Raw genomic sequence first — 57,671 nt, 5'->3', positions numbered from 1 at the left:
AGGATAACCGGCATCTAAGGGCAAATAGGCTTTACCTGCCTTCAGGATAGCCAACACACTTACAATGGTATCAACACTGCGTAATGCACTTACACCTATGAGGGTTGATTGCGGGGATTTTTTTAAAATTAGAGCTGCAAGATTGTTGGCCTGTTGGTTTAGATGGGTGTACGTGAGTTGCCTGCTACCATAAGTAACAGCCACAACACCGGGCGTTATTTGCGCTTGTTGCTCAAATAACCGGTGAACATATGTGGTACTATTGATACCTTCTTCAACTACACTTCCGGTATTAATATTCATTAAGTTCGATGAGGTTAGCTATGGTTCTACTGGCCTGCTTATTATGTAACAGGGGTATTTAAAATAATTTTGCAGGTTATTTTAACCAGTTGAAGATAGCAATTAATTTATATTCCTATTGGCTTTAAACGCAATTTCATTGCGATAATAGCGATGTTGTTACATGTTAATTATACGTAAATATTATTGGCCAGGTTATGTTAAATGTTTAAACTAATACTTTATTTATGTGATTTGCCTGCGTTGGGCTTTTTCCCAAACCGCGCTTTGTGTGGTGGTGAAATACCTGGTAATTCCGGCTACAACAGCATAATTCATTACACAAAAATAGTAGGGGATAAACAGCGCTTTAATGCGTAATTGTCGTTTTTCCATAATATAACCTAACAAAGCCAATAGGTAAAAAAATACCTGAGCAGCTAATAAAGCCTGCCAACCCGAGACATTCGGCTCAAAAGCGATGGCTATATTTAATATAAATGAAAGGATGAGCAAAAAAGGCGTAACAGTCCATCTTAAAACACGGTGGCTGATGTATTGGAAGGATAAAATTGGGTAGGGGAATGGGTTGAACAAACTTTTTAATCTTAATATAGATTGAATCCCCCCGGCAGCTATCCTGATTTTGCGTTTCAACTCTTCAGTTACATTCTCTGATGCTGTTTCGGTAGCATATGCTTCTGGTTCATAAATAATGCGATACCCTTTTTCGGCTATCAGCATCGAGATCATAAAATCATCCAGCACGGTATCAGCATGTACCGGTAAATAAAGTGAACGCCTTACACTAAACAACTCGCCCGCGGCACCAACAACCGAGTAAAGTTCTGAATCCCATTTTTTTAAAGCCGATTCATACTTCCAGTAAAAACCTTCACCAGCGGCGCTTGCATCTGCATTTTCATCAAAATGCACCCGTTTTTCGCCTGCTACGGCACCAACACTTGGATCAGCATAATGGCGACAGATTTTTATCAGCGCATCTTTATTTAAAAAAGTATTGGCATCGGTAAAAACTACGGCATCGGTGGTTACAAAATCCATAGCACGGTGTACGGCCGCGATTTTGCCGGCACGTTCGGGTTTGTGCAACAGCTCTATCTGTGGATACTCGGCAATAATGTTCGGTGTATTATCTGATGAACCATCTGTAATAAAGAGGAGCTTTAATTTCCCTGCCGGATAATTGAGTTTCAACGTGTTCTCTATCTTTTCTTTCATAAAGTAGGCTTCGTTATAAGCAGCTACCACAAGTGTGCAGGTTGGCAGGGCATCCAGGTCTTCGGCAATGGCTTTTTTTGGTCCGCGTACTGCTCTTTTTATTTTGATAATAAAGTAAAGCAGCATGCCATATCCCGCAAAGGTGTAAAAAACAATTACCAGGCTTAATATTAAAATGATTTTCATTTATATAGTTTTGATAGGGTAACCTAAATCAGTACTGCTTTTAGTGTGGGTAAAATTCCACCATACTGCTTTAAACAGCATGGGTATAAAGCTGTAATTTTTCTCTTTGATGTGCCTAATGGTGTCGCGGGGCACAACTAACAATAAAAAGTAAAAATAGAAGAATAACTCCTTAAAAAACGGCGCGTTTCGCCGGGTAAACAGGATGCGGTTACGGGTCATGAAATACACTTTCAGTCCGCTCTTTTTGCCTACCGATACCGATTCTTTATGGTAGATCAAAGCCTCGGTATTTATCCAGGCTTGGTAACCTGCGCGGAGTATCTGCTCGCACCAATCCACTTCTTCGTAGTATAAAAAGAAGTTCTCGGCCATTAGCCCGGCTTTATCAATAGCTTCTCGTTTGATCATCATACAGGCACCATGGCAATAAGCAGTAGGGCCGGTAATGTGGTCAAATTGCCCTTCATCTTTTTGTTTTAAACCAATACAGCTGTTTGCGCAGGTGTAATAGTTCATGGGGGTGTAACCGGCATATTGAATCAACTCCTTATTGCTGTGATATTTGATCATCGGGGAGATCATACCTACATCTGAATGGGTAGCCAGTATATCAGCAAGTTTTTGTACCAGGCCTTCGGTAAACTCGGTATCGTTATTAACCAAAAAAAGGTAATCGCCGGTTGCTTCTTTAATGCCCAGGTTGTTACCACCTGCAAAGCCCAGGTTAATTTCCGACCGGATAAACTTAATATCCGGGTATTTTATAAGCCACGCAGGTACCGGGTTTTCCTTGCTGGCATTATCAACCACAATAATCTCCAGGTTAGCATAGGTGTTGGTCAACGCTATTGATGACAGCAATTCCTCGGTTATACCTGGCTGGTTAAAATTTACGGTAACAACAGAAACCTTTTTCATGCGCGCTGATCATACAATGGTGCTTGCTTTTACGTGTAAACACCATTAATTGTTAAGTATTTAAACCTACTGGGTTATTTTTTGAAACCGTTTTTTTATGGTTAAAAAAGGTTTTTCGTAACCATAATAGGATAATGAGCCTACACCTATCGACCCTAAAATAATGGCACTATAGATTAAAATGTTTTCAATAATTAAACTGCCCTGCGCCAGATATTTCTGTACCAGGAACAATACCAAAAACAGCACAAACTTATGTAACAGATAAATGCTGTAAGAAATTTTGCCAATAAAGTTAAGGTATCTGTGGTTTAAAGAATAGATGCTGTTTTCAGCCTCGCAAAGATTCACGATAAGTAAGGAGGCCAACGCGGCTATTAACACATCGCCATGAGGGATATCAAAACACAGATAGAATATCAAAAAGATCAGGAAAGCATTTAGCAAAATATACTGTGACGCCTTTTTAAATATAGTATCAAATAACCGCTGAAATCTGAATTTGAATTGTGGGTGTTTGGTATTGTGATAAAGTAAACCAACTACAGCGCCTATCATCATATTATCAAACCGGGAGTAATAAAGCAACATATGTACAACCTGGTACATGGGGTGTCGGCTCATAGCCTGCTCAATTACAAATTGGAAAATGTAAATACAGGCAATAAAAGTGAGCAGCGCATTTAAAATATTCCGGTTGTTTTTAATCCTGAAAAAGTGTGGATGGAAAATATAAAACTGTTCTTCTGTACCTATCGACCAAATGGGGTCAAATATGGCCGGCAACAGCTGTAAAACAAAGGCGAGGTTAGGCAAAAATAACACGGATAACCAAAACGCCTTACTGCCACCACCAAAAACCGAAAAGCCAAAGAAAACCACCAAAAAATATAAGGGCCAAATGCGCAATAACCTGCGCATGTAAAAGCCTTTGAAATTGATTGTAATAAAATTTCGTTTCTCTTCAAGTAAAAGGTAGGTGATGAGGAAACCACTTAACGAAAAAAAGATGGTGACGCCTGCTTTGCCGAAGTTGAGCAGATCGGTATCGGGGATACGCCTGATATTAAAAATAACCTTGTGAAGCTCAATGTGCGATACCACAACCATAAGGGCTGCCAATGCCCTCACGCCATTTAAATTGGGGAAGAAAACCTTTGTCTTTTTACTTACAGAAACCTCATTTATTGGTGTATCCAACATTTATACATCTTTATCAACACATAACAATTATTCTTAAAAGCTATTAACTTATACGTAAGCATTAACTTTTAGATACTTTGTCTAAACATTCCTGTAACACAACGGCAAATACCTTGTCATTAGGTGGTGCAAATATGGTGTTATGCTCACCCGGGATTTCATGAACGTGAACGCCTTTCTTTGCAAATGGTGTCCATCCCAAAAATTCAAAGTCGGCCATGTAAAAAGTGCGTTTTTTTGCCCTGAACAATTCAATAGCAATGTTTAATGGCGTAATTATATAATTGCGTAAGGCTTTTTCGCTGGCCTCATCAATTTCGTTATCATAGGCAAAGAACCCTTCTTTCTTTTCGTCTTTACCAGGAGCCAATTTCCAGAACATTTTAATTATCCTTCGTTTCAGGATCAGGCTTTTATATTCAATGGTGCGTTTAGGATCTTCTGCCAATAGCACAAAGGTGTGGCCTATTTGTTTAAGCAATAGCACGCCTTTATTAAGGGCGCGTTTTACCGCCGGATCATGCGCTGTAGACAGATCGGCGTAAGTATCAAACATAGCCAGCATTTTTACTTCCTTACCGGCAGCAATTAGTTGTTTAGCCATTTCGTAGGCAATGATCCCACCTAAAGAATAACCCGCCAAAGCATAAGGGCCATCGGGGTTTTTTGCAACAATTTCGGCAATATAATTAGCGGCAATTTCTTCCATTACATCTAATGGCTCGTCAATACCGTTAAGGCCTTTTGCCTGCAAGCCGTAAACAGGTTGCTCAGCATCCATATTCATAGCCAGGGCGTTAAACAACAACACGTTTAAGCCCGCGCCATGTACAATGTATAAAGGCATTTTGCTGCCGCTTGGCTTAATGGGCACTAATGATTCCCAGGTGATGGATGCCGGGTCGATATCGAGCCTTGCTGCTAATTTCTCAATGGTAGCATGTTCAAATAAAGTAGCCAGAGGCAGGCGCTTGCCGGTTTCTTTTTCAATACGGGCCATGATTTGTACAGCCACCAGTGAACGGCCACCCAACTCAAAAAAGTTATCGCCTATGCTGATACTTTTTATGCCCATCAGTTCCTGCCAAATCTCGGCAACCAATGTTTCGTTTGCGGTGCGTGGTGCTATAAAATCGCCGATACGCTGGATGTTGCCATAATCGGGTTTGGGTAATGCTTTCCGATCTATTTTGCCGTTCGGGGTAATTGGGATTACTTCCATCAACACAAAATCATCGGGTACCATATATTCGGGCAGCACATCAAGCAGGCCTTTTTGCCAGGTCTCGTATTGCGTCTTCAGGTCGGCATCGGCTATGGCTTCGTTCACTATCACATAGGCTACCAGGCGTGGGTTGCCGGGTACATCTTCGCGAGCTATAACAACGGCCTGTTTTACATTATTTTGCTTTAACAGGTTTTGTTCGATCTCTTCCAATTCAATACGGTAACCACGTACCTTAACCTGGTGGTCAATACGACCAAGGCAAACAATTTCGCCATCCTCACGTATCTTGCCTAAATCGCCGGTGCGGTACATTTTGCTGCCTTTTAAGTCAGAGAAGATATCGTCGACAAAACGTTCGTTGGTTAACTCAAGGCGGTTCAGGTAACCTTTGGCTACACCATCGCCACCAATATAAATTTCACCAATGGTGCCATCGGTAAAATTGTTAAGTTTTTCATCCAGTATGTAAACCTGGGTATTATCTATAGGTTTACCAATGGTAATGTCGCTATCGTTCAGAATCAGTTTCACAGTCGACCATACCGTAGTTTCTGTAGGACCATACATGTTCCACAATTCCGAACTGCGGGCAATTAGTTTATTAATGAGGTCTTTTGGTAAAGCCTCGCCGCCGCAAAGTATTTTTAAAGGCAGTTTTTGCTCCCAGCCGGCTTCAAGCATTACACGCCAGGTGTAAGGAGTGGCCTGCATTACGGTAATTTGCTGCGCCAGGCAAAGGTCAAGCAATGCACGACCATCTTTTGCAGTTATGGCATCAGTTACAATGAGTTTAGCTCCCGTTAACAGTGGTAAAAACAATTCAAGACCGGCAATATCAAATGATATGGTAGTTACGGCCAACAAATTATCGGCGGGGGTAAGGCCTGGTTCTTTTGCCATACTCAGCAAAAAGTTAACCAGGTTGTGGTGTTTTATCTGTACGCCTTTTGGTTTACCGGTTGATCCTGATGTAAACAGCACGTAAGCCAGATCTGTACCTGTCACTATGGTATCTGGTTCATCGGCCGAATAGCTGTCAAATTTATTTAAGGCATCTTCTATTAAAACTTCCTGCGCCACAGATGTAAAATGACCTTTAAATTTCTCTGATGTAAGCAAGATCTTTGCTGCCGAATCTTCCATCATAAACTCAACCCTGTCTTTGGGATATTCGGGGTCAAGCGGAACATAAGCAGCACCGGTTTTCAAGATTGCCAGCAAAGAAATCACCATTTCTGGCGAGCGATCAAGCGCAAGGCCTATGATATCGCCGGTTTTTATATTGTAGGTTAGTAAATGCTTAGCCAGTTTATTGGCGGCCTCATTTACATTTTTAAAGGTAAGTGAACGTTCTTCAAATACTAACGCAGTTTTATCTGGATTTTTAAGGGCATGCTCCGTTATGAGATGGTGGAGCGCTTTATCTTTTGGATAATCAACCGCCGTATTATTTAGCTGGCTTAAACCATCAGTTTTTTCAAAAGTATCCATATCTGGGGTATCTTATAAAGCTATTTATATTAATAATAAGGCTACTAATTCATTTTAATTATTACCGCCCTGGATAGGTATCCTAAAGGATAAACTCTGTATTTCACTACATACGCATTAAGCGGCGTTATGGTCGTGCGGGGTATGAATGAATTTTTTATTGGCACCTTTTAATTTAAACAGTAGTAATAACATGGTAAAAAATATCAATGGCAACTTAAGCGCCGCACTTAGTAATTTGCCATTAAAGTACGATGCCGGTATAGCAACAACAATACCAATATAGCAGCATAATGTTGCGGCTAACCACAAATGCCATGACGGGCCAATGCCCGCCGGTAACAAAAAGGAAATAAGCAGCATAAATGGCATCAACCCCAACATCAATACTCTCGGCAATATCGACATTTGATATATCTCGTTAAAATAATCAAAATTGCCCTTCATAAATAATTCACTAAAACCGCTCATGCCGTATTTGCGCAGTAAATTAAACTGCGCCGATAACCACCTTTTACGTTGTTTTTTAAATACTTCGGGGTTGCTTACTTTTTCATCAAGCACCAAAGCTTTTTCGGCGTAAGCAACGTGGATCCTTTGGCGTGTAAGTATCAGGCCCATTTCCTTATCAAAGCCGCCTACAGCGTCAATCTGGCTCATTGTGCGCTTAAATAGTTGATATTCAAGTGCCATTCCAGAGCCTATAATGGCTGCCGAAAAGTTGAATACGCGTTGTGCTTTCCTGAATATGTGATTATTGATCTCTTCGCTAATAGCATCTAACACAGCCACATTGGTATTGATGTTTTTGGCTATGCGGTGCCCTTGTACTACTTTTTCGCCGGCTTGCAGGTAATTGTTAATGTGATACAGGTAATCATCGGCCGCTACGTTATCAATATCGTAAACAATGGCGGCGTCAAAACCTTCGGCTGTGTTTTCAATAGCCTTGTTTAATGCTTTTGATTTGGTACTGTTTTCAAAAAAAACTTCTACCACTTGTAATGGCATCTGCCTTAGTTTTTCAAGTGTTTCAGGTTTAAGCGAATCGGCAATAATGCAAACGTGAAATTTATCTTTAGGGTAATCAAGCGTTAAAGCGCTTACTGCGGAACTTAATAAAATTTCATCTTCCTTATATGCGCAGATATAAATTACAAATTTACTTAATCCGGTGGCTACAGGAGGGTACTTTATGGGAACTAATTTCCCCAATACCGAAAATACAAACAGGTATACGCAGTATATTCCAAGATAAATAAAGGCCGCGCTCATTATTACCGAAGCAATAAATTTAATGATCTCCATAGTTTAGTATCTGATTAAGTCTTTTTACTGTGTTTGCCGCCGTAAAGTTGTATTACGGCCCAATTAGTTATTAACCTTTGTATCTAAATTTAATGCCAAAAGGTTTTCTATTTCCTCAATGCGGTGCTCCCAGGTATTTTCGGCAGCTACAGCCAGTCTTTTCTGTTGCAACTGGGGGGTATCATTTAAGGCCTGGTTAATAGCGGCAGAAAATTCAGTAGGATTTTCGCTGTAAGCAACGGTGTCGCCGGTAAAGTCCTTAAGGTCTGAGTTAAAATCGGTAGATACCACCGGGCGGCCCGATCCTAAATACTCAAATAGTTTTAAAGGGAATATAGAGTTGCTTACTTCATCTTTTTTAAATGGAATGATAGATACATCGAAGCCCTTGAGCACAGCCGGCATCTGGTCATAAGGTACAGCGCCCTTTACAAACGCGTTAGGGTCTTTAAACACCTGCATTTCTACATAATCAATGTCTACAGGGCCTATAAAGACAAAGCTTTTATCCCTGTTTTGGGCAAGGACTTCGGTAAGCAGGTCATAATCAATCCTGCGTTCTATATTACCGAAATAACCGATCACCGGTTTACCTATCCCTGATAGGATGTCCGCTATAGGCAAATCGGGGTTTAACGCTTTTTGACTGTGCGCTATATTGGCTGCGTTTGGTATAAAATGTGAGTTGCTGTTTAACTTCTGCTTATTGTTTCGTAATTCCTTGCTGGTACAAATCACCAGGTCAACGCTTTTAACCACAATATCTTCAGAGATGAGGCCGTGCTTGGTTTGGTAGCTCTCTATCAGGGGATCAACACAGTGGTATACCGTAAGCAGCGGCAAAATCAGTTTATGAAAGTTGGGGTAGGTGTAGTTATAAGAGTTTATGTAGATGTAATCTTTAATATCAAACTGTTTGATCACTTTTTTTAAGCGCCGCGCAACTATGAGTTCATTAAATCTAACGGCCGCACGGTAAATTTTACCTTCGGGAAGCCCGTTGATTGATGGCACAGGTGGCGATATTACGATCTTAAGATTAGGAATGTCGGTTTGGATAATGCTGTTTTTGGGCGAGAAGAAATGCGGCTTTCTGATCTTAAATTCCGGAGTATCTTTAAATTTGATGTAATCCTTCCAGGTAAAGGGCCTGTCAACATAATAAACCTGGTTGTGTTTAGCCAGGTGTTTGGCCATGGTGTAGTTTGTTGATTCCAGCCGGCCATCAAACTGCATCTGCGAAAATATGATGATGTTACGGTTTTTAAGCTCCATACTAATTTTGCTCCACCTCTTTTTTCCTGATCTTTTGAAACAGCATGCCAATTAATTCTATCAATTCAAGATAACCAAGGTAAAATATATCCTTAACTGAAAAGTTCAGGTGCTTTTTTAATGCCCAATAACCAAAAATAGCGCCAGAAAAGAAAGTGAATATCGATGCGATGGCAACGCCATACAAGCTGTGAAAAATGAAAATGCCAGCAAAATCTGCCGCCACATTTACCGATAGCATAATAAAAACCTTGATCATGTTTAGCTGGGGCTTGCCAATAATATCAAGGGTGATTCCAAAAAACCTATCGATAGGAAGCAGCATCACAAAGCACATAAAAATGCGGAAAATGTTTCCTGCATCCGAGTGTTTGTAATCACCACCAAACAAAATCCCGATAATAATATCGGCTAATAAAAATGATGCGACAGCTACCGGGATCAACGCCATAGTAAGCATCCCGGCATATTTTTTCATGATGTAGGATACATACTTTTTGTCGTCGCGATTAACCGCTGCCGACATCACAGGTAAAGCAGTAGCTATAAATGCTCTTAAGGGGATCTCAAAAATCTCCATTAAACGCTGCGGTATATAGTAAACCGGTAATAATGCTGATGGGAACATCATTTTGATGATAAAGGTATCTGAACTACGCAACAGGTATGAGCTGATAGAAGTGCCCACACTAAATTTACCAAAATGTGCCAATTGCTTTACAGATGCCCAGCTTTTGCTGCCAATGGTTTTAAACTTTGCCCAGCCAACAGATATAGTTACGATACTGCTGATGAGGTTATTTAAGCAGTAGCAGTAGATGGCATTTTGGAAGTTGGTACGATGCAAAAAGATAAGGAGCAAAATAAAAATGAAAAACCCGCCCTGGTTAATAAGTTGTAGCAGAAATAGTTTATCAAAACGTTCTTCGGCCTGCAAAATCCAGGTGGCTATAGCGGTGGGTAACGCTACGATATATATAACGCTAAACCACTTTAATATGATAAACATATCTAGGTTGCCGCCCACAAAAAACAGGTAAAAAAAATAGACCAGCAAATTGCCAACTCCAAAAACCAAAGCAATGATGATACCCAGGTACCAGGCAGATCCGGCAATGTTTGCAGCCCTTTCTTTATCGGCCCCGGCATAAAATTTAATAAGCGAGGTTTGTAAAAAGCCGGTTCTGAAGGTATCGGCAAGTGTGAAAATAATAAGGAAGAAAATGTAATCGCCAAATTGCGCAGGCGTTTCAATAAAGCGCCCCATCAGGGATAATATAGCCATCCCAAGCACGGGCATAATGGCGTTACTTGCTAATGAAAGTGTATGCTTGTTAATTAGTTTTTTTAAAAAACTCATGTTGGTTTGTTACGCTTTCTCCCATGCGTTTGTTGTGAAATTGTACTTTTTTATTACCCTTGCCGGGTTACCTACCGCTACCGAATAATCGGGAATATCTTTGGTAACCACACTTCCTGCGCCTATAACAGCGTGTTTACCAATAGTTACCCCCGCTGTAATTACGCAATTGGCACCTATCCAAACATTATCCATTATGTTTATTGGCTTGGTTACTACTTTTTGCACCCTTGGGGGTAAGGTTACATCCTCGTATCCATGGTTTAAGCCCGATACCACAATATTTTGGGCAAGCATTACATAATTACCCATAATAACCGGGCCAATGATCACATTACTGATGCCTATGCCGCAATTGTCGCCAATAATAACGTCGCCAACACCATTGTTGATAGTGGCAAAATCTTCAATGATGCTTTTGCCGCCCAATGAAAATTTATTGAAGGGAAATACATCCAAACGGGCATAATATCTCACTACAGCGCCTTTACCCCGGTGGTGATAAAAAGGGGTAACAAACCAGCGCACCCATAACCGCGGCCTCGATTCGCCGGTTGGGATCAGCATCCAGTGTACCAGCTTTTTTAACTTCGGGTTTGATTTTATTTTGGCTGTTATTGACATTGGTTTAACGGGTTCTTTTTAATTATACGTTGCCCACATTGGTACTATCTGTTAGATTATTTTGCTTTTGAAGGTCGAGCCGCATACAGGCTACTATAATGGCTATAGATAGGTAAAACAAAATATTTGATGGATACTGTACAATGGCTTGCTGCGGAAAATTGCCGATATTAAAGGCAAATATCACCAGGATCATGGTCATACAATAGTTTCTTAAATCGGGGTCTTTGATCCTGAAAAAGAAGTTGATGCCATTTTTTAGCACAACAAACAATAAGGTACAAAATAGAATCAGACCAATCCAACCCATTTCGACCGCGACACGTACAAAGCCACTATCAGGAGGGAATTTTGCCAGCATCGAGTTTGGCGAGAATCGCCTGCCCCAAATACCTACTGAACCGAGCCCCCCGCCTAAAGGGTGCGATAAGATAAAGGGCTTTATTCTTTTTTGATTTTCAACCCGTACATTGTATGATGGATCATCAGATGGGCTAAAAGCGGTCTGAAACCTTTTTATGGATGGATTTGATGTAGGCACTACAATTAAAAAAGCCAGCATTAAGCCTGCTGCAATAGTAAAAGCGAGCACCTTGGTATTAAAATTTAACACCGCTAAAATTACAAGCGATGCAGGCAATAACACATATGCCGCCCTTGTGCCTGAATAAAGCATCACATATAAAAAAAACGCGGCAAGGCATCCCAGTATAACTTTTTTACGCGTGGTAATATTTCCCATAATTAAGCCAATGCAAAGAAGGCTGCCAATAACCATGTTGTATGAAAACGTAACCGGGTCTGAAAATGTCCCGAACTTACGCATATGTCCGTTTATAAACAGTAAACCAACACGCAAGGGATCAGAGAAAAGCCACTTTTTTTCGAAAGGCAGGAAGCCAAAGTTTTCTTGTTGAAATGCCGATATGCCGGCGATCAAATCGAGGGCAAGCCACAGTTTTAATAAAAATTTTATAAAATCGACAGATCGTATATGATATACGAACACAAAATACATGAGCATAATGAAGCCCACCGTGCGCACCGTGTAAATCCATGCCAATACTGATGATGCCGAAGGATTTGCCACCTGGATAATGTTATAGGCCAGCCAAATGATAATTAATGTGCTGATAGGATTTTTAAAGTAGCTATAATCGTTTTCACTCTTTTGTTTAATAAAGAAACCAAGAATGAGCAGGTAGGTTATGGCATCAAGCAATGTACCTATGGGTACCGCTTCTGGTAAAAATTCAGAAACGTAGTTGATAAAAAAGGCCACCACTATTAAAACAGCGATGCCAAATTTAGGATACGCTACAATTGAAAAAAGGATAGGCAGGCCAATTATAAGTATCAATATTATACCTGCGCCTATAAATGCAAGTTTGTACACAACAAATGCCACAAATAAGGCTGCTATTATCAAAAAAGATATGACAAGCGGGCTGGAAAACTTTTGAATAAGCTGGTTTCTCCAAAAGGATCCTTTTTCTTTAACACTTCCTGTTTGATTATTCGGCATCAGGTAAAAATTGGGGTTTATAATAATAAAATTTTAACTACCCATACAAAAACGCCTATAAAAGATATTGCTATCGCGGCCTTACGCGATCTGTTTTGAAGCGGCGTTAAATGTTCAAAGGGGTCTGGTTTTGGTGCAATAGGATCTACTCTCATATTATAAAACTTAAAACACCCCAAACAGTGCTGGCATTTACGAAGATCTATCTTTTCTTTTTATCTAAACTGGCCTTATTTAAAACCCAGCCTCCAAATTTGTTACCCATGCTTTTTAAAAAAGCCAGGTGAGGTTTATGTGCGTTGGTTAACTCCTTGTTGGCTTCAAATATCACTACTGTTTTGTTAGCAAAAAGCAACCATTCTTTTGATTTATTTAAAGCGCTCAACGCAGCCGTGTCTATTATTATGATATCGTACTTTGACGTCAAATCATCAAAACGGGTTTTAACAAAACCTTCTTCACCAATTTCAAGCAGGGTAACATCGCCACCGTGATTGCCGAATACTGCTGCTGTACCGCTGTTTACCTCAAGCGTATAATCGTAATATGGATTGTTCTTGAAATAATCTTCAAGGTACATGGTAGGGTGTGTGGCCTGTGTAAGATCGGGCTTATCAAAGTTACCATCAATCAGCAATACCTTTTTATTAATCATCGAGTAGGAGTACGCCAGGCTTGTAGCAAAAAGCGTTTTGCCTTCATTAGGCCCCATACTGGTAACCGCTATAATTTTTTCGCCACGCAATTCCTGGTCAATTTCAAATCTTACAGAACGTAACAGTTCTTTAAACTGTTGCATTTTATCGCGATTTTCCACATCCCATAACTTTCGTAAATCGGGGCTTACCCCTGGAATTTTGTTAAGGTATCCCAATAAAGGCAGCTGTGTTTTGTTAACCAATGTGGCAGGTTCCTTAATTGTATCATCAAGGTAAAACATCATGAATAATACAAATACGCAAACAAACGAGGTTAAAATAAAGGTTAATGCTAATAACAATATCCTTTTTGAAGGCTGGGCAGCTTCCGGGGCTGCTATCTCTACCTGAATTAGCTTAATGCTAAAGTTTGATTTAAGATTAGTTTCGTTGTATTTATTAAGAACATCAAGATATTCTTTACTGGCAATATCAATGTCAAAATTGTACGTTTTTACCTTGGCATCAAATGGTACCAGCCGGTTAAACTTGGCATTTAAATCAGCTACTTCGTCGTTTATCGATTTAATGCTGTACTTAGCAAGGTCGCGCGAAACTTCAAGCGTCAATTTTTGCTTAACCAGGTCATCAACATGTGTTAAAGGATTTGTGCTGTATTTATCGGAGGATTGATTAATTTGGGAGGCTAATTCCTTTTGAAGGGAATCAACCGTAGGTTTATATACCGGGTTGTAATTACTACGGATGTACTTGTTTTGCATCACATGCAACTGGTCCTGTGTTGATGTAATTGCCTGATTAAACTTGCTTACTGTCGATTCAAGATATTTCCTGTCGTCTGGATTGAATTTATTATCTATGTTTTTTAACGCGCCCTCATAGGAAGCTATATCTTTTTCGGCCTCTTGTTTCTTGGTATTATAAACCATGATCTGGCTAAAGATCTCTTTTGATTGCTCATCAAGATTTATTACCCCATTGTCAATTTTATATTGCTGTAGCTGGGCCGTTTTGTCACTTAATGCTTTTCTTTTCTGTAACAACAAATCTGATAAAAACTGCACCGCGTTAGATTCATTTTTCTTAACAGTTTGCGTGTAGTAACTAATAAACTGTGTACACAATGTATTGACAACGGTGGCAGATAATTGTGGGTTTGCCGAATCATAGCTTACCGATATAAAATCACTTTCGTCGTCCCTGAAAATCAAAAGGTCCTTGCGTAACGATACATCATCATATTTCATTGAACGCAAAAGATCGTTTAACCCAGCCTCCTGTTTGTTGTAAAGCGATAAGGCTTCAAGGTTGTTGAATTTGGATTCAAAAATTTTCAGAGCAGCTTCGCGTTCATAATCATGCATTTCTGCAAGTAATTTACTTGGCTTGCTGAATGGAGCGTTTGGATTTTTAAGATCATGAATAATCAAGGTATAAGAAACCTGATTAAGCATTTTTTTTAACTTCATGATTGCCATGAGGTTACTAAACTCGCTTAATATCTGTTGTTCCTGTACATTAACGTTTGCATCCTTGTCAAGCAAATGGCGCGACGCGTCAACAATACCCGTAGCAATCTGGGCGTGTGATGTATAATTGTCAGGAAGGTTTTTGATTGGGAAAACCGCCCCAATTACCGCTAAAACCGGTACCAGTATGATTATTAAAAAGTATTTTTTTAAAAGTTTAAAAAAATTGCCTATCTCCATCTATTTTACGTCCTCTAATTTTATTCCTAATAGCTCTTCTAAATTCGTTTTTGCAGTCCAGGTTGCTAATTCGGCCTGCACCATAAACGAGTTTTGGTTATAATAACTATTTAATTGCTCATTATAGATCTGAAAAGTGGTTTCTCCCTTTTGAAAGGCATACTTTAATTGTTTTACAGCGCTGCTTGCATCGGTTACTGCTCCCGTGCGCAGTCTTAACTCTGTCATGGCCTCTAAATAAGTAAAATAAAGCTTGCGTACCTGTGCTTCAAGACTAAGCATATACTCGGCCTGTTGATATTGCGCAACTTTGTAAGTTTCACGCGCTGCGCTGATTATTGACGGATTACTGATCAATTGGCCAATACTTAATGTAATTGCCAATTGGTACCCTTTAAATATAGAAGGCTGTGCCTGGTTAACCAGGTTTTGAGGGCTATAAATGTATGAAGCGGTTAAGCCATCCAGCCATGCAAATTTAGTTGCGTTATAATTGCTATGCGCGGCGTTAACCTGGCTTTGCTTTACCTTTACCTCCGGGTAATTCTTTTTAGCAATGGCTACCAGCTTATCCAGATATGCCATGTTAACATTATTTATAAATGTTTCCTGGGCATGTAGGTTATTGGTAAATAAGGTTGTAGTAATTAAAAAGCAAAAAACTTTCAGGTGCTTATTCATTATTTATACTTTTTCTTTTTGAAAGAGCGCAGGCACAGTTCCGATAATAATCCGTAAATCTAACCAAATAGAATACTTTTGGGCATAAAAGTTATCTAATTTTTTTCTTTCCCTTTCGCTCATGTCTTCTTTTCCCCGTTTGCTGATTTGCCACAGACCTGTTAATCCTGCAGGGCCTAAAAACCGCATCGACCATTCATTTGATGTTAACATTTCGGCTTCGTAAACCGGTAATGGCCTGTTGCCCACTACGCTCATATCGCCAATTAAAATGTTAAACAGCTGTGGCAGTTCGTCAAGACTTGAATTACGTAAAAAGTTGCCAAGTTTGGTAATACGGGGATCGTTTTTGATTTTCACAAAGGCAGCTTTAGGGGCACCATCTTCAGAAGCATACTGGTTGTTTTCTGTTGATAGTTTAGCCAAAAGCTGATCGGCGTCGGTACGCATCGATCTGAATTTATAAAAATCGAAAACCTTATACCCGGTTCCAACACGTTTACTTTTGTAAAATACCGGGCCTTTTGAATCAAGCTTGATCAATATGGCAACCACTAAACAAACCGGCGACAGGAAAAATAACATGGAACCCGAAATCACCAAATCAATAATGCGTTTACCGAAAGGCATTTTATAAGTAGTGTCAACCTCTTTTGATAACTCAAGTAATCTTGGTTTGATGAGCTTAAAAGTAACCAGGAAGTTTAACCGCTCGCGCAGGTCATCGATAGAGAAGGGCAAACTGTAAAAATCGTGCACCCTCAATTGAAGTGCTTTTTTCTTAAGCTCTTTATCAGCATGAGTTGATAGCAATACAATGATAGATCCGTTAAGCAGAAAGCTTTTTTTAATTTCCTGAACCAATTGGAAACATTTGCCTTCGGTATCAACTTCTATCAGGATGATATCCGGAACACTTAAAATAGATTGATTACCCAGGTATTCATCAAGCTGGGCAATAGAATCATTATAAGTAACGTTGAAATTACTGAGGCCGCTTGTTACAAGGTCTTTAAAATCAACCCCAGCATAAGCAATCTTGATGTGCGAACCGGTATTTTCGTTCCAGTCAGACGTTTGTTGATTCATATACTTGTAAGAGTTGGTTAATTGCTGATTTTAGTTCGGTTGGTTTAAACGGTTTGTGCATGTAGCCATCAATTTTAAAAGGCATATTGCTTACCTGTTCATCAAGATCATGCGCCGCCGATAACAGTAACACTGGGATATCGCGGTAAAAACCACTGATTTTAACATTTTTTGCAAAAGATTGTCCATCAAAGTAAGGCATCTGAAGATCGGAAAGAATTAAGTCGGGAAAATGCCCGTCTTCAAGCCACCCAAATGCGTCAATGCCGTTATTTTTTACAACAACATCGTAATCTTTTGAAAGGATGAAATTGAGCAGTTTTAATATGCTTAAATCGTCATCGACAATTAGTAATGTTTTCTTCATGTTGCGGGTTTGTGGAATCTGGATTAAAAAAGCGGGTGTAACACGTAAACTAATAATAATTTAAATTGAATTCAGCTTTAATTCCTTGGCAAATAAATGTGTTTTTAATATTGATAAGGTGTACGTTAAAATCAGAGCCAGAGTTTTGTTTTTATGTAAATATTCCTAAAACCCTGGCACTTTACATGGGTAAACAATTCCTGTACCGAAATTACGTATATTATCTTTACCACTAATGCTTGCCGTGTATTTATTTGCCAATAAACCTCATAGCCAAGGTAATAGATGATAGTAAACTAAATATCTATAGAATAGCTTAATTTATTGCCTTCAATTTGCTTTAAGGTTGAGGAATATATTCCCGTTTGGGGTATTTTTAATGAGTAAATAGGGAAAGTTTTTACCTGTCTGTAACCTTTAATTAATTCGCCTTTATCACGGCTGTTTTAAAGCTGAATTTTATATTTTTGATACCGGATATCAGACAAAACGATTTTGAACAGGCTGGCAAAAAACAAACACATCATTATATACGGGCTATCGCTTGCTGTGATGCTGTTTTTAATGCGCTGGCTTGAGTATAGGTTTATCATTATTGATAATTCTCTTGAACTTTACATTGCCGCTATAGCCATTATTTTTACATCGCTGGGAATCTGGCTTGCTCTTAAACTAAATTCGCCAAAAGTGAAGACCGTTCACGTTGAAAAGGAGATATATGTATATCGTAATAATGGGCCATTCTTGTTAAACGAAGCTGCCCTGGCCGAGGTTGCTATAAGCAGGCGCGAACTGGAGGTTTTGCAGTTGATGGGCGAAGGCTTCAGCAACCAGGAAATTGCACAAAGGCTATTTGTATCACTAAATACCATCAAAACACACTCATCAAATATTTTTGGCAAACTGGAGGTTGACCGCCGCACGCAGGCTGTTGATAAGGCGAAAAAGCTTAATCTTATTGCCTGAAAATTGTGGTACTTTAGTATGAAGTGGTTGTATTTCTGCAAAATCACCCTAAAGTATGACCGTATCGAGCAAGCCAATTCTCAAATTTGCTGCATCAAACTTTAAAACTTAAAAACGATGAAAAAAAATGTACTCACTTTTGGCTTAATAGCCGGTTGTATTGTAACCTTTATGATGCTTATAACCGCCGTGTATTGCAATGGCGCTAATGAGAGCGTTAATATGTATCTTGGGTATGGTACCCAGCTTATAGCGTTCTCTATGATATTTGTAGCCGTTAAAAATTACAGGGATAAATACAATAACGGTGCAATAACATTTGGAAAGGCCTTTACCATTGGCCTTTATATAACATTGATAGCATCAACCATGTATGTAGTAGCCTGGCTTTTTGACTATCATTTTTTTATACCCGATTTTATGGATAAATACAGCGCATCCATGATTGCTAAAGCTAAAAGTAGCGGCAAAAGCGAGCAGGAGATTAAAGAGCAGATTTTAAGTGCCACCAATTTAAAACAAATGTATAAGAACCCAATATTTGTAATATTGATAACCTATGTAGAGATTTTACCGGTGGGTTTAGTTATAACTCTTATCAGCGCGTTGATATTGAAAAAGAAGATAAATGATAATACGCTTGCTGTGAGTTAAATAAAGCATATAATACTATGAAAACAAGAATGATGGGTATCGTTTTTAAATGATCCTAAAATGGCTTGAAAATAGAAAAGGCCCTTAAGATGATCAATTTAAGGGCCTTTGATTGTTATGGGGTATCGAAACCTTAGTTTTGTTGTATAACCGACATGATATTACCCGCCGGATCTGCAAACCAGGCGATAACCGGACCTCCTCCACGGAAAATGCCCTTGTCGTCGGTTTTGAAATTTTCTTCGTTGTAAATAATGAATTTTACGCCGCGTTGGGTTAGCTCATCAACCGCTTTTTCCACATCAGGTACCGGGAAATTAAGTATGGTAAACGTAGCGGGCACATGGTTAGGCTTGGGGTAGGCAATTATATAATTGCCACCGGCAAGTTGAATACTTATAACCCCGCCCATGGCTTCGTCTTTTACATCGAGGCCCAATACGTTGCTATAAAATTCTTTGGCTTTAGCGGTATCGTTTACCGAGAAACCACCGAATGCTTTGCTTTCTTTTAACATCATATTCTCCTTTTAATTAATAATTCAAAACCTGTTTTTTGTTTTTATTTAGGTTTAACCCGTTAATACCTCGGCATGAAAGCCAAAATCTTTTAAAAACAGGATAAGCGCCTTAGCTTTGATGGTACGGTCATTACACTGTACCCGCAAAATTTTATCACAATCATCCAGGTCGAAATTGGCTATGTAGCCAACAAAATTGCGGTGGATGTGCTGCAACAAAATATCGGCGTTTTTACGCTTGTTTACATTGGTTTTAAAAACTTCTACCGTCATAACAGTTTGTATTTTTAACCCGCGTGTATAACAGGTTTTATTTTGATGTGAACAATGGCGCATATTTTTCACGTTGGCTATAGGCCAGGAATAACACGCCTAATAGCAACGGTACTACTGCCACCAGGCCTGATGGTGCCAGGAATGCATTCACTAATACGATGTTTACCATTACAGGGAACAGCACTATCAAAGCCAACGCAACGTACCTGCCAAACAACAGGAATAACGCGCAAACCAGTTCGGTTATTTTTATCAGCATCATCAGATATCCCGAGGCGGCAAGTCCGTCATTAAATATTTTCATATTGCCGGTTGTTGGGGGCATTGGAAACGCATGGAAAAACACCATTGCAAACCAACTGACTGCTGCGAACAAAAACATCAGCGCTACCAGGGTACGTACAATAATTACAGCTATTTTCATGATTATAAGGTTTGTTTTTAAATTGTGATTGATTTTAATATTATTTCGTTGGTTTAAGCTGATCGAGTTTTTTCCAGAAATAGTAGGTAACAAACAGAAATACAAGCATTATCATCGGTGGGATCAATTCGCCAACGGCGTCGCCCATAAAACTACGTGAAGCTATCGCCCCCAAAAAAGTGAAAGCAAAACCGGCGTAGGCCCATTCTTTTATCACTTTAAATTGGGTTTGCAGTATAGCCACAACGCCCAGTAGCTTGGCGAATCCCATTATCACCATAAAATATATTGGGTAACCTAAATGTTTTAATACATCAACGCCAGCCTGTTGCTTCGTAATGCCACCAAACCCATCACCCGCCATGGCTAAGGCCAGTAAAATGGTCAATATCCAATAAATGATATTTATGTTTTTTGGTTTCATGGTTGTAGCTATTTTATTATCCGCGATTTTCGTCGAAACTTACCATCCATGATATGCCAAACTTATCTACAAGCATCCCAAAATAGCTACCCCACGCAGATATGGCCATTGGCACCGTAGTGATACCACCTGCCGAAAGCGCGTTGTAAACCGTATCACCTTCTTCTTTACTTTCTACATTAAGCGATAAATGGAAGTTATTACCTTCCTTGTAGCCCATACCCATTTCGCCAACGGTATCTGTGGCCATCAGGATGTTGCCTTTACCTATAGGCAGCGCAATGTGCATTAGTTTGTCTTTATCTTCTTCGGCTACGTTTTCGCTGCCCATATCGCCAAAGCTCATTACTACAGCAAACTCGCCGCCAAAAACCGATTTGTAAAAGGTGAACGCTTCCAGTGAATTGCCCGGGAAGTTTAAATAAGGGTTGATAGTTACCATTTTTATTAAAGTTTAGTTTATAATTTGGTTGTTTACAGAAGTAAAGTTACGGTGATTAAAGATAACTAAACAGGGCAGAATACGACAATTAAAGGTATAATTAAGACAAGAAATTTATCCTCAGGAGATGAACCTATATAAATAAGGTGCCTTATGCGCACCGCCGGTAAACTTTTTAGCAACCCGTTCCAAAATACCCAAGCTCAGTATTTTACGCTGAAATGCGGCCCTTATTAGCTTTTTGTTTAGTACGGTTTCATAAAGGCTTTGCAGTTCGCCCATGGTAAATTCATCGCCAAGGAGGTTAAAGCCGATGAGCTTTTGATCGAGGTTGGCCTGAAGGGTTTCCAGGGCTTTTTGGATGATCTGCCTATGATCCTGCATTAAATGTGGAAGGCTTTCTAAGCCATACCAATCGCAGGTATCAGAGATCGCGTCGGGGGTGGGGATTGCTTTAGTAAAATCAACCAGGGCATAATAGCCTACTGATACAAAACGCTTAAGCAACCAATGATCGGTAGGTGGTTCATATCCCCGGGCAAGCATAATAGCTTTTAATGGTTCGGGATCATAACGGCTGTTATCGCCAAAAACATAAAACTGGTCAAGGAAAATATTGGTAAGGCCGGTGCGGTCCAGCAATACCCTGCGGGCTGCCTGGTTCACATCTTCATCGTCATGAATAAAGCCGCCCGGCAGCGCGTATAAACCGGTGTTTTTATAGGCAAGCAGCAACACTTTAAGCTGGTGGTCATGAAAGCCGAAAATAACGGCATCAATTGCCAGGCCGGGCAAATAGCCATCGCCACGGGTGTTACTTTCCTGCTTCCTGAATTCCTTATTCATCTTTTGTAAAAAATGCTTGGCAAATAACAAAAAAATTTGTTGCCGCGATAAAATTAATTATTATTGTAACATAATGATACAATAAGTATCAAAAATTCGAATAAACCAATTTAACATTAATAAACCCATGATGAAACCAATTTTAGCAGCCTTGCTGCTGGTGCAAATTGCATCTGTAAAGTTGTTTGCCCAAACCAATCCGCAGGTAACCATCGAAAATGGTAAGGTAGCAGGAGTGAAGGAGGCAGGATCAGCTATCACCACATTTAAAGGCATTCCATTTGCCCAGCCGCCGGTTGGCGATTTGCGCTGGAAAGAACCGCAACCAGTTAAAAACTGGGATGGTGTGCTCAAGGCCGATCATTTTGGCAATAACCCCATGCAAAGGCCAATTTTTGGCGATATGGGCTTTCGGTCTGCCGGTATGAGTGAAGATTGTTTATACCTAAACGTTTGGACCCCTGCCAAAACCATGAACGAAAAACTACCTGTACTGGTGTATTTTTACGGTGGTGGCTTAGCGGCAGGTGACGGATCTGAACCACGTTATGATGGCGAAAGCCTGGCGAAAAAAGGCATTGTGGTGCTTACCGTAAACTACAGACTTGGTGTGTTTGGCTTTTTCTCGCATCCGGAGCTAACCAAAGAATCGCCTAATCATTCATCGGGTAATTATGGATACCTCGACCAAAATGCCGCTCTGCTTTGGGTACAAAAGAACGTAGCCAAATTTGGTGGCGATCCTAAACATGTCACCATTGCCGGCGAATCTGCCGGATCGATCTCGGTATCTGTACAAATGGCGTCTCCACTATCAAAAGATCTGATCAATGCGGCTATAGGCGAAAGTGGCGCGGGTATAAATCCAACGTTAAATTCTATTCCATTGGCCGAGGCCGAAAAGAATGGTGTTGCCTTTGCGGCAAGCGTCCAGGCTGGTTCATTAGCCGATCTGCGGGCTAAATCTGCTATCGAATTATTGGATATTACTAACAAACCAGGTCAGATGCGGTCGCCAATGACACCAACTATTGATGGCTATTTGCTGCCCAAGTCATTGCCCGAGATATTTGAAGCTGGCGAACAGGCTAAAATACCTATCCTGGTAGGATGGAATTCGGCCGAAGTGCCTTACCAGTTTTTAATGCGCGCTGACGCACCAACATTAGAAAATTACAAAAAAACATTGACTACCATTTATGGTGATAAAGCTGACGAAGCACTGAAATTATACCCTGCTGCTACCGATGAAGAGGTTATCAAATCGGCAACGGCATTATCAAGTGATCGTTTTATTGTGTATAGCACCTGGAAATGGGCCGACCTACAAATGAAAACCGGTGGCAAACCTGTTTACCGTTATTTGTTTTCGCGTGTGCGCCCTGCTATGACGGCCGCTATGGGCAATGCTACAGCGGGCCTTGCCGGGGGCGTTGTAAAAGGTGATGCAGCCAAACCTGCACCTAAACCAGCCGGACCGGTTGGCGCGGCACATGCCTCTGAAATTGAATACGCCTTAGGCAACCTGGCTACCAACAAAACTTACGCCTGGACACCAGATGACTATAAAGTATCTACCACCATGGAAGATTACTTCGGCAATTTCATCAAAAACTACAACCCTAACGGAGCTGGTTTACCAAAATGGGAAGCCAACAATGGTAAAGGCCCGGTTAAGTTTATGGATATAGATGTAAAAAGCGAGCAGAAAACAGAAACCGATAGGGCACGCTATTTATTCCTGGATAAGGATTATATGAAATAGCGGTTTTTATAAGCCGTTTGTTGTAGGTACAATGTTAATAAGAGGCTGTCTCAAAAAATGAGAACAGCCTCTTGTTGTTTATACCTGTGTGGGGGCAAATGGATAAAGCAGCCAGAGTTTATGAGCTGATGAAAATTATCTTCCCGAAAAAGTACAGAGTGTACAAACAAGTAATTAAAATTTCGCATTTTTATATATAGTTATAACCAATAGCCAAAAATTATGAAAAATGCTTTTGTAACCGGCCTGATCCTGGGGATTATGAGCGGAACCTGGTTGTTTATAATGCGGTCGTTTGGGTACACCAGTACCGGCAATCATGTAAGGCCTATTGAATATTTATCATTACTGATACCGTTCTGTGGCGTTTATTTCGGGGTGAAAACTTACCGGGAAGACGACAAGGAAGGCGAGATCAGTTTTTTTGAAGCCTTGTTTCAAAGCTTCAGGATTTTGCTGATAGGAGGGCTATTTGCCTGTTTGGCCGGCATAGTCTATATTAATTATTTTGATATGGCCAGCAATCTATTCGCCTTTTCGGGCCGTTTATTCGGCGGACTCGCATTAGGCGTTTTAATTTGCGTGGGCTCAGCAGCTGCCTTAATGAATAAACCGAGCAAGCTGGATTGATATTGACTTACCTGTTAAATCTGAAAATGGTTCCATCGTCATTCCTTTTACCGGTGATAAGATCATGGATTATACCTGCGACTATCACACTAAAGGTTATTCTACTGCCCCAAAGTCCAAACCAAAACAGCTTATGTTTTATCTGGTTCATTGTTAAAATAATGAGAAGAGCAGGTTAATTGTACGGTGTGAAAAAAATATTTAAGTTCAAACAGGTGCAAATGAATGGTTTAACATTAGTGTTTGAATTTCTTTGAAAAAAAATTTTGCAACTTAATTTAAAATCCTACTTTTGCACACCCAATCAGGGAAGCGGGATGTAGCGTAGCCCGGTATCGCGCCACATTTGGGATGTGGAGGCCGCAGGTTCGAATCCTGCCATCCCGACGAAAGTCGATACCAACTATCAAAACCCTTTAAACCGAAAGTTTAAAGGGTTTTCTTTTCTGATTGATGAAATAGCATTGGCAGGCATGAGCCTGATTAATGTAACGGGATGTAGCGTAGCCCGGTATCGCGCCACATTTGGGATGTGGAGGCCGCAGGTTCGAATCCTGCCATCCCGACAGAAAGCGATACCAATCGAAGTCGAAACCCAGCAAATCACACTGATTTGCTGGGTTTTTGTTTTTATTCCCACCAAAAAAAACAGTCAATATCAGATGTGAGTAATTGCGTGTGTGATTTTAAATTTTTTAATTCGCTCATGGAAAATGCAAACCCCGAAAAATATTTTCTTTCTTAAGCTACATTATCTCTTTCTGCTTATTGTCGGTTAGTTTTGTATAACTTACAATATTGCAATAATCTTATTGCAGGCAATTATCGGAGCGGCATAAATGGTGCCTCTCGCTTAATGCCGGACAAACCGGCAGGCAGGTATCGCAATAGGGTGCGATTGGCACAGGATGCTTTTGGGAACTCAACGGCACCGGGCTGCTTGGTAACCCGGCTACCAGGGCCTATGGCTGCAACCCGGCGATATTGTGAGATGAAAGTTATCGGCTTAGGCTTGTTAAGTAATACTATCTTAAAGAACAAACCAAATGGTCGATACTGGATCAAAAAAAATAGCAGTTAGGTTGATTAAGCTTTAAATAAAATTTGAATGAAGTTAAAAACTATTGATGCATCATCGTTGACACCGGCCGAAATGCAAGTTTATTTGCACTACGCCATTGCACCCCGGCCAATATGCTTTGTATCCACTATTGACAAAAACGGCCAGGTTAATTTAAGTCCGTTTAGTTTTTTCAATGTTTTTAGTATCAATCCACCGATATGTGTTTTTTCGCCAACAAGCAGGGCGCGGGATAATACCACTAAACACACGCTTGAAAACGTTTTGGAAGTACCTGAATGTGTGATTAATATTGTGAACTACGATATGGTGCAACAAACCTATTTAGCCAGTATGGATTACAAAAAAGGCGTAAATGAATTTTCGAAAGCGGGGTTTACTGAATTGGCTTCGGAGACGATAAAGCCACCAAGGGTAGCGGAATCGACCGTTCAATTGGAATGTGTAGTGAATGATGTAATATCGTTAGGAAAAAACGGGGGAGCGGGTAATTTGGTTATTGCCGAGGTGAAACGGATTCATATCAATGAAGCGATTTTGGATGCTAATGGCAAAATAGACCCGCATAAAATAGATTTGGTGGCTCGTTTAGGCGGCGATTGGTATTGTAGGGTAACCAGCGATAATTTATTTAAAATTTCTAAACCAATAGGCAGTACCGGAACAGGTATCGGCGTTGATGCTTTTCCCAAAGAGGTTAAAAACTCCAAAGTGTTAACCGGGAATAATTTGGGGTTATTGGGGCTTGTTGAAACGCTACCATCCGATGAGGAAGTAAAAGCTTTTAGTCAAACCGATGAAATGAAAGATCTGGTTGATACTATCATCGGTGACAGCCACACCCGGACCCTACACCTGCATTTAAAAGCCCGGCAATTGTTAAATAACGGCCGGGTAATGGATGCCTGGAAAGTGTTGTTGATGTAGTTTATTTATTGACCTTGTCATTTCCAACAGAAACTCTGGGACTAAAATGTTTAATTACCCTAAAGAGGAAAGGCTTTTTTTTGTTTCCTTCTTCAGAAGAAGAAGCTTGTTATTCGCTGGTCCTTTTTTTGAATTCTTTTTAATGTCATCAAAACTTTAACGCCTGGGCCTGGTGTAAATGCAACTCACGTTGTGGCATAGCCGTTAACCTAAGAAAAATTTAGCCTTAGGCTTCTTAAAATCCCCTCTTGAGAGGGGCGCGGTCGCAAAGAGCGTGAGCAGGGGTGTGTTATACAAGCGATGGGCCGCACGCAGAATGACACACCCCTCCACCCCTCTCAAGAGGGGAATCGCACATTCCCCTGCTTTTTGAAGCGTTTCGTTCTTAAGTTAACGGCTATGGCCTTGTGGGAGCAGGCCATTGCTTTTAAATGAACGATATAACTTTAGCTACCTGATTTCATCCGTTCAGGATGATGATCTGTTGCGGTGGATGAAATGTAACAAATTTTGTATATTTGCCAAACCTATCCTGAACTATTGGAATATGTCAAAAAATATTATTGTTGTTGATGACGATGAAGATATTCTCAACATCATAGAGTTAATTCTGGTAGAAGCCGGATACCATGTTCGGGCTGTGAGTGACATTGTATCCTTTTACAATATTCATGAATTTAAACCAGACCTGATTTTACTTGATGATTGGCTTGCCGATGGCTACGGCAGCAAGCTTTGCCTTGATTTAAAGCGCAACCCGCTCACGAGCAATATACCGGTAATCCTTATTTCTGCTAAAAATGATTTGCCAAATATTTCCAGGAACTGTTTGGCCGATGATTTTATTTCCAAACCTTTTGATCTCGATTTCTTTACCGAAAAAATAAATAACTGGCTCCTTAGCGTTTTGCCAAAGTAATGACATGTTTTTAGCATTTAGACTATTTGCCTTTTTTGTATCGTAAATAAAGCAGGGTATTAAATAACCGGGGCAAACGCATCTGAATAGTTAACGGCGATAAGCTGTTATTTAATAATAGCTAACGGAATAAGCTTATGCCATTGGTATATATAAGCATCAAACGATACCTTGTTTTTATCGCCCGATCCTCGTTAAAAGATCCATGTCCATTAGGCGCCTTTATTGGGCAACAACAGGCACAAATATTGGATGCGCCTAATTGCTCGATACATCAGTTTTGTGTTAACCATGTAAAAATATAAAACACTGATTATTAAATATTTATAAAATAAATATCTGAAATGTGTTAAGTTATGTTAACCCAATTAGATGCGTTTACCCTGATTAAATATCCAAAAATCAATTAGCCAGATCTGATCTTCCACGCCTGGATTTTTTTAATAAGGTATGTACCGAAAAGTGATAATTCTTGTAGATAGCATCATATTTGATCAAACATATATCCGGTTTCATGCTTAGCTGCAGACATGACAAAAAAACTTTGCATGTTACCTACATCCGGTAGTTTGGATAGCTTCTCAATGAGCACTTTGTTATATTCATCCATGTCTTTGATCGCAATTCGCAGCAAAAAATCAAAGGCCCCGGTCATATGGTAACATTCCATTACTTCAGGTAGTTTTATGGTGGCCTCCATAAAAGCTTTTAAGCTTTCCTGTGAATGTTCCTTAAGGTGAACCTGGGTGTACGCAATAAGTCCCCTGCCTACCATTTTATGATTAATAATGGCTGTATACCGTTGGATATAACCCCCCTCTTGCAATTTCCTGATCCTGGCGTGTATCGGCGTAATAGACAGGTTTAGCAAATGCGCGATTTCCTTATGGCTTATTCTGGCATCTTTTTCCAGCAATTTCAGGATACCCAGGTCTATTTTATCAAGGCGGTTTTCCATATTTAGTTTTTTTGCAATACCTGGTTTAGCAAATTGAAGCTTTCCGCTTTTTCTACCATGTTTTTGGATCCTATAAAAATAGGAGAACGTTGGTGCAGTTCGGTAATTTCAAGATCAAGGATTCGTTCATCACCATTGGTTGCCCTTCCGCCTGCCTGCTCAATCAAAAATGCCATTGGATTGCATTCATAAAGAAGACGTAATTTGCCAGAGGGGGCCGATGCGGTAACGGGATAGATAAAAATACCTCCTTTAATGAGGTTACTGTGTACATCGGCCACCATTGAGCCTATATATCGCGACGAATAAGGACGTTTGGTAGCGGGGTCTTCTATCTGGCAATATTTAATATAATCCTTAACCCCTTGTGGAAAATGCACATAATTACCTTCGTTGATCGAATAAATAAACCCGCTTTCAGGGATTTGCATGTTAGGATGCGAGAGGCAAAACTCGCCAATGGAGGGATCAAGTGTAAAACCGTTTACACCTTTTCCTGTAGTGTATACCAGCATGGTAGATGAGCCGTAAATGATATAGCCTGCCGCCACCTGTTCTGTTCCTTTCTGCAGAACGTCTTCCAATTGTGGTCGTCCTTCTGTCGTTTTTCTGCGGTAAATAGAAAAGATAGTTCCTACAGGCACATTAACATCAATATTGGAAGAGCCGTCTAAGGGGTCTATAGTTACAATATATTTCGCGTTTTTTGATACGTCGGTATCAAGCCTGATGATTCCCTCATTTTCCTCTGAAGCAACAATGCAGCATTCGCCACCGCTTTTTAATGCAGAAATAAACTGGCGGTCGGCATAAATATCCAGCTTTTGCTGGTGTTCGCCCTGGATATTAACGCCACCTGCATCGCCGAGAATATCTATAAGGCCAGCTTTGCTTACCTCGCGGTTAACAATTTTCGCAGCAATGCCAATGTCGCGCAGTAACCTTGAAAGCTCTCCTTTCGCAAAAGGGAAATCGGCCTGTTGCCTGATTATAAATTGTCCTAAAGTAATAGTTTCAGTCATGCCTTAGTGTAAAAACTACATTGATTATTTGCTTAATTGGTAAGGCTAATGTGAGATAAAATGATTTTATATGCAAATTTAAACCATAAATTCAGATAGCCATTTCATTTATTGACTATTGGCATAGTGTATTGAATTTGCTTTTTAAATGCCATTTGAGTTGTAAATTGTGTTTTTTGATAGGTTAAACAGAAAAAACGACCTTTTATAGCTTGTTTTTGGTCATGTTTTCCAAAATGGTACTATACTATAGTTTTTATAACTGAAACAGCCAATCTTTACATCAGAATTCAGATACCCGATTGCGTTTGGGAAACCAATTTTTTTAAAAAAATAACAGTACAAAAAATATGCACTTGTGGCGATAGTAGAGAGTTGGTAATTCCTTGTTTTCCAACAAATAGTTCGCTTGTTATCGCGCTTTGATACTGGGGAGGGTGGTTATGAATTAATAGGTTTTTGTTTCAGATCAACAATCAATAATTATAACCCGATAAAATGAAGGCTATGAAAATATCAATTACATCAATAACGGTAACAGCTTTGGTTTTAACAGCTGCACCAATTGCCGTTTACCTGTTTAGGCGATACCGCAAATGCAAAAAGGTATATGAGGATGATTTTGGAGGTTGGATTTAAAAGATTTAATATGATAGAGTTGTTTTCAAAGCCCAAGGTGCACTACCAGTTAACCACCCGGGAATTGGTGTCGCAAACGCTGCAAAGAGGAGAGGGGGGGGTAAACGACACAGGTGCGCTTGTGGTTAATACCGGCGTGTTTACCGGCCGCTCCCCGGCCGATAAATTCATTGTCAAAGATATGATGACAGAAGGTACTGTTCACTGGAATAAATTTAACCATCCGCTTGAGCCTGATGCCTTTCTGAGACTACAAACAGCTATGTGGGCGTATTTAAATGAGAAGGCCGAAATTTGGATAAGGGATGTTTTTGCCTGTGCTGATCCAGGGTATAGATTGTCTGTGCGCATCGTTACTGAAACACCGTGGAGTAATCATTTTGCTGCCAACATGTTTATAAGCCCGGCACCTGGCGAACTACAGTCTACAAATCATTGTGAATGGCAAGTGATTCAGGCGCCTGGTTTTCAGGCTATACCAGAAGAGCATGGTACAAGAAAAGGGAATTTTACCGTGATTTCTTTTACCCATAAAACCATTCTGATAGGGGGCACGGGTTATACCGGTGAAATAAAAAAAGCTGTTTTTACCGTACTTAATTACCTTTTACCAGGCATGAACGTGTTGCCGATGCATTGCAGCATAAATGAGGGAAAAAGAGGCGATACAGCCATGTTTTTCGGGTTAAGTGGCACCGGAAAGACCACCCTGAGCTCTGACCCCGAAAGACTGTTGGTGGGTGATGATGAACATGGTTGGGACGATGATGGAACCTTCAACTTTGAGGGTGGCTGTTATGCCAAAATTATTAATCTTTCGGCTAAGCAGGAGCCTCAAATCTATAATGCCATCAGGCCCGGTGCTCTTGTGGAGAATATCAGCTTTATCCCGGGCACTAACCGCATTGATTATAGTTGCAAAAGATTGACAGAAAACACCCGGGTTAGTTATCCGTTGAATTTTATTGAAAATGCCAAAATACCGTCAATTTCAGGCATTCCCAAAAATATCTTTTTTCTCACTTGTGATGCTTATGGGGTTTTACCGCCTATAAGCAGGTTATCGGCCGAACAGGCAATGTACCATTACCTTAATGGTTATACCGCAAAAATAGCCGGAACAGAAGAAGGTATCCTGGAGCCTCAGATAACATTTAGCGCATGTTTTGGCGCTCCCTTTCTGCCCTTGCATCCCCATAAATATGCTGAGTTGTTTGGTCACAAAATGAAGATCCATTCGGTAAAGGTATGGATGGTCAATACGGGATGGTCTGGCGGGGCTTATGGAACCGGCAGCCGGATTAAACTTGCGTATACAAGGGCAATGATCACTGCCGCGTTGGAGGGACAGTTGGATCATGTGAGTTATCTTGCCCATCCGTTTTTCGATATGCTTGTTCCGCAGAGCTGTCCGGGTATACCCGGGTTGATATTAAACCCGCGTGATGCCTGGTCTGATGGTAATGCTTATGATCTGGCTGCCATGGAACTTAAGCGCAAATTTCAACTCAATTACGAGGAAATTATGTTGGATGGAATGGTTTATAAATAGACGTTATACAATGTGTTAGTTTGTAACAGGGTACTTTTTAGTGGAGTAAATATAAGTTGATTAATGCCAATTCTTTTATAGCTCAGCTGTCGAAAGGTTGGCATTTAGGTGGGTTATTCAAGCAGCACCATATGTAGTGGTATAAGCATATAAATTTAATAATAGTTTGCTAAATCGATTTATTTTATGTTGATTTGCTAAATTGATTTAGCTTAAATAAACATAAAATAATTTAGGGGGATAAATGAGAAACTATTTTTATAGCTTACTATTAATCTGCGCTTTACGTACACCTGCCAAAGCGCAAACCATTCAACCTTTTAAGGCGGGGGATAGGGTAGTATTCACCGGAAATAGTATTACCGATGGGGGGCATTATCATTCTTATATCTGGCTATATTATATGACTCATTTTCCTGACAGGCGTATCACCGTATTTAATGCGGGTATAGGCGGCGATGTATCAAAACAGATATTAGAACGGTTAGATAGCGATGTGTTCGCTAAAAAACCAACAGTTGTGACCCTTACTTTTGGTATGAATGACACTGGTTATCAAAATCTTACAGGGTCAAAGGCCGATTCGGTGTACGCTGCTAAGGTGACCGAATCTTTAAAAAGCTTCAGGCTGATGGAGCAGAAGCTAATGCAGCATCCTGAAACCCGCAAAATAATGATCGCCTCATCGCCATATGATGAAACCGCTAAAATCAAGACCACGCCATTACGGGGTAAAAATATTGCCATGCTAAAAATAGCTGCTGATCAACAACTTACGGCTATTAAACACCATTGGGATTTTGTGGATTTCAATCACCCCATAACAGAGATCAATTTAAAACAGCAACAATCCGATTCGACTTTTACTCTGGAGGGCAGCGACCGCATTCACCCCACCAACGACGGGCAAATGGTGATGGCTTACCTGTTTCTGAAAGCCCAGGGTTTGTCAGGGAAAAAGGTGGCTTTTTTGAGAATAAACAGTAAACCAATGGATAAAATTACAGCAGAAAACTGTAAAATAGACGCAATAAGTTATAAAAAAAATACAATAAGCTTCAATTACCTTGCGGCATCTTTACCGTATCCTTTGGATACCATTTCAGGTGGTTTCGGAAGACCTGCCAAGGCCCAGGTGGAGGCATTGAAAGTGATCCCATTTACCGACGATTTTAATCAGGAAATTTTGGAGGTTAAAGGACTAAATCCATCGGCACAATACACCCTGAAAATTGACGGTGAGCCGATGGGCAGTTGGAGCGGTACCGATTATGACAAGGGCATTAACCTGGCCTTAATTAATGCCACCCCGCAATATCAGCAGGCCCTGGCAGTAATGCACTTGAATGAGGAACGGTGGACAATTGAGCGCCGCCTGCGCGAGTACTACTGGATGCACTACTCCATCCTGAAACCAAAAGGATTATTGTTTAACGATGGCCTGCCCACAGTAGACTCGTTGCAGAAATATGCGAAGAAGGATTTCTTTGTAGCGGTAACCGTACCCACTTATCAAAAGGCAAGGTTTAAGGCCGTAAGGGAAGCCTGGCAAAAAGAGATCGGTTTGCTTACCGATGAGATCTACCGCATCAACAAGCCTGTAACACATCATATCGAAATTACATTAGCAGCTAACAACTAATGAACCTGAAAACAGCTACCTATAAATTATTGCTCATACTTTTTGTTATAACCTGTATGCCACGTACTGGAGTTGCCCAAACCGCCTGGTATATTGATGGTTATCACGGTGGTGTATGGGGGCATTATCCCGATTGGAATACCCGCTTCATGGCTGATATGCTGAAAAACAATCCCGATTGGAAAATCAACATTGAACTGGAACCTGAAACCTGGGACAGGGCACAAACTGTAGACCCCGCGGCCTACGTCGATTTCAAGGCCCTGTTTGCAGATCAGTCATTAAACGGGCGGATTGAGTATGTAAACCCGGCCTATGCGCAAAGCTATATGTACAATATCTCGGGCGAGAGTATCATCCGGCAGTTTGCTTATGGGATTAAAAAGATCCGGGAGCATTTTCCGGGAGCTACCTTTACATCCTATTCGTCAGAAGAGCCTTGCTTTACCAGTGCGCTGCCACAAATCCTTACTTCGTTTGGGTTTAAGTATGCTTCGCTCAAAAATCCGAATACCTGTTTTGGGGGATATACCCGCGCGCATGGTGGCGGGTTGGTAAACTGGATTGGTCCGGATGGCACCGGGATCCTTACTTCGCCGCGGTACGCGGTTGAGAAACTGGCAACCAAATCAACCTGGCAAACCATCGCATGGACTAATGATCCGGCTTATCTGAGTGCCGCTTATGCCGCCGGTATCAAACACCCCATTGGCATGACCTTGCAGGATGCGGGTTGGAAAGGTGGCCCGTTTATTGGCAATGGTGACAAAGGCGGCATCCACAGCATATACACCACCTGGCGCAACTATTTTGCCAATGTTGTTAAAGGCGACGCACGTACCGATTGGAAAGTATCGCAGGAGGATATCCTGGTGAACCTGGTTTGGGGATCGCAGGTTACACAACAAATAGCGCAACGGGTTAGGCTTAGCGAAAACAAGATAGTGCAAAACGAGAAACTGGCGGCAATGGCTAAGATCTATGCAGGTGGAAATTACCCCTCGGCCGATTTTGACGCCGCCTGGCGAACCCTTTTACTTTCGCAGCACCACGATTGCTGGATTGTGCCCTATAATGGTAAGCCGGGCGATACCTGGGCCGACAAGGTAATTGGCTGGACAAGCTTCAGCAACAATATAAGCGACAGCATTGCCAATGCATCTGTCCTTAAAATAGCAAAGGCTGATGATGACCATATCACCATTTATAATACGCTGGGTATGGATCGTAATGAAATCATTACAGTTGCCATTCCATCAAAATTTGAAGCTCAGCATTTGGCTATTTTTAATAGTGCCGGTAAACAGGTAAAAACGCAGGTTATCCCCGCTAATGATAAACAGCCGGCAATGATGGCTTTTAAAGCCAATGTGCCATCAATGGGATATGCCGTTTACCAGTTTAAACAGGCAGGGCAGGCAGTATCGCCAGGAGCGCATATCAGCCAAACCTCCAATGGCCTTTACCGGTTGGAGACTGATCTGTACCGTATCACTATCGACCCATTGCATGGCGGCATCATCAAAAGTTTGATAGCCAAAACTATGTGCAACCGCGAGTTTGTGGATAAAGCCAACGTACTTGGCTTTAACGAGTTGCGTGGCAATTTTTATAACGATGGTGGTTTTAAATCAACCGGGGATAACCCGGTAAACATTGAGGTATTGGAAAATGGGCCGCTTACTATTAAGCTGGCTATTAAGGGTACCATCAACGGCAGTAATTATACCCAACTGTTAACCCTTAACGAAGGACAGCCACGCATAGACATTAAACTAACAATAGATTGGAAAGGCAACCCGGGAATAGGGGAGAACATGAAACCAGGTACCTACAAAATGGAAAACCCGGTTAAACCATTTTATGACGACAGGAATAAGCTGCTGGCTCTATTCCCGCTCAATTTAAAACATCAAAAGGTATATAAAAACGCTCCATTTGATGTTACCGAAAGCAAGCTTGACAACACTTTTTATACCCGCTGGGATAGCATCAAAAATAACGTGATCCATACCTGGGTTGATATTACCGGCGATAATGATGAATACGGAATGGCATTGCTTACAGATCATACCACAAGTTACGCGCATGGGCCGGATTTCCCCCTGGCGCTTGATATTCAATATTCGGGTATGGGTTTATGGGGGCGCAATTATACCATCAATGGCCCAACCGAGATTAATTACGCGTTGATTCCTCATCAAGGTAAATGGGATAAGGCTGGCATTTGGTCAAATGCAACCCAATGGCAGCAACCTTTATTAATGGGGGCGGGTATGCCGGCTCCGGGTGCTCAACGCTCATTAATAAAACCGGATAAGGGTGTTGAAATAAGCGCTATGCAGTTTGATGGCGATGATCTTTTGCTGCGGGTTTTCAATACAGGTAATAGTAATAATTGTAAAATAGCATTACGTTTTAATGCCGATAAAGCAGAGCTGGTTGAACTTGATGGCAGGGTAAAGCAGCAATTATCTTTTGTTAAGTTATCCGGCGAAAATTCGATACATTTTAAGCTGCCAAGATTTGGTGTGCGTACTATTAGGTTGGTGAAAGCGAGGAAATGACTATATAAATCTATGTCATTGCGTTGTGCCTGCCTATGATGTTTTGTAAAAACGTTTGTCATTTTGCGTCATTTCCACAGATAGGTTCCCGTACGATGGCTCTTTTTGTGCCACAGGAATCATCATGAAAAAATAATTAAATAAATATTTTGCTAAATCGATTTTATTAAATAATTTGGACGGTAATTACCAGTTATAAATAGCCATTTCTTAAAATATCAAAAAGCAATCCGTGTTAAACGGGCTCTTTTATGCTTGTACCGGAGCGGGTATCGCCTAAAATGAAATGATAAGGTGGCTATAAAATTGTTGCGTTAATTACGGGGATAATAATAAGCCACGCCGGTGCTTACCATTGGTTGTAAGTACCAAAAAACAGGGAATATATATTGAAAATGATGTAATGGATGATGTGAATTTGTGCTGATTTGCTAAAACGATTTATGTAAACCAATAATAAATACTATATCTATCAACCATTTATCAAACCAAATTATGAAAACAAAATTATTCACCCTGCTTATTGCAGGCACCGCTTTACTGCAGGCCTGCAAACGCGATGAATCTACCAAACCCGCTGCGCCTGCCACCAACCCGGTAGGGGCCAAAATTCCATTGGCGGGGTCGCCTGTAAGCGCCTATGGTACATTTTACATCAGTAATGTATCCAGTAGTAAGATCATCGAGATCAATGGCATTGGCATGCTCAACGACGGCAATGGTGCGCAGCAATATCAGTACCTGGGCAGCGGTACAGCTACCAACCCCAATCAAAAATGGTATATTATTCAGCAAGGTACAGGCGCTATCACCAGCACTACCAAATTTAAACTTATGAATGTTGCCAGCGGTAAATACCTTGAAGTACCATTGGCCTCTACTACGCCTGGTATAGGCTTATGGCAGGATAAAGCCAATACCAACAATGCCCAGCAGTGGTACATTCAATCGGTAGGCACTAATGTTTACAAAATTATAAATGTGGGTAATGGCCTGGCGGTAACCAACGAAGGGGCATCAACCAGTAATGGTACAGCCATAACTCAGGAGGCTTTTGTAAGCGGAAATACCAGCCAGCAATGGATATTAAACAGCATTACCGCCGAAGCTTACCGCGATGATGATGTGGTAAACTTTTTTCACCGTACCAACGGTACCGTTGCTTTTGATGAAGGTAAAAGTATCCCGCTCACTTACGGCACCAATAACGGCAAAGTATTATGGATAACGGAGGACGCTTACGCGGCCGATCAGCTGCAATCAAACGGGCAACTGTATTGCCAGTTTTTTAAATACCATAACTCGGCACTGCTGCAGCCAGCAAGCCATAGCTGGGATCAATCCTTAACCCCTAATATCACAACCACCAATTCGCCGGTTAGTAATTTAGAAATTATTGAAAGTCCGGGCGATCATAACAGTACTTACCGCTGGCCTGGCATTGGCATCGAGGCGGGCAGTAAGGTTTTGGTATACACCTATGAATCGGCAAATGGCTCAACACCCGTAAACCAGTCTTTGTATTCCATTAACCAGAATACTACAGGCTTAAACTGGGGCGCGGCCACCAGGTTAACACCAAACGGCATGTCGGGACAATCGGATGTGATTTTTTCAAATGGTATGTGTAAAAACGCCGCCGGCGATAGTGTTTATGTATATGGCAGCAAGAGTGTTTATTTCAATACTTTAAATGTATTCCTGGCGCGTTTCGCGGTTAATAACCCAACCGTTTGGACGTTTTGGACCGGCAGCGGCTGGTCTTCAAGTTTACAATCGGCCTCAACAGCTGCTATCACGGTAGGCGCGGGTGCCACCACGCAGCAAAATGCCATTATATCAAAAGTGAACGGTATATATGTAATGATGCAACTCGACCTGGGCTATTTCTGCGATCCGGGGAACCATAACATTTATATTTCCACGGCTACAAATCCTAAAGGGCCGTTCACTACGCCAAAACTGGTTTTTACCATTAACGATACCTATAACGGACACCTGGCAAAGTACTACACGCCGGCCATTCACCCGCAATTTAATAACGGGCATAATGAGCTTTTGTTAACCTATTGCCTAAATTACAATGCAGATGGTGGCAGCTGTTCAACCCAAACCTGCTTTAATAATAACCAGGATCCTAACTATTACCAGGTAAAGGGGGTAAGGGTACCGTATTCGCTGGTGGGGTTGTAAGGGGAGAATGTAAGGGTAGTGAGTATGGTGGAATGACAATATAAAACTATGTCATTGCGAGGAACGAAGCAATCGCGAACTATGCAGATCCGCCCTGTATAGCATGAGATTGCTTCGTTCCTACCCATGACAAATATAAAAATATGTCATTGCGAGCGCAGCGTGGCAATCTCGTAGCCATACAGAGCGAATATGCATGGCGACGAGATTGCTTCGTTCCTCGCAATGACAAGGGGGCGATGTTGTCATTTCCACCTTCACAGTCCGCGGATTTTACTACTCGCAATGACATGGTGGACTTGTCATGGGTAGGAGGAACGATGAAGCAATGACGATTCAATAAATACAGTTATGACACGATGGACTTGTCATAGCGTAGTACAAGAATAATTTTGAACTTAATATACAATGAAGAAAGTTTTTTTATTACTAATCGGCCTGGGCATGAGTTTGTTAGCAAACGCTCAAAAAATAGCGCCGTTTAAGGCTGGCGACAGGGTGGCATTTGTAGGTAACAGTATTACCGATGGCGGGCATTACCACTCGTACATCTGGCTGTACTACATGACGCATTTCCCAAACGCACGTATTACCTGTTTCAACGTGGGTATTGGCGGCGATGCCATTAACCAGATCTACGATAGGTTTGATGATGATGTGTTTAGCAAAAAGCCCAATATTTTAACCCTTACCTGGGGTATGAATGATAGTGGTTACTTTGAATGGTATCGTAAAGATGCGCAGGATTTTATGGATAAAAGGATTGAGGGCAGCTATAAATACTATGGCATGCTTGAGGATAAGTTAAAACAACGGGCAGATATTAAAAAGATCTTTATCCTGGGTTCGCCCTATGATTTTGCATCAAAGTTTAACAAACAAAATCTTTACCCCGGTAAGGTTCAGGCATTTTCAAAAATCATTGATTTCCAGGAAGCTGCCGCTAAGAACAATGGTTATGGTTATGTTGATTTTTTTCACCCGATGACGGCCATTAACCAGCGCGAACAGGCTAAAGATTCAACCTTCAGCTTAACACCTAATGATCGTATTCATCCGGATAATGACGGTCACCTGGTGATGGCTTACCTGTTTTTAAAAGCGCAGGGACTGGATAATCAGTCGGTTGCCGATTTTGCCATCAACGCTCAAAACAAAAAAGTTTTAAAGGCGGTTAACTGTCGTGTTAGTAATGTTGCTGCCGATGCCGATTCAGTAGGGTTTAATTACCTGGCCAATTCATTGCCTTATCCTATTGATACTATTCCTCGTGCCTGGGGCAATCGTAAAAAACAGGCCGAAGCGCTGAAAGTGGTGCCCTTCACCAAAGAATTTAACCAGGAGCTGTTAACAGTTAAAGGGTTAAAAGCAGGCAATTATGTAGTGAAAATTGATGGTGAACAGATTGCCGCTACATCGGCAGATCAGCTTTCAAATGGATTAAACCTGGCCGAGATCACCAGTACACCTCAATACCAGCAGGCTATCCAGATCAGGGAACTAAACGAAGAGCGTTGGGATATTGAGCGCCGTACCAGGATGTACAAGTGGATGCAGTATGATTTTTTAAGAGGCAAAGGCTTGTTGTATAACGATAGCAATGCCGCCATGGATACGGTGAAAAAATACGCGGTGAAGGATATTTTTGTGAACGGCAATAAGGACAACTACAGCCGTGCCCGTTATAAGAGCCTGCGCGATGCATGGCAAATGGAGATGGACGTGCTTACCAATCAAATTTATGCCATTAACAAACCACAAAACCACCGCATAACAATTGTTGCCATAAAATAAAATACCCGAACCTATTTGATATGAATACTTATAAAAAAACACTTCTACTGTTAATAACCTGCTTTATAACCTTTATAAAAGCAAATGCTGCCACCGTTGATACCGCCTTAACCCATAGCGATGCTATGCACAAGGATATTAAAGCCGTGGTGATTAAACCGGCAGGTTACAATACCAACAAAAAGTTTCCGGTGCTATACCTGCTGCATGGTTTTAGCGGTAACTACAGTGATTGGATTACCAAAGTACCGGCCATTGCCGGCCTTGCCGATCAATACCAGGTAATTATTGTATGCCCCGATGGTGCTTTTGCCGGCTGGTATTTTGATAGCCCCGCGAATAAGGAATGGCAATTTGAGACCTACGTAGGTACCGAATTGGTTAATTATATAGATAAGCATTACGCTACCATCAATGATAAAAGTGGCCGTGCCATTACCGGCTTAAGTATGGGCGGCCATGGTGCTATGTACCTTGCCTTTAAACACCAGGACAAATTTGGCGCGGCAGGCAGCATGAGTGGTGTAGTTGATATCAGGCCATTTGCTGATAGTTTTGGTATTGAGCAAATGCTGGGTAAATACAGCGAGCACCCCGATACCTGGGAAAAAAACACGGTGATCAACATGGTCTACCTCATTAAGCCAAACTCATTAGCCATTACTTTTGATTGCGGGTATGATGACTTTACTTTCAAGGTGAATTCCGCTTTGCATGATGAGTTGCTGATGCGCAAAATTCCGCACGATTTTACAGTACGACCAGGCACCCATAACTGGGAGTATTGGGGCAACTCCATCAATTACCAGATGCTGTTTTTTAGCCGATTTTTTAATAAGCAAAAATAGGGGAGAGGACTTACGAGGATCTAATATCGAACACCGAATGTCCAATGTCGAATAATGAAGGATTAGCGGGAAAAGGTGTTGCAAGTTAGGAGGTGCGAATAGCAGTATGAAGATATATATGTCATTACGGGTTTTAAAATCCTGTGGACCGTGAAGGTGGAAATGACGTAACAAACTATCCTCTCCACCCTCTCATGCTGAGGCACGAAGCATCTATTAGCGAACTTTACAGGGCGAATAGGCATGGCGTAGAATAGATCCTTCACTGCGTTCAGGATGACAGACGTTTTAAAGACGTCATTGCTATTTTTTCCAGGTTAATCCTGCTTCGCAAGGACATGATGGAGTATACGTCTGTTTAAACCAACACTATCCGCCTCAATAACTATTGTGTTTTGAGCTATTTAACAGGGGTTAGTGTAACCCAAATAAATTTACCGGGCTTATAATGTTAAGCCCGGTTTTTAAACACTTTTTTAATTTTTAAAGGCATTTGATGCAAAGAAAATAAATTTAAAAAAAGTGTGAAAAAAATTTGCTAAATCGTTTTTATGATTTAAATTAGCAGTCAGATTAAACATCTGTTATAAACCAGTTATTCATATACTTACTTTTTTGAACACAATCTGCTAAAGATTATGTAAATGTGCTAAATCGATTTTTCTATAATTGAAAAAATCGGGTTATGTGTAAAATGTGCTATTGTAAATAAACCTATAATATGAAAAAAATTTACTTCAGGTTTCTTTTTTATCCGCTGATGGGGCTTTCGCTCTTTTACATGGCTTCATGTAAAAAGGATGGCTTTTTGGGCCAGACAGTCACTTCAAACTTAACCAAACCTACGGTGTTTGCCGATAGTGCCAATACGGTGGCATTTTTATCAAACATTTATAGTGGTGTTGGCTTTAGCTTTAACCCCGGCAGGTTTTTGTACGGTCCTATTTTATCGCCAACAACAAACGGTGGGCTCGATGCCGCATCCGACGAGGCCGAGGTTTATACATCGGCAGGTTCAACAGCGCTGGCTTTTGAATCGGGCACGGTAAACGCAGCGGTTATTACCGACGATGCTTACAAAAATAGCTATATCAACATCCGGGCGGTAAATCAATTACTGGCCAATTTGCCTAAATCGCCCATTAATGCTTTTGCTAAAACACAAATGCGTGCCGAGGCCCACTTTTTAAGGGCATGGTATTACGCTATTTTATTGAAACATTATGGCGGTGTACACATCGTAAAGGATAGTATTTATAACTATACCGATGCTATTCCTGCCAAAAGAAACACCTACGCCGAAACGGTAAACTACATCCTTGCCGATTGTGATACCGCGGCCAATGACCTGCCGCTGGTACAAAGCGGACTTGCCTATGGCCGGGCTTCAAAAGGGGCCTGCCTGGCGCTTAAATCAAGGGTGTTACTGTATGCGGCAAGTCCGTTGTTTAACGGGCAATCAATAGGGGATGGTGCTACCAAAGAATTGGTTGGTTATGCAAGCTATGATAAAGAGCGTTGGAGATTGGCTAAAGAAGCCGCGCTTGCTGTGATCAGTACCGGCGCCTATCAATTGAATATTGATAATACAACCGCGCCGGGCTACGGTTTTCAGCACCTGTTTACGTTGCCGGTTAATAAGGAATATATTTTTCAGCTGATGCGCGGCTCAAATGCCGATTTTGAAAGCTTATGGCAACCGCCATCACGTACCGGAAAAAATGGCGCATTGCCATTACAGGGGCTTGTTGATGCTTTCCCGATGGCCGACGGTAAACTGATCACCGATCCAACATCAACCTACGATCCGCAAAATCCCTACTTTGGCCGCGATCCGCGTTTGGATTATACTATAATTCATGATCAAACCCCATTGCAGGTAAGGCTGGCATCGGGCAAAACACCTATAGATATTTTTATCGGCACGTATATGGGCCGCTCCACCGGACCGGATGCGGTGAACGTAGGTACCCGTACAGGTTACTACACCAATAAAATGCTGGATCCGGATGCGGTATCGCAGGATTTTACCCATCCCACAAAAAGATGCTGGCCGTTGATGCGCTACGCCGAGATCCTGCTAAACTACGCCGAAGCATCTAATGAATATGACGGTCCTACCACGCTGGTTTACCAGGCGGTTGAAGCCATTCGTCAAAGGGCGGGTTTAAACCCATACCAATTGCCAACCGGGCTAAGCCAGGCCGATATGCGTACCGTTATTCAGCATGAGCGCCGCATTGAGCTTGCCTTTGAAGAACATCGTTTTTGGGATGTAAGGCGCTGGAAAATTGCCGACCAAACCGAAAATGTACAAACCTACGGTATGGAGGTAGATAGGAATAACAGTACTGTTAGCTACAAAACATTCCCGGTACGAAAACGCAATTTCCGTACGGCAATGTACCTGTGGCCTTTCCCGCAAACCGAGGTGGCAAAATCGGCAACGATGTTACAAAACCCCGGTTATTGATCATTATAAGATATAACAGATGAAAAAGAATAACATATTTTATCAAATAAACCTTTTGCTGATAGCTGTGGCAACCATACTGATGGCATCATGCAAAACCGAAAAGCCTTTATCGGTAGCCGAACCTGTAAAAGATATTACCGGCAGCTGGCAGGTGATCCGCGCTACCCGTAACGGTACCGATTTAACCAGTATTATCGATTTTACAAAGTTTAGGGTAAATTTTAAGGCAGGCGCTTACAACCTGGAAAACAAACTGCCTTTTTTGGTTGATGCCGATGGCCAATATTCATTGGATGATCCTAAATATCCGTTTAAAATAACGTTTACGGCCACCGGCGGCACACCCGTTGCAACTCCGTTTACTTACCCCATTGTGAATGGTAAACGGCAACTAACTATAACGTTTAGTCCGGGTTGCCCTAACAACAGTTACGTGTACGTATTACAAAAAACCAATTAAAAAACACAACCACCAACAAATAAACTAATAGAATTTATGAGATCATATTTACATATTAAAGGTAAACGGTTGTGGAAGTGCTGCGCTTTGATATCCATTGCCATTATATTAGCTTGTTGCGGCGAAATCATTACCGGGGTCGATCAGCCTGCTACGGCCACCGTAGGTTCGGTAGTGCCTATTACCGTTCATATCAACATCCCAACCGTGGGCAACGGCGGTCCCGATTATTTGATATTCGGTTTCCTGGTGCCCAAAGGCTGGAAGGCGGCTCAAAACACTACCATTACTTATAACGGCCCTTTGGGTAGCGGTACCATGAACCTGATACCGGCTGGTACAGTTGCAAAAAACGGTGGCGGATTAGACTGGCCTGCTTACATGAAAAAAACATTTCAGATAGGTGGTAACTTAATTGACGACATGGAATGGGTGGCCTATCAATCAGATAAAGCCTATCCGCACAGCGATGGTAATGCCCTATCCGGCGACCTGAACATCAAAATTAAAATGGGGGCCGATGGCAATAATACCCTGGTAAAACTGGGTTATGTAATTACCGATACAGGTAATGGCTTTACCAGCGATAGCAACGGTACTTATTACAGTGAAAAGGTAACCGACTGCTTTGAATTAACCGGAGGTACCGGCGATTTGGTTGACTTTTGTAATCCGCAGTTAACAACCATTAACCCGCCAAAATCATTAGATAACGATATCATCACCCTAACTTTTGATGGTACTGTGGTTGATACCAAGTTAATACAGGGCAATCCAACAGAAACTTATCTGTGCGCCACAGCCTACACCAGCGATGGCAAAACGATTAGCGTGTGCGAGCAAACGGATAAAACCAAAATGGTGCAAACCACATCAAACAGCAAAAAATACCAGATCACGTTTTGGCCTAAGTCGTTCTTTGGCACTACGGGTACACAAACCATAACCAAAATAGAGTATTTCATAACCGATAAAACTGGGGCGACCAAGGTTGGCTACGGCAATACCGATGCCCCGTTTGTGTACACGTTTAAGTGCTCGTAAACCAATTTTAATACAATAATGATGTGAGATAGGGGCTGTAAAATAGCTGCAGTCCCCTTACATCTGCTAAAACGATATTTTAATTATTGCCAACAATTTAAATCTTATACTATGGCTTATTGCTACTTAAAGAAATGCTTTACAGGTTTCATGATATTGATGCTTATGCTGGTAAAAACCGGGTATGCAGCCATGCAGGATACCACAGGCAGGGGTAGTACCCATCCTGATTGGGTAAGCGGGATGGTGCTTGATGAATTTGCCAACCCTTTAAAAGGGGTTAAGGTTGCCATAAAAGGTAAAACCGATGTGGCTGTTACCGATAAGGATGGTCACTTTGAGATCAACGCGGGTATTAACGACCAGTTGGTTTTTACCAGGGATAATTACAACACACGCCAGGTTACCCTTAAAAACAAGGGCATACTAACGGTTAGGTTGTTGGATACCTACCTTAAATCGCCGGAAACAATTGATGTGCTGTACGGTACCAAAAAGGCATCGGCCAATTTGGGCGCGGTATCAACCATATACAATAATCAGTTAACCACTACACCGGCATCGTTATATACCTATGCCTTACCGGGCCAGCTGGCGGGTTTATATACGCAGCAATACAGTGGCTTTAGTACCCCGCAAACAGCTACCCAAACCGTGGCCGACTTTGTTGGTAACGTGGTACAGCACAACAACTACTCGGCAAATGATAATACCGAAATTGGTTTATCGCTGCGCGGACAGGCACCTATCACCATTATTGACGGGGTGCAGCGTGAAATTTCTTCTATCGATCCGGAAAGTATTGAATCGGTATCGGTTTTAAAGGATGCCTTATCGAATATATTACTGGGCATCAACAGTTCACGCGGCGTGCTATTGGTAACTACCAAACGCGGCCAGGCCGGTGCGCCACGTATTTCATTTACGGCCGAGGTTGGCTCACAGCATCCCCTGGATTTGCCTACACCGCTGCCTGCCTATCAATACGCCTATTTATATAATGAGGCTTTACAAAATGATGGTAAGCCTGCTATTTATACTGCCGATGATTTTAATGCCTACCGCAACCATACCGACCCGATCCATCACCCGGATGTAAACTGGTTTAAAACCCTTTTGCGCAATAACTCGCCTTTAAGCAGCTACAAGCTGAATGTTAATGGCGGTACCGATGTGGCACAATACAGCGTATCGTTAAGCTACCTTGATCAGCAGGGGATGTTTAACACAGCGCCGGCATCTACCTATAACACCAATAACGATTTAAACCGCTACGTGATCAACTCTGATCTGAGTGTGAACGTTACCAAAAAATTTACTGTCGACCTGCAATTGTTTGGTCGTATTCAGCAGGCCACCCAGCCAGGAACAGGTTACGCGGGTATTTTAAACACCCTGTACAATACACCTAATAACGTTTACCCGGTTTATAACCCTAATGGCTCATTTGCAGGTACCACATTGTTTACCAATAACCTGCTGGCCCAATCGGAGTTTTCGGGCTACCAGCGCACCAACAGTAACGATGTAATGGCCAACCTCGATCTGAATTATAATTTAAGCAGCGTAACTCCAGGGCTTTCACTAAAATTAAAAGGTAACCTGGCTTTTGAATCGCAGGGTTTGGTGAACCGTTCCTTGCAGAATAACAGCTACCTGTTTAATAAAGACAGTACATACTCGGCAGTGGGAACGCCTATCTCGCAGTCAAACGGGTTTGCTACGGTATCAAGTGCCCGTTACTCTTTTGCACAGGCAGCCATTAATTACGAAAGGCAGTTTGGTAAAAGCAACGTGAGTGGCATGGTGCTGTATGATACCCGGTCGACGGTGTTGAACTATGACCTTTCGGGTGTTACTACCGATAGAGCCGTTAAGTTAGGTTACAATTACGATAGCAAATACTTTTTTGAAGCATCGATAAACAGCAGCGGTTACAACAGGTATCCGCCTGGCCATCAGTACGGCACATTCTATGCGTTTGGTTTAGGCTGGCAAATGGCGCAGGAAAGTTTCATGAAAGACATCAGTTGGATAAGCTCATGGAAATGGCGTGCAACCTATGGTAAAACCGGTAATGCCAACGTAGATAACTTTGGCTACTACAATTTTTTGCAAACCTACAGCACATCAATTGGCTACCCGTATACTTTGGGTACAGCCCGCAGTGTAATTCAAAGCTACAATGAAAATACATTGGCTAACCCTTACATCAGGTGGGAGAGTGCTAAAAAGCTGGATATAGGCGCGGATATTTCCCTGTTTAAAGATCACTTTAAAATTACTGCCGATTATTATCACGACAGGTATTACGACCTGCTGCAAACCCGCGGCAACAGTATAGCCTTGTTGGGTACAGGTTACTCGGCCGAAAACATTGGTGTTAAGTTGTACAAGGGAACCGAGCTTACCTTAACCTACCAGGATCATGTAGGTAACTTTAACTACTTTATAAGTGGCAACGGATCGATACAAAGGGCTATTAATGTATTCAGCGATGAAGAACCTGTTCCGTACCCATGGATGAAGCATACAGGGCTGGCACCTGATGTGGTATTTGGCTACACTGCCATTGGCTACTTTAAGGATGCCCAGGATGCCGCAAGCAGCGCCACCTACACAGGCTACACCCCACAGGCCGGCGACGTAAAATACAAAGACCTTAACGGCGACCACGTGATTAACCAGTTTGATGTTGCACCAATTACCAATAATAAGCCGCTTATTTATTACGGCTCGTCATTTGGGTTCAATTATGATGGCTTTAGCCTGAGCGTGATTTTACAGGGCGTAACCAACCGCCAGATTATTTATAACAGTAACCTGGTAAATGGTTTTTCGGGCATTGGTCCGTTTGGTAACATATACTCGGGCCAGGGATACGACGCCTTAACCGGCCGTTGGACACCAGAGACCGCCGATATAGCTACAGCACCACGCTTAACCACAACGGGTAATGTCAATAACGGTTTGCTATCAACCCGTAACATCCGCTCTGGTAATTATATGCGACTTAAAAATGCCGAAGTGGGCTACAGTCTGCCGTATGCATGGGCACATAAGTTAAGGCTATCGGGCATCAGGGTGTTTGCCAATGGCGAAAACCTGTACACATTTTATGGCTACAAAGGGGTAGACCCGGAGGTGAATGGTTTGGTTTACCCTATACAAAGGGTGTTTAACGCGGGTGTAAACATTAAGCTATAGTTTTTGGCCAACATTAAAATTATGATCATGAAGAGAATTAAAAACATAAGCATAGCGGCCATAGCATTAGTGATAATATTGGCAGGCTGTAAAAAATATGAGCAATTTCCGGTTGATAAGGTGGGCATCAGTTATGTGTTCGATCCTAAGGATTCCTTAGGCACTGGTGCACGGGAGTTTTTATACGGCATTTATCCCGTAATGAAAAGCGGCCACAACAGGGTTGGCGGCGATTATTTAGATGCTGCATCTGATGATGCTATGTCATCGGCATCATCTACCACAACCCAGGTTACCATATTGGCTACGGCAGGCTATAACTCCTACACCATACCCGCCGATGAAAACCTATGGGCTTATTATTACGCCGGCATCCGCAGGGCAAACATTTTTGTAAATAACATTGATGTAGTGCCGGTAATGGCTAAATACAACGGCTATTCGGAAAAGTACGTGTGGAAAAGCGAAGCACGATGGTTACGGGCCTTTTTTTACTTTGAACTGGTAAAACGCTATGGTGGCGTGCCCTTGTTAGGCAACAAAGTTTATACCATTAGTGATAACGTAGCCCTACCCCGTAACTCGTTTGCTGATTGTATCAAATATATTGTAAGCGAATGTGATGCCATTAAAGACACCCTGCTAACCGCCCCGGTTGCTAACCCAAATGCCGATGCGCACCGGGTTACCAAAGGAGCCGCGCTGGCCTTAAAGGCAAGAGTTTTATTATATGCAGCAAGTCCTTTGTTTAATGGTGGCAACATTGATGCATCAAATCCATTAACCGGTTATACCGATAACAGTGTAGCCCGCTGGGCCGCAGCATCTGCCGCTGCTAAGGATGTGATGAATTTGAATAGCTATTCGCTGTTTAACAGTTTCACAGGCCAGTTTATAACGCAGAATAATTCTGAAATGATTATGATAAGGCAAACCGGCGCCGATAACATTATTGAAAGCACCAACGCGCCTATCGGCTTTACCGGCGCTGCCGCCAAAGGCCAAACCAGCCCAAGCCAGCAGTTGGTTGATGCCTATCCTATGAATAACGGGTTAGCTATTACCGATCCCACATCTGGCTATGATAGCAACAATCCGTATCAAAACCGCGATCCTCGCCTTACGGGTACTGTTTTTTACAATGGCGCACGCTGGTTAAATAGCGATCTGCAGCTTTATGAAGGTGGTATGAGCAAGCCCAACACCTCATTACAGCAAACCCTTACAGGCTATTACATGCGCAAGTTTATGGGTAACGAAGAAAATAGCAACAGTTTCCAAAGTCATAATGCCGATTGGATCATCATCAGGTATGCCGATGTATTATTGGGCTATGCCGAGGCTGAAAATGAGGTTAACGGTGCAACCAGCGATGTGTATGGTGCTATGATCAGCATTCGCAAAAGGGCAGGTATTACAGCAGGCGGCGACGGTTTGTATGGCTTGAAAGCAGGTATGAGCCAGGCTCAAATGCGCGATGCCATCCATAACGAACGCCGCATAGAGTTTGCCTTTGAAGAGAGCCGCTACTGGGATATCCGCCGCTGGAAAACAGCCGAAACCCTGATGAACCAACCGCTAAAAGGGATGTCTATCACCAAAATAGGATCGAGCTTAACATATAACATTGTTAACGCGCTCACCACCAAGTTTACTTCGCCGCAAATGTACCTGTATCCAATACCGTACGACGAAGTGTTAAAGAACCCGAATATGAAACAAAACCCCGGATGGTAATCCTTAAATCAATTTAACCAATTAATTAAGCAGTTATGAGAAAATTCATACTTTTCTTTCAAATAATAATAGCCATGGTTCCGGTGGTGGTGTTTGCGCAAAACAAGCCTGTTACAGGCAGCGTGCGCGACCTTACAGGTGCTTTGCCGGGCGCGTCGGTGGTTGAAAAGGGATTGCCATCAAATGGTGTAATTACCAATGCCAATGGTAAATTCAGTCTTGTCCTTAAAGGCAAATCAAATATAATCATCGTAAAATTCATCGGTTATATCCCGCAGGAGTACGCGTTTAAAGATGGCAACACTGCCGATATTATCCTGCAAACCAATAACAACGGTTTAGATGAGGTAGCTGTAGTAGGTTACGGTAAAAGGAGCAGGCCAACCAATACAGGCGCGGTAAGTTCAATATCTGCCGCCGATATCCGTACGGTACCAACAGCCAACGTACAAAACGCGCTTACCGGTAAATTGCCGGGTTTCTTTTCGCAGCAGGCGTCGGGCCAGCCGGGTAAGGATGCATCAGATTTTTACATTCGTGGTGTAAGCTCACTAAACCCCGCCGGTAACCAGCCCTTAATCATTGTTGATGATATTCAGTACAGCTATGACCAGTTGCAGCAGATCAACGTAAACGAAATTGAAAGTATCTCGATCTTGAAAGATGCATCAACTACCGCTATTTACGGTATTAAAGGTGCCAACGGTGTATTGGTGGTAACCACCCGCCGTGGTAAAAGCGGCGCGCCAAAGGTTAACCTGCGGGTTGAAACCGGTGTACAGGCGCCTACAAAAACGCCTACTTTTTTAGATTCTTACCATTCGGCATTACTGATCAACGAGGCCCAGACAAATGATGGCATCCCAACCACATTTACCCAGCAGGATTTGGACCACTTTAAAAATGGCGATGACCCTTACGGGCACCCCAATGTTGACTGGTATAACAAGATATTTAAGAAAAACACCTACCAGGCCAATACAAACCTGGATATTTCTGGCGGTAACAGCGCGTTAAAGTATTTTATATCAGGTGGTATTTTAAAGCAAAACGGTTTGGTACGTGATTTTGCCGATCCGCAAAGTCTGGTAAACACCAACTATTACTTTAACCGGTATAACTTTCGTTCCAACCTGGATTTGAAGGCTAATAAAACTTTAGATCTACGTTTGGATGTAACCACCCGTTTTTCTGATCTTAACCAGCCTTATAACGAGAACGCAGTAGGCGAGATCTATAATTTTACCAAGGAAACACCCTTTACGGCACCCTATTTAAACCCGAACGGATCGTATTCCTACGCCTATTCGTCTTTTAACCCCGATCATTTACCAACACTGAATGCAAGGCTGGCCGCAGGCGGTTACCAGCACTCGCGCCGTACCGATTTTAACTTCCTGTTTGGCGCAACTCAAAAACTGGATGCTTTAACAGACGGCCTATCATTAACCGGCCGGGTGGCTTACTCCAGTATAGAGCAGTTTACCAAGCAAATATTTAACGGTGGTGGTATCCCCGCATATCACTACAATCCAACAAACAACCAGTACTCATTGCAGCCGGGGGGCACTTATGTTTACTCCACCTATGTTTTAACAGGTAATACCGATATGAACAGCAATAATTATGATGTGCAGTTGTACGCCAATTACGATCATAATTTTAGCAATGCGCATCACGTAACCGGTTTGCTGTTGTTTAACCAAACATCACAAACCTATAACGCGCAATCATTGCTGGACGCGTCGTTGGTAGCTGTGCCGCAAAAGTTCCAGGGGGTATCGGGTAAATTAGGGTACGATTATATGCAGAAATACCTGTTGGAATTTAATATTGCCTATAACGGTACCGATAGGTTTGCAGCCAATCACCGTTTTGGTTATTTCCCTGCTTTAAGTATTGGTTATAACATCGCGAAGGAAAAATTCTTCTCTGATAAATTCCCGGTATTCAGCCTGTTAAAGGTAAGGGCCAGTTATGGTTTGGTAGGCTCTGATGCCGCGCCGGGCAACCGCTATGTATACAACCAGGTTTACAAACAAGGTGGCGGCTACTATTTTGGTGAAACACCTACCGGCTATGGTACCATTTATGAAGATGCTTTAAGCAATGCCAACGTAGTTTGGGAGCGCGCCAAGAAAACCGATATTGGTTTGGATATGAACTTGTTTAACGATAAAATTTCGGCCACGATAGATTATTTTCACGATATCAGGTATGATCAATTGATTGTTCCAGGCAGCGTGCCAGAAATTTTGGGTGTTGGCTTACCGGCCGTAAATATCGGCAAAACCCTTAACCATGGTTTTGATGGGCAAATTAGCTACCATAGCACCCTTGGCAGGGTGCAGTATAATGTTGGTTTTGTATTTTCATATGCCAAAAACAAAATCCTTTTCCAGGACGAAGCTGCGCCGGCTTATCCATGGCTTGCTAAAACCGGGCAGCCAATTGGCCAGCAGTTTGGTTACCACTCCCTGGGGTATTATACTGCCGATGATATCAGCAAAATTACCGCCTATAAGGCCGCTCACGGTGGCTCAAACGTAGGCGACCCGATTGCAGTACCCGATAACGGTTTGCCTTTACAACCGGGTGATTTGAAATACCAGGATTTAAATGGCGATGGACAGATCAACGTGTTTGATCAGCGTGCCATAGGCCATCCAAACCTGCCAAATACTTCATTGGGTTTATCACTGCAGGCGGTTTACAAAGGCTTTAGCATAAGCGCGCTGTTCGCAGGCTCGTTTAACTATAGTTTCGCGGTATTGGGTACAGGTATCGAGCCTTTCCAAAGCCAGTTTCAGCCTATACACGAAGAACGCTGGACACCTGCTACGGCGGCAACAGCCCAATTCCCAAGATTAACCACTAACCCAACATCGGTAAATAGCCCAACGGCTTATTTTTCTGATTATTGGTTAATTAACGCGTATTACATCCGCCTAAAAACCATCGATGTAGGTTACCAGTTACCGTCCAAAATGCTGCCGTTTAAAATTAACAACGCCCGTATTTATTTAAGCGCCTATAACTTGTTTACCTGGGATAACTTTAAAAAATATCAGCAAGATCCCGAAGTGGCTACTAATACCGCGGGTGATGCTTACATCAACCAACGGGTAATTAATATTGGGATACAGGCAGGGTTTTAGGATTTAAAGTATCATGCCATCACTTCATTTTCTTCGATGACAAATTGTAAATTCCAGACCTACGAAGTTTCTAAAACTTCGTAGGTCTTATCGCATACGGAATGACGTACGTTAAGACATCAGGTCATGCCGAACTTGTTTCGGCACCCCATATGCAAAGTTGTCATTATGTTGGTTAGCCTGTCCTGTGGGGTGCTGAAACAAGTTCAGCATGACTTCTTTTTTAATGTGCATCACTTCTTTTTTGATATTCTTTATCATTAAATTAGTACTATGTTTCCCACTATAGGCCACCTCATTTATTACCTGTTTGGTATAAACTTTACTTTCCCAATTCAAACGCTGGGATTGTTTGTGGCGCTATCGTTTTTCTTCACCTACCTGGTATTTATTGCCGAGTTTAAACGCTATGAGACATTGGGGAAAATACATGGGTTTACAAGGGAAATATTGGTAGGGGGCAAGGCGTCGTGGTTAGATATTACGGTCAATTCGGTATTGGGTTTACTCCTGGGCTTCAAAGCTTTTGGAGCCATTTTTAATTACACCGAGTTTTTTGCCAATCCGCAGGCTTATCTTTTATCTATGAAGGGGAACCTGGTAATGGGCATCCTTACCGCTACAGTATTTGGTTTTTGGGTTTATGCCGATAAAAAGGAAAATGAATTGGAAATACCCAAACAAGAAACAATTACCATACACCCATACCAATTAATGGGGCTGATGGTTTTTTTTATGGGCTTTTTGGGTTTCATCGGGGCCAAACTTTTTGATACGGTAGAGCACTGGAATAATTTCAGGTACGATCCTTTGGGAACATTGTTTAATGTGCGGGGCTTTTCTTATTACGGTGGATTGATCTTTGGTGCGCTTACTTACCTGTACCTCGGTCATAAAAAAGGAATGAAGCTGGTTCACCTGGCAGATATTGGTTCGCCGGGAATGATGCTGGCTTATGGCATTGGCCGCATAGGCTGCCAGCTTTCTGGCGATGGCGATTGGGGGATCGTAAATGATCATCCTAAACCCGGTTTTTTGCCGCAATGGATGTGGTCGTTCAAATATCCGCACAACGCCATCAATGCCGGTTTGCCTTTGCCCGATTGTGATGGTAATTATTGCAACCAGTTGCTGCATGGCGTTTACCCAACACCTTTTTATGAAGCTACCATATGCATTTCATTTTTTATGCTGATGTGGGCTTTCAGGGATAAAATTAAAACACCGGGCGCGATGTTCTTTTTATACCTCATTTTAAATGGAGGCGAACGCTTTTTGATAGAGCAGATCCGCATCAACCCTAAATATAATATCCTTGGCTTAATGTTTACCCAGGCTGGCTTTATTGGTTTTTTAATGGTGTTAGGGGGGCTTACGGGCTTTGCCTTCATTATCCTTAACCGCAAAAATAACTTGCATGGGCAACATGCAGCTGCGTAAATTTGTATACCCGATTATTGATTAACCCTGTTTAAAAAATGAAGAAGTTTGCAGTATACTGCCTGTTATTTTGCTTTGCCCTAAACCTGCAAACCAAAGCGCAAACCGCCAAACAGCCGGTTAACCTTACCGATTTAAAATTTACTGTTGAGACGGCCCCCGAATGGAACGCCCTGCTCAAACGCCAGGCAGGTTGGTTTGGTGGTGATGGCATTTACTCCATTCCACTCAACGGCGTGGAAAACAAACCCGCCAGAGCAAACGACCAGGTGCTGTTTATCTTTAGTGACAGCATGATAGGTAAATTGGAGAACGGCACCATGGCGCCGGGTTATAAAATGATCCACAACACGGTGGCTTATCTTAAAGGCAACAAACCTGTAGATGCGCAAATGAAATTTTCATGGGATACCGATAAACAGGGCACAGCCGAATCTGTATTTATACCCCGCACCATCCAAACCGAAATCAACGATTATTACTGGTTGGGCGATGGTTTTGTAAACCAGGAACTGAATAACGCTATTTACATATTTGGCTACCGGGTACGTAATGTTGGCACCGGCGCTTTTGGGTTTAAAGAGGTTGGTAATACGCTGATCAAAATACCAGCCGGCTCACAGCCGCCTTACATGGATTTGAAACAAATGGATACGCCCTTTTACCTCACCGATAAAAACGGCGATATAGGTTCTTTTGGCGCAGGCATCTATGTAAATACAGCTAAAGCCGGTGCGCCAAAGCCAGATGGCTATATCTATGTTTATGGTGTGCGTGGCATAGGTAAAAACCTGCTGGTTGCGCGTGTTTTGCCTAAGGACTTCGAAAAATTTGATCAGTGGACGTTTTATGACGGCACCAATTGGGTAAACGATATGAGCAAAGTTGCCGACGTTACCGATAATGTATCGAACGAACTAAGCCTTACCGCCCTGCCCGACGGTAGGTACGCCCTTATTTTCCAGGTAGGAGGGATGAGTACCAATGTAGGTATGCGCATAGGCGCTACGCCGTACGGTCCGTTTGGTCCCGTAATTAAAGTATGGGATTGCAGGCCCGACCTGGAGGAAAAGACCTTTGTAGTATACAACGCCAAAGCCCACCCAAGCCTATCCGCCCCCGGCGAACTGCTGATTAGCTATAACATTAACTCGGTAGATTTTATTCCTGATTTAATGAAGCATCCCAATTTGTACAGGCCGAGGTTTATCAGGATGAAAATTGCTTCGAGTATCAAGTAGTAAGTATCAGGTATCAAGACAGGAAAATAAAAAAAGCGGGGCCTCGCGCGAATACCCTCTTGAGAGCAATCATGTACACATCTTTCTAAAAAAGAAAAGGTGTCATTTCGATCGAGCGAAGACGGGGCATGAGCGAGGTGCGAAAGAGAAATCTTATACAAGCGATGAGCAAACATGGCTGCTCGTATAGGAGATTTCTCCTCACCTCCGGCTCGCAATCCCACTCCGGTTCGTTCGAAATGACATCGTTTTTGCTCGGTGATACAATTCCCAAAAGATGTATACATACAGTAGTTGTCAGATGGAAATAGAAAAGTGCCATTTTTTGTTATTTCAATAAAATACAGTTTTTAAATAATCTTTTGCTAAATCGATTTATTGATTATATTTGTACATCAGATGCAGGTATCAAGCCTGCATAACCACATTATAAACACCAATGAAAACACGGTTACTTACATGCGTTTCGGCGCTTTTATGGGCCAATGCCTTGTTTGCACAAAACGACAACTTGGTTAAATATGTAAACACCCGCCAGGGCACCAACACCAAATACGAGTTTAGCTATGGCAATACGTATCCGGCCACCGCGCTGCCCTTTGGTATGAACACCTGGACGGCCCAAACCGGCAAAAATGGTGATGGCTGGAAATATCAATATTTTGAGCACACTATCCGTGGTTTTCAGCAATCGCACCAGTGCAGTTCATGGGTTAATGATTATGCCGTGTTTTCGCTGATGCCGGTAACCGGCGATTTAGTGGTTAACGAGGATAAACGCGCCACCAGCTTTAAGCATGAAAACGAAACCGCCCAACCCAGTTACTACAAAGTAAAACTGGATAATAACATCACCACCGAAATGACACCTACCGAACGTGGTGCTCACCTTAGGTTTACGTTCCCTAAAGGGCAGGGATCATACCTTATACTGGATGGTTACACCAAAATGAGCATGGTGAAGATCATCCCGCAGGAGCGTAAAATTATTGGCTGGGTAAACAACTGCCGCTGGGCACCGCAGGGGTTTAAAAATTATTTTGTGATCACTTTTGATAAACCATTTGCCGCTTATGGCACCTGGGAAAACAAAAAAGACCAGCTATCGCCCAAAAACTTAATTGCGGAAGGGGATGGCATTGGCGCATATCTTAAATTTAAAGACGGCGAAACGGTACAGGCCAAAGTGGCTTCAAGCTACATCAGCCCGGAGCAGGCCGAGCTTACCCTGCAAACCGAGCTTGGCAACTACAAAAACTTTGATGAAACCCGTAAAGCAGCAGATGTGGTTTGGAATACGCTGCTTGGCCGTATGAAAATTGAAGGTGCTACCGAAGATGAAAAGGCTACATTCTACAGCTGTATGTATCACGCTAACCTATTCTCGCACCAGTTTTTTGAGTATGGGAAAGATGGCAAGCCTTACTACTACAGCCCGTACGATGGCAAAACGCATGATGGCTTTATGTATACCGATAATGGTTTTTGGGATACCTTCAGGGCGCAGTTTCCGCTTAATACCATTATTCATCCCAAAATGCAGGGGCAATATGTGCAGGCTTTGTTAGATGCCCAGCAACAATGCGGCTGGCTGCCGGCCTGGTCGTTCCCGGCCGAAACAGGAGGGATGTTAGGTAATCACGCTATCTCGCTGTTAACAGACGCCTGGGTAAAAGGTATCCGCACCTTTGATCCTAAGCAGGCATTGGCGGCGTACTACCACGAGGCTACCAACAAAGGGCCATGGGGCAGTGCAAACGGCAGGACAGGCTGGAAGGAATATTTTGCCGATGGCTACGTACCCTACACCCCCCAAACCCTGGGCGCAACCGCCTGGACGTTAGAGTTTGCTTACGACGATTTCTGCGGCTATCAACTGGCCAAACAAACCAATAACGCTTATTATGAAAATGTTTTTGGCAGGCAAATGTATAACTACAAAAACCTGTATGACCCTAAAACCCGCTTTATGCGTGCCAAAGATGCCAAAGGCAACTGGATAGAACCCTTTGACCCGATGGATTGGGGCGGCCCCTATACCGAGGGGAATGCCTGGCACTGGACCTGGTCGGTTTTTCAGGATGTGCAGGGTTTGATTAATCTGATGGGCGGCGATAAGAATTTTACCGATAAAATAGACTCGGTATTTACCGAGCCGGGCACCATCAAAGTTGGGGGCTATGGTCAGGTGATTCACGAAATGACCGAAATGGCTGCCTTTAAGATGGGGCAGTACGCCCAGGGTAACGAGCCAATTCATCACCTGTTGTATATGTATAACTATGCCGGTCAGCCCTGGAAAGCGCAGAAACACCTGCGCGAGGTAATGGACAAAATGTACAACGCCAGCGAAAACGGTTACCCCGGCGATGAGGATGAAGGGCAAATGTCGTCATGGTATGTATTGAGCGCGGCGGGCATTTACAGCGTTTGCCCGGGTACTGATGAATATGTAATAGGCAGCCCGGCTTTTAAAAAAATGACCATCACGCTGGAGGATGGCAAAAAGTTTGTGATTGAGGCTAATAATAACAGTAAGCAAAACGTGTACATCCAATCGGCAACGCTTAACGGCAAGCCTTATACACACAACTTTATCAAACACAGCGATATCGTGAATGGTGGTATTCTGCATTTTGAAATGGGCGACAAGCCTAATATGAATCGTG

46 protein-coding genes and 2 tRNA genes (2 of these 48 cut by a window edge) are annotated in these 57,671 nt (G+C 42.1%); 24 read left to right on the top strand and 24 right to left on the bottom strand.

Annotated features, from left to right (window positions below):
* The 14 genes from FHS10_RS20465 to FHS10_RS20400 all read right to left on the bottom strand — a co-directional run.
* Nucleotides 1-303, bottom strand: partial view of a polyketide synthase gene (locus FHS10_RS20465; RefSeq protein ID WP_259094103.1) — the 5' end (the start) only. The gene continues 6,339 nt to the left of window position 1, outside the view; the window shows 303 of its 6,642 coding nt (coding positions 1-303); the start codon lies at nt 301-303; its stop codon lies beyond the left edge, outside the window.
* Between the two features lie 225 nt (nt 304-528).
* The gene (locus tag FHS10_RS20460) at nt 529-1,710 is read right to left on the bottom strand and encodes a glycosyltransferase family 2 protein (protein WP_259094101.1); all 1,182 of its coding nucleotides are present in this window, start codon (nt 1,708-1,710) and stop codon (nt 529-531) included.
* Nucleotides 1,711-2,631, bottom strand: coding sequence for a glycosyltransferase family 2 protein (locus tag FHS10_RS20455; protein ID WP_259094100.1), 921 nt, complete (start codon nt 2,629-2,631; stop codon nt 1,711-1,713). It abuts the gene before it with no gap.
* Between the two features lie 66 nt (nt 2,632-2,697).
* Nucleotides 2,698-3,834, bottom strand: a complete 1,137-nt coding sequence (locus tag FHS10_RS20450; RefSeq protein ID WP_259094098.1) for an acyltransferase family protein — start codon at nt 3,832-3,834, stop codon at nt 2,698-2,700.
* A 61-nt stretch (nt 3,835-3,895) separates the two neighbouring features.
* Nucleotides 3,896-6,553, bottom strand: coding sequence for a non-ribosomal peptide synthetase (locus FHS10_RS20445; protein WP_259094096.1), 2,658 nt, complete (start codon nt 6,551-6,553; stop codon nt 3,896-3,898).
* Nucleotides 6,554-6,670: 117 nt separating this feature from the next.
* Nucleotides 6,671-7,861 (bottom strand): glycosyltransferase family 2 protein, encoded by a 1,191-nt coding sequence (locus tag FHS10_RS20440; protein ID WP_259094094.1) that lies wholly within the window; start codon nt 7,859-7,861, stop codon nt 6,671-6,673.
* Nucleotides 7,862-7,924: 63 nt separating this feature from the next.
* Entirely contained in the window at nt 7,925-9,136 is a 1,212-nt protein-coding gene (locus FHS10_RS20435; protein WP_259094092.1) for a glycosyltransferase, read from the bottom strand.
* A gap of 1 nt (nt 9,137) precedes the next feature.
* Entirely contained in the window at nt 9,138-10,496 is a 1,359-nt protein-coding gene (locus tag FHS10_RS20430) for a lipopolysaccharide biosynthesis protein (RefSeq protein WP_259094090.1), read from the bottom strand.
* A gap of 9 nt (nt 10,497-10,505) precedes the next feature.
* Nucleotides 10,506-11,120, bottom strand: a complete 615-nt coding sequence (locus FHS10_RS20425) for an acyltransferase (RefSeq protein ID WP_259094088.1) — start codon at nt 11,118-11,120, stop codon at nt 10,506-10,508.
* Between the two features lie 22 nt (nt 11,121-11,142).
* Nucleotides 11,143-12,645, bottom strand: coding sequence for an O-antigen ligase family protein (locus tag FHS10_RS20420; RefSeq protein WP_259094086.1), 1,503 nt, complete (start codon nt 12,643-12,645; stop codon nt 11,143-11,145).
* Between the two features lie 202 nt (nt 12,646-12,847).
* A complete protein-coding gene (locus tag FHS10_RS20415; protein WP_259094084.1) occupies nt 12,848-15,013 on the bottom strand; it encodes an exopolysaccharide transport family protein in 2,166 nt (721 codons plus the stop codon).
* Nucleotides 15,014-15,694 (bottom strand): TolC family protein, encoded by a 681-nt coding sequence (locus FHS10_RS20410; protein WP_259094082.1) that lies wholly within the window; start codon nt 15,692-15,694, stop codon nt 15,014-15,016. It lies immediately after the preceding gene.
* A gap of 3 nt (nt 15,695-15,697) precedes the next feature.
* Complete coding sequence (locus tag FHS10_RS20405; protein ID WP_259094079.1) at nt 15,698-16,783, bottom strand: sugar transferase; 1,086 nt, start codon at nt 16,781-16,783, stop codon at nt 15,698-15,700.
* Entirely contained in the window at nt 16,764-17,150 is a 387-nt protein-coding gene (locus FHS10_RS20400) for a response regulator (RefSeq protein ID WP_259094077.1), read from the bottom strand. The genes FHS10_RS20405 and FHS10_RS20400 overlap by 20 nt, the downstream gene beginning before the upstream one ends.
* A gap of 495 nt (nt 17,151-17,645) precedes the next feature.
* On the opposite strand from FHS10_RS20400, the gene FHS10_RS20395 reads away from it, so the two are divergent.
* Nucleotides 17,646-18,116, top strand: a complete 471-nt coding sequence (locus tag FHS10_RS20395; RefSeq protein WP_259094075.1) for a response regulator transcription factor — start codon at nt 17,646-17,648, stop codon at nt 18,114-18,116.
* 117 nt (nt 18,117-18,233) lie between these two features.
* Nucleotides 18,234-18,770 carry a DUF4199 domain-containing protein gene (locus tag FHS10_RS20390; RefSeq protein WP_259094073.1) on the top strand — a complete coding sequence of 179 codons (537 nt, stop codon included), beginning with the start codon at nt 18,234-18,236 and terminating at the stop codon, nt 18,768-18,770.
* Nucleotides 18,771-18,903: 133 nt separating this feature from the next.
* On the opposite strand, the gene FHS10_RS20385 is transcribed toward FHS10_RS20390, so the two are convergent.
* The 6 genes from FHS10_RS20385 to FHS10_RS20360 all read right to left on the bottom strand — a co-directional run bounded on the left by FHS10_RS20385 (nt 18,904) and on the right by FHS10_RS20360 (nt 21,702).
* Nucleotides 18,904-19,290, bottom strand: coding sequence for a VOC family protein (locus FHS10_RS20385; protein ID WP_259094071.1), 387 nt, complete (start codon nt 19,288-19,290; stop codon nt 18,904-18,906).
* 51 nt (nt 19,291-19,341) lie between these two features.
* Entirely contained in the window at nt 19,342-19,563 is a 222-nt protein-coding gene (locus FHS10_RS20380) for a hypothetical protein (RefSeq protein WP_259094069.1), read from the bottom strand.
* Nucleotides 19,564-19,600: 37 nt separating this feature from the next.
* Nucleotides 19,601-19,990 (bottom strand): DoxX family protein, encoded by a 390-nt coding sequence (locus tag FHS10_RS20375; RefSeq protein ID WP_259094067.1) that lies wholly within the window; start codon nt 19,988-19,990, stop codon nt 19,601-19,603.
* A 40-nt stretch (nt 19,991-20,030) separates the two neighbouring features.
* Complete coding sequence (locus FHS10_RS20370) at nt 20,031-20,414, bottom strand: DoxX family protein (RefSeq protein WP_259094065.1); 384 nt, start codon at nt 20,412-20,414, stop codon at nt 20,031-20,033.
* A gap of 16 nt (nt 20,415-20,430) precedes the next feature.
* Nucleotides 20,431-20,856, bottom strand: coding sequence for a VOC family protein (locus FHS10_RS20365; RefSeq protein WP_259094063.1), 426 nt, complete (start codon nt 20,854-20,856; stop codon nt 20,431-20,433).
* Nucleotides 20,857-20,976: 120 nt separating this feature from the next.
* Complete coding sequence (locus FHS10_RS20360) at nt 20,977-21,702, bottom strand: NUDIX hydrolase (RefSeq protein WP_259094061.1); 726 nt, start codon at nt 21,700-21,702, stop codon at nt 20,977-20,979.
* Nucleotides 21,703-21,829: 127 nt separating this feature from the next.
* Here FHS10_RS20360 and FHS10_RS20355 point away from each other — a divergent pair, with 127 nt between their 5' ends.
* Together FHS10_RS20355 and FHS10_RS20350 are read left to right on the top strand one after the other, a co-directional pair.
* Nucleotides 21,830-23,467, top strand: a complete 1,638-nt coding sequence (locus FHS10_RS20355) for a carboxylesterase/lipase family protein (protein WP_259094059.1) — start codon at nt 21,830-21,832, stop codon at nt 23,465-23,467.
* A 222-nt stretch (nt 23,468-23,689) separates the two neighbouring features.
* A complete protein-coding gene (locus tag FHS10_RS20350) occupies nt 23,690-24,097 on the top strand; it encodes a DUF4199 domain-containing protein (protein ID WP_259094057.1) in 408 nt (135 codons plus the stop codon).
* Nucleotides 24,098-24,104: 7 nt separating this feature from the next.
* Here the strand turns inward: FHS10_RS20350 and FHS10_RS20345 are convergent, their stop codons facing one another.
* The gene (locus tag FHS10_RS20345; protein WP_259094055.1) at nt 24,105-24,248 is read right to left on the bottom strand and encodes a hypothetical protein; all 144 of its coding nucleotides are present in this window, start codon (nt 24,246-24,248) and stop codon (nt 24,105-24,107) included.
* Between the two features lie 162 nt (nt 24,249-24,410).
* Between FHS10_RS20345 and FHS10_RS20340 the strand changes: the two genes are divergently transcribed.
* The 4 genes from FHS10_RS20340 to FHS10_RS20325 all read left to right on the top strand — a co-directional run bounded on the left by FHS10_RS20340 (nt 24,411) and on the right by FHS10_RS20325 (nt 27,024).
* Nucleotides 24,411-24,484 (top strand) — tRNA-Pro (locus FHS10_RS20340).
* A gap of 105 nt (nt 24,485-24,589) precedes the next feature.
* A tRNA-Pro gene (locus tag FHS10_RS20335) sits at nt 24,590-24,663 on the top strand.
* Nucleotides 24,664-25,205: 542 nt separating this feature from the next.
* The gene (locus FHS10_RS20330; protein ID WP_259094053.1) at nt 25,206-26,105 is read left to right on the top strand and encodes a flavin reductase family protein; all 900 of its coding nucleotides are present in this window, start codon (nt 25,206-25,208) and stop codon (nt 26,103-26,105) included.
* A gap of 547 nt (nt 26,106-26,652) precedes the next feature.
* Nucleotides 26,653-27,024 (top strand): response regulator, encoded by a 372-nt coding sequence (locus tag FHS10_RS20325; RefSeq protein WP_259094051.1) that lies wholly within the window; start codon nt 26,653-26,655, stop codon nt 27,022-27,024.
* Nucleotides 27,025-27,508: 484 nt separating this feature from the next.
* Here the strand turns inward: FHS10_RS20325 and FHS10_RS20320 are convergent, their stop codons facing one another.
* On the bottom strand, nt 27,509-27,982 hold the full coding sequence (locus tag FHS10_RS20320) for an Lrp/AsnC family transcriptional regulator (protein ID WP_259094049.1): 474 nt from the start codon (nt 27,980-27,982) through the stop codon (nt 27,509-27,511).
* Between the two features lie 2 nt (nt 27,983-27,984).
* Nucleotides 27,985-29,004: a class 1 fructose-bisphosphatase gene (gene fbp / locus FHS10_RS20315; protein ID WP_259094047.1), complete on the bottom strand. Its 1,020-nt coding sequence runs from the start codon at nt 29,002-29,004 to the stop codon at nt 27,985-27,987.
* A 507-nt stretch (nt 29,005-29,511) separates the two neighbouring features.
* On the opposite strand from fbp, the gene FHS10_RS20310 reads away from it, so the two are divergent.
* The 13 genes from FHS10_RS20310 (at nt 29,512) to FHS10_RS20250 (ending at nt 52,321) form a co-directional block, all read left to right on the top strand.
* Nucleotides 29,512-29,643, top strand: a complete 132-nt coding sequence (locus FHS10_RS20310) for a hypothetical protein (protein WP_259094045.1) — start codon at nt 29,512-29,514, stop codon at nt 29,641-29,643.
* 10 nt (nt 29,644-29,653) lie between these two features.
* Nucleotides 29,654-31,195: a phosphoenolpyruvate carboxykinase (ATP) gene (gene pckA / locus FHS10_RS20305; RefSeq protein WP_259094043.1), complete on the top strand. Its 1,542-nt coding sequence runs from the start codon at nt 29,654-29,656 to the stop codon at nt 31,193-31,195.
* A 244-nt stretch (nt 31,196-31,439) separates the two neighbouring features.
* On the top strand, nt 31,440-32,837 hold the full coding sequence (locus FHS10_RS20300) for an SGNH/GDSL hydrolase family protein (RefSeq protein WP_259094041.1): 1,398 nt from the start codon (nt 31,440-31,442) through the stop codon (nt 32,835-32,837).
* The gene (locus tag FHS10_RS20295; protein ID WP_259094040.1) at nt 32,837-35,404 is read left to right on the top strand and encodes a glycoside hydrolase family 38 C-terminal domain-containing protein; all 2,568 of its coding nucleotides are present in this window, start codon (nt 32,837-32,839) and stop codon (nt 35,402-35,404) included. Before FHS10_RS20300 ends, FHS10_RS20295 begins: the two co-directional genes overlap by 1 nt.
* 495 nt (nt 35,405-35,899) lie before the next feature.
* The gene (locus tag FHS10_RS20290; RefSeq protein ID WP_259094038.1) at nt 35,900-37,597 is read left to right on the top strand and encodes an RICIN domain-containing protein; all 1,698 of its coding nucleotides are present in this window, start codon (nt 35,900-35,902) and stop codon (nt 37,595-37,597) included.
* Between the two features lie 408 nt (nt 37,598-38,005).
* Nucleotides 38,006-39,391: an SGNH/GDSL hydrolase family protein gene (locus FHS10_RS20285; RefSeq protein WP_259094036.1), complete on the top strand. Its 1,386-nt coding sequence runs from the start codon at nt 38,006-38,008 to the stop codon at nt 39,389-39,391.
* A 20-nt stretch (nt 39,392-39,411) separates the two neighbouring features.
* Nucleotides 39,412-40,239: an alpha/beta hydrolase gene (locus FHS10_RS20280; RefSeq protein ID WP_259094034.1), complete on the top strand. Its 828-nt coding sequence runs from the start codon at nt 39,412-39,414 to the stop codon at nt 40,237-40,239.
* A gap of 721 nt (nt 40,240-40,960) precedes the next feature.
* Complete coding sequence (locus FHS10_RS20275; RefSeq protein ID WP_259094032.1) at nt 40,961-42,712, top strand: RagB/SusD family nutrient uptake outer membrane protein; 1,752 nt, start codon at nt 40,961-40,963, stop codon at nt 42,710-42,712.
* Nucleotides 42,713-42,731: 19 nt separating this feature from the next.
* The gene (locus FHS10_RS20270; RefSeq protein WP_259094029.1) at nt 42,732-43,175 is read left to right on the top strand and encodes a DUF5004 domain-containing protein; all 444 of its coding nucleotides are present in this window, start codon (nt 42,732-42,734) and stop codon (nt 43,173-43,175) included.
* A 36-nt stretch (nt 43,176-43,211) separates the two neighbouring features.
* The gene (locus FHS10_RS20265) at nt 43,212-44,219 is read left to right on the top strand and encodes a DUF4961 domain-containing protein (RefSeq protein WP_259094027.1); all 1,008 of its coding nucleotides are present in this window, start codon (nt 43,212-43,214) and stop codon (nt 44,217-44,219) included.
* A gap of 111 nt (nt 44,220-44,330) precedes the next feature.
* Nucleotides 44,331-47,426 carry a SusC/RagA family TonB-linked outer membrane protein gene (locus tag FHS10_RS20260; RefSeq protein ID WP_259094025.1) on the top strand — a complete coding sequence of 1,032 codons (3,096 nt, stop codon included), beginning with the start codon at nt 44,331-44,333 and terminating at the stop codon, nt 47,424-47,426.
* Nucleotides 47,427-47,453: 27 nt separating this feature from the next.
* Nucleotides 47,454-49,163 (top strand): RagB/SusD family nutrient uptake outer membrane protein, encoded by a 1,710-nt coding sequence (locus FHS10_RS20255; protein WP_259094023.1) that lies wholly within the window; start codon nt 47,454-47,456, stop codon nt 49,161-49,163.
* Nucleotides 49,164-49,198: 35 nt separating this feature from the next.
* Entirely contained in the window at nt 49,199-52,321 is a 3,123-nt protein-coding gene (locus tag FHS10_RS20250; RefSeq protein ID WP_259094021.1) for a SusC/RagA family TonB-linked outer membrane protein, read from the top strand.
* Nucleotides 52,322-52,432: 111 nt separating this feature from the next.
* On the opposite strand, the gene FHS10_RS20245 is transcribed toward FHS10_RS20250, so the two are convergent.
* Nucleotides 52,433-52,582, bottom strand: a complete 150-nt coding sequence (locus FHS10_RS20245) for a hypothetical protein (RefSeq protein WP_259094019.1) — start codon at nt 52,580-52,582, stop codon at nt 52,433-52,435.
* Nucleotides 52,583-52,594: 12 nt separating this feature from the next.
* Between FHS10_RS20245 and FHS10_RS20240 the strand changes: the two genes are divergently transcribed.
* The 3 genes from FHS10_RS20240 to FHS10_RS20230 all read left to right on the top strand — a co-directional run.
* Nucleotides 52,595-53,761 carry a prolipoprotein diacylglyceryl transferase gene (locus FHS10_RS20240; RefSeq protein WP_259094017.1) on the top strand — a complete coding sequence of 389 codons (1,167 nt, stop codon included), beginning with the start codon at nt 52,595-52,597 and terminating at the stop codon, nt 53,759-53,761.
* A 38-nt stretch (nt 53,762-53,799) separates the two neighbouring features.
* Nucleotides 53,800-55,002: a DUF5005 domain-containing protein gene (locus FHS10_RS20235; protein ID WP_259094014.1), complete on the top strand. Its 1,203-nt coding sequence runs from the start codon at nt 53,800-53,802 to the stop codon at nt 55,000-55,002.
* A 439-nt stretch (nt 55,003-55,441) separates the two neighbouring features.
* A protein-coding gene (locus FHS10_RS20230; RefSeq protein ID WP_259094012.1) for a GH92 family glycosyl hydrolase crosses the window boundary here: on the top strand, nt 55,442-57,671 show its 5' portion. 53 nt of this gene lie beyond the right edge of the window; only the first 2,230 of its 2,283 coding nucleotides appear in the window; its start codon is at nt 55,442-55,444; its stop codon lies beyond the right edge, outside the window.

Source organism: Mucilaginibacter dorajii (assembly GCF_024808255.1).
In the GTDB taxonomy this organism is placed as follows: Bacteria; Bacteroidota; Bacteroidia; order Sphingobacteriales; family Sphingobacteriaceae; genus Mucilaginibacter; species Mucilaginibacter dorajii.
The sequence above is the reverse complement of the archived record's forward strand: the minus strand, read 5'-3'. Positions and strand labels throughout refer to the sequence as shown.

What these genes read in the sequence shown, in the direction of transcription:
- FHS10_RS20235 (WP_259094014.1), top strand. Translation starts at nt 53,800, where the DNA reads ATGAAGAAGTTTGCAGTATACTGCCTGTTATTTTGCTTTGCCCTAAAC.
- FHS10_RS20365 (WP_259094063.1), bottom strand. Translation starts at nt 20,856, where the DNA reads ATGGTAACTATCAACCCTTATTTAAACTTCCCGGGCAATTCACTGGAA.
- FHS10_RS20310 (WP_259094045.1), top strand. Translation starts at nt 29,512, where the DNA reads ATGAAAATATCAATTACATCAATAACGGTAACAGCTTTGGTTTTAACA.
- FHS10_RS20445 (WP_259094096.1), bottom strand. Translation starts at nt 6,553, where the DNA reads ATGGATACTTTTGAAAAAACTGATGGTTTAAGCCAGCTAAATAATACG.
- FHS10_RS20450 (WP_259094098.1), bottom strand. Translation starts at nt 3,834, where the DNA reads ATGTTGGATACACCAATAAATGAGGTTTCTGTAAGTAAAAAGACAAAG.
- FHS10_RS20260 (WP_259094025.1), top strand. Translation starts at nt 44,331, where the DNA reads ATGGCTTATTGCTACTTAAAGAAATGCTTTACAGGTTTCATGATATTG.
- FHS10_RS20285 (WP_259094036.1), top strand. Translation starts at nt 38,006, where the DNA reads ATGAAGAAAGTTTTTTTATTACTAATCGGCCTGGGCATGAGTTTGTTA.
- FHS10_RS20375 (WP_259094067.1), bottom strand. Translation starts at nt 19,990, where the DNA reads ATGAAAATAGCTGTAATTATTGTACGTACCCTGGTAGCGCTGATGTTT.
- FHS10_RS20435 (WP_259094092.1), bottom strand. Translation starts at nt 9,136, where the DNA reads ATGGAGCTTAAAAACCGTAACATCATCATATTTTCGCAGATGCAGTTT.
- FHS10_RS20350 (WP_259094057.1), top strand. Translation starts at nt 23,690, where the DNA reads ATGAAAAATGCTTTTGTAACCGGCCTGATCCTGGGGATTATGAGCGGA.
- FHS10_RS20325 (WP_259094051.1), top strand. Translation starts at nt 26,653, where the DNA reads ATGTCAAAAAATATTATTGTTGTTGATGACGATGAAGATATTCTCAAC.
- FHS10_RS20270 (WP_259094029.1), top strand. Translation starts at nt 42,732, where the DNA reads ATGAAAAAGAATAACATATTTTATCAAATAAACCTTTTGCTGATAGCT.
- FHS10_RS20380 (WP_259094069.1), bottom strand. Translation starts at nt 19,563, where the DNA reads ATGACGGTAGAAGTTTTTAAAACCAATGTAAACAAGCGTAAAAACGCC.
- FHS10_RS20360 (WP_259094061.1), bottom strand. Translation starts at nt 21,702, where the DNA reads ATGAATAAGGAATTCAGGAAGCAGGAAAGTAACACCCGTGGCGATGGC.
- FHS10_RS20295 (WP_259094040.1), top strand. Translation starts at nt 32,837, where the DNA reads ATGAACCTGAAAACAGCTACCTATAAATTATTGCTCATACTTTTTGTT.
- FHS10_RS20425 (WP_259094088.1), bottom strand. Translation starts at nt 11,120, where the DNA reads ATGTCAATAACAGCCAAAATAAAATCAAACCCGAAGTTAAAAAAGCTG.
- FHS10_RS20460 (WP_259094101.1), bottom strand. Translation starts at nt 1,710, where the DNA reads ATGAAAATCATTTTAATATTAAGCCTGGTAATTGTTTTTTACACCTTT.
- FHS10_RS20320 (WP_259094049.1), bottom strand. Translation starts at nt 27,982, where the DNA reads ATGGAAAACCGCCTTGATAAAATAGACCTGGGTATCCTGAAATTGCTG.
- FHS10_RS20430 (WP_259094090.1), bottom strand. Translation starts at nt 10,496, where the DNA reads ATGAGTTTTTTAAAAAAACTAATTAACAAGCATACACTTTCATTAGCA.
- FHS10_RS20390 (WP_259094073.1), top strand. Translation starts at nt 18,234, where the DNA reads ATGAAAAAAAATGTACTCACTTTTGGCTTAATAGCCGGTTGTATTGTA.
- FHS10_RS20290 (WP_259094038.1), top strand. Translation starts at nt 35,900, where the DNA reads ATGAAAACAAAATTATTCACCCTGCTTATTGCAGGCACCGCTTTACTG.
- FHS10_RS20300 (WP_259094041.1), top strand. Translation starts at nt 31,440, where the DNA reads ATGAGAAACTATTTTTATAGCTTACTATTAATCTGCGCTTTACGTACA.
- FHS10_RS20240 (WP_259094017.1), top strand. Translation starts at nt 52,595, where the DNA reads ATGTTTCCCACTATAGGCCACCTCATTTATTACCTGTTTGGTATAAAC.
- FHS10_RS20405 (WP_259094079.1), bottom strand. Translation starts at nt 16,783, where the DNA reads ATGAATCAACAAACGTCTGACTGGAACGAAAATACCGGTTCGCACATC.
- FHS10_RS20255 (WP_259094023.1), top strand. Translation starts at nt 47,454, where the DNA reads ATGAAGAGAATTAAAAACATAAGCATAGCGGCCATAGCATTAGTGATA.
- FHS10_RS20415 (WP_259094084.1), bottom strand. Translation starts at nt 15,013, where the DNA reads ATGGAGATAGGCAATTTTTTTAAACTTTTAAAAAAATACTTTTTAATA.
- FHS10_RS20250 (WP_259094021.1), top strand. Translation starts at nt 49,199, where the DNA reads ATGAGAAAATTCATACTTTTCTTTCAAATAATAATAGCCATGGTTCCG.
- FHS10_RS20265 (WP_259094027.1), top strand. Translation starts at nt 43,212, where the DNA reads ATGAGATCATATTTACATATTAAAGGTAAACGGTTGTGGAAGTGCTGC.
- FHS10_RS20275 (WP_259094032.1), top strand. Translation starts at nt 40,961, where the DNA reads ATGAAAAAAATTTACTTCAGGTTTCTTTTTTATCCGCTGATGGGGCTT.
- FHS10_RS20370 (WP_259094065.1), bottom strand. Translation starts at nt 20,414, where the DNA reads ATGAAACCAAAAAACATAAATATCATTTATTGGATATTGACCATTTTA.
- FHS10_RS20280 (WP_259094034.1), top strand. Translation starts at nt 39,412, where the DNA reads ATGAATACTTATAAAAAAACACTTCTACTGTTAATAACCTGCTTTATA.
- FHS10_RS20440 (WP_259094094.1), bottom strand. Translation starts at nt 7,861, where the DNA reads ATGGAGATCATTAAATTTATTGCTTCGGTAATAATGAGCGCGGCCTTT.
- FHS10_RS20455 (WP_259094100.1), bottom strand. Translation starts at nt 2,631, where the DNA reads ATGAAAAAGGTTTCTGTTGTTACCGTAAATTTTAACCAGCCAGGTATA.
- FHS10_RS20420 (WP_259094086.1), bottom strand. Translation starts at nt 12,645, where the DNA reads ATGCCGAATAATCAAACAGGAAGTGTTAAAGAAAAAGGATCCTTTTGG.
- FHS10_RS20245 (WP_259094019.1), bottom strand. Translation starts at nt 52,582, where the DNA reads ATGATAAAGAATATCAAAAAAGAAGTGATGCACATTAAAAAAGAAGTC.
- FHS10_RS20410 (WP_259094082.1), bottom strand. Translation starts at nt 15,694, where the DNA reads ATGAATAAGCACCTGAAAGTTTTTTGCTTTTTAATTACTACAACCTTA.
- FHS10_RS20385 (WP_259094071.1), bottom strand. Translation starts at nt 19,290, where the DNA reads ATGATGTTAAAAGAAAGCAAAGCATTCGGTGGTTTCTCGGTAAACGAT.
- FHS10_RS20400 (WP_259094077.1), bottom strand. Translation starts at nt 17,150, where the DNA reads ATGAAGAAAACATTACTAATTGTCGATGACGATTTAAGCATATTAAAA.
- FHS10_RS20330 (WP_259094053.1), top strand. Translation starts at nt 25,206, where the DNA reads ATGAAGTTAAAAACTATTGATGCATCATCGTTGACACCGGCCGAAATG.
- FHS10_RS20345 (WP_259094055.1), bottom strand. Translation starts at nt 24,248, where the DNA reads ATGAACCAGATAAAACATAAGCTGTTTTGGTTTGGACTTTGGGGCAGT.
- FHS10_RS20355 (WP_259094059.1), top strand. Translation starts at nt 21,830, where the DNA reads ATGATGAAACCAATTTTAGCAGCCTTGCTGCTGGTGCAAATTGCATCT.
- pckA (WP_259094043.1), top strand. Translation starts at nt 29,654, where the DNA reads ATGATAGAGTTGTTTTCAAAGCCCAAGGTGCACTACCAGTTAACCACC.
- fbp (WP_259094047.1), bottom strand. Translation starts at nt 29,004, where the DNA reads ATGACTGAAACTATTACTTTAGGACAATTTATAATCAGGCAACAGGCC.